The organism is Streptomyces sp. NPDC107517 (assembly GCF_055582645.1).
In genome coordinates, this window is the sequence record NZ_JBVJPM010000021.1 from 1 (window position 1) to 56566 (window position 56566).

The 56566-nt window shown below is 69.9% G+C and carries 51 protein-coding genes, 3 pseudogenes and 1 riboswitch (1 of these 55 cut by a window edge); of the genes and pseudogenes, 21 read left to right on the forward strand and 33 right to left on the reverse strand.

Annotated features, from left to right (window positions below):
• Nucleotides 1–413 (reverse strand): DNA-directed RNA polymerase subunit alpha (locus ACZ67T_RS34500; protein WP_469989379.1); only part of this gene is annotated, 413 nt, incomplete at its 3' end.
• Nucleotides 414–616: 203 nt separating this feature from the next.
• The gene (locus ACZ67T_RS34505) at nt 617–1444 is read right to left on the reverse strand and encodes a hypothetical protein (protein WP_469989380.1); all 828 of its coding nucleotides are present in this window, start codon (nt 1442–1444) and stop codon (nt 617–619) included.
• Between the two features lie 296 nt (nt 1445–1740).
• On the opposite strand from ACZ67T_RS34505, the gene ACZ67T_RS34510 reads away from it, so the two are divergent.
• On the forward strand, nt 1741–2493 hold the full coding sequence (locus ACZ67T_RS34510; protein ID WP_469989382.1) for a hypothetical protein: 753 nt from the start codon (nt 1741–1743) through the stop codon (nt 2491–2493).
• Between the two features lie 149 nt (nt 2494–2642).
• Entirely contained in the window at nt 2643–3485 is an 843-nt protein-coding gene (locus tag ACZ67T_RS34515) for a DUF1259 domain-containing protein (protein WP_469989384.1), read from the forward strand.
• 448 nt (nt 3486–3933) lie between these two features.
• Here the strand turns inward: ACZ67T_RS34515 and ACZ67T_RS34520 are convergent, their stop codons facing one another.
• The gene (locus tag ACZ67T_RS34520; RefSeq protein WP_469989385.1) at nt 3934–4317 is read right to left on the reverse strand and encodes a WD40 repeat domain-containing protein; all 384 of its coding nucleotides are present in this window, start codon (nt 4315–4317) and stop codon (nt 3934–3936) included.
• 56 nt (nt 4318–4373) lie between these two features.
• Between ACZ67T_RS34520 and ACZ67T_RS34525 the strand changes: the two genes are divergently transcribed.
• Nucleotides 4374–5030 (forward strand): class I SAM-dependent methyltransferase, encoded by a 657-nt coding sequence (locus tag ACZ67T_RS34525; protein WP_469989566.1) that lies wholly within the window; start codon nt 4374–4376, stop codon nt 5028–5030.
• 388 nt (nt 5031–5418) lie between these two features.
• On the opposite strand, the gene ACZ67T_RS34530 is transcribed toward ACZ67T_RS34525, so the two are convergent.
• Nucleotides 5419–7107 (reverse strand): serine/threonine-protein kinase, encoded by a 1689-nt coding sequence (locus ACZ67T_RS34530; RefSeq protein WP_469989387.1) that lies wholly within the window; start codon nt 7105–7107, stop codon nt 5419–5421.
• A 715-nt stretch (nt 7108–7822) separates the two neighbouring features.
• Here ACZ67T_RS34530 and ACZ67T_RS34535 point away from each other — a divergent pair.
• The 5 genes from ACZ67T_RS34535 to ACZ67T_RS34555 are packed head-to-tail and all read left to right on the forward strand — an operon-like array spanning nt 7823 to nt 11307.
• Nucleotides 7823–8290 (forward strand): NUDIX domain-containing protein, encoded by a 468-nt coding sequence (locus ACZ67T_RS34535; RefSeq protein WP_469989389.1) that lies wholly within the window; start codon nt 7823–7825, stop codon nt 8288–8290.
• Nucleotides 8291–8310: 20 nt separating this feature from the next.
• A complete protein-coding gene (locus ACZ67T_RS34540) occupies nt 8311–8439 on the forward strand; it encodes a hypothetical protein (protein ID WP_469989391.1) in 129 nt (42 codons plus the stop codon).
• Nucleotides 8440–8461: 22 nt separating this feature from the next.
• The gene (locus tag ACZ67T_RS34545; RefSeq protein ID WP_469989393.1) at nt 8462–8593 is read left to right on the forward strand and encodes a hypothetical protein; all 132 of its coding nucleotides are present in this window, start codon (nt 8462–8464) and stop codon (nt 8591–8593) included.
• A 39-nt stretch (nt 8594–8632) separates the two neighbouring features.
• The gene (locus ACZ67T_RS34550) at nt 8633–10072 is read left to right on the forward strand and encodes an NUDIX domain-containing protein (RefSeq protein ID WP_469989395.1); all 1440 of its coding nucleotides are present in this window, start codon (nt 8633–8635) and stop codon (nt 10070–10072) included.
• Nucleotides 10073–10101: 29 nt separating this feature from the next.
• A complete protein-coding gene (locus ACZ67T_RS34555; protein ID WP_469989396.1) occupies nt 10102–11307 on the forward strand; it encodes a bifunctional class I SAM-dependent methyltransferase/NUDIX hydrolase in 1206 nt (401 codons plus the stop codon).
• Between the two features lie 186 nt (nt 11308–11493).
• Here the strand turns inward: ACZ67T_RS34555 and ACZ67T_RS34560 are convergent, their stop codons facing one another.
• The 4 genes from ACZ67T_RS34560 to ACZ67T_RS34575 form a co-directional block, all read right to left on the reverse strand.
• Nucleotides 11494–12984, reverse strand: coding sequence for a purine-cytosine permease family protein (locus tag ACZ67T_RS34560; protein ID WP_469989398.1), 1491 nt, complete (start codon nt 12982–12984; stop codon nt 11494–11496).
• 1 nt (nt 12985) lies between these two features.
• Nucleotides 12986–13843, reverse strand: coding sequence for an N-acyl homoserine lactonase family protein (locus ACZ67T_RS34565; protein WP_469989400.1), 858 nt, complete (start codon nt 13841–13843; stop codon nt 12986–12988).
• 48 nt (nt 13844–13891) lie between these two features.
• Nucleotides 13892–13999, reverse strand: a riboswitch (guanidine-I (ykkC/yxkD leader).
• Complete coding sequence (locus tag ACZ67T_RS34570; RefSeq protein WP_469989402.1) at nt 13996–14265, reverse strand: hypothetical protein; 270 nt, start codon at nt 14263–14265, stop codon at nt 13996–13998. It overlaps the preceding riboswitch by 4 nt.
• 44 nt (nt 14266–14309) lie before the next feature.
• On the reverse strand, nt 14310–14516 hold the full coding sequence (locus ACZ67T_RS34575) for a hypothetical protein (protein ID WP_469989404.1): 207 nt from the start codon (nt 14514–14516) through the stop codon (nt 14310–14312).
• 249 nt (nt 14517–14765) lie between these two features.
• Here ACZ67T_RS34575 and ACZ67T_RS34580 point away from each other — a divergent pair, with 249 nt between their 5' ends.
• The 6 genes from ACZ67T_RS34580 to ACZ67T_RS34605 all read left to right on the forward strand — a co-directional run bounded on the left by ACZ67T_RS34580 (nt 14766) and on the right by ACZ67T_RS34605 (nt 20469).
• Complete coding sequence (locus ACZ67T_RS34580; protein WP_469989406.1) at nt 14766–15419, forward strand: GntR family transcriptional regulator; 654 nt, start codon at nt 14766–14768, stop codon at nt 15417–15419.
• 42 nt (nt 15420–15461) lie between these two features.
• On the forward strand, nt 15462–16214 hold the full coding sequence (locus tag ACZ67T_RS34585; protein ID WP_469989408.1) for a PIG-L deacetylase family protein: 753 nt from the start codon (nt 15462–15464) through the stop codon (nt 16212–16214).
• Complete coding sequence (locus ACZ67T_RS34590) at nt 16214–16936, forward strand: 4-carboxy-4-hydroxy-2-oxoadipate aldolase/oxaloacetate decarboxylase (protein WP_469989409.1); 723 nt, start codon at nt 16214–16216, stop codon at nt 16934–16936. Before ACZ67T_RS34585 ends, ACZ67T_RS34590 begins: the two co-directional genes overlap by 1 nt.
• Entirely contained in the window at nt 16933–18042 is a 1110-nt protein-coding gene (locus tag ACZ67T_RS34595) for a 4-oxalomesaconate tautomerase (protein WP_469989411.1), read from the forward strand. The genes ACZ67T_RS34590 and ACZ67T_RS34595 overlap by 4 nt, the downstream gene beginning before the upstream one ends.
• Entirely contained in the window at nt 18039–18992 is a 954-nt protein-coding gene (locus ACZ67T_RS34600; protein WP_469989412.1) for a catechol 2,3-dioxygenase, read from the forward strand. Before ACZ67T_RS34595 ends, ACZ67T_RS34600 begins: the two co-directional genes overlap by 4 nt.
• A gap of 133 nt (nt 18993–19125) precedes the next feature.
• A complete protein-coding gene (locus ACZ67T_RS34605; protein ID WP_469989413.1) occupies nt 19126–20469 on the forward strand; it encodes an MFS transporter in 1344 nt (447 codons plus the stop codon).
• A gap of 69 nt (nt 20470–20538) precedes the next feature.
• Here ACZ67T_RS34605 and ACZ67T_RS34610 read toward each other — a convergent pair whose 3' ends face one another.
• The gene (locus tag ACZ67T_RS34610) at nt 20539–21693 is read right to left on the reverse strand and encodes a Gfo/Idh/MocA family protein (RefSeq protein ID WP_469989415.1); all 1155 of its coding nucleotides are present in this window, start codon (nt 21691–21693) and stop codon (nt 20539–20541) included.
• Between the two features lie 260 nt (nt 21694–21953).
• Nucleotides 21954–22409, reverse strand: coding sequence for a hypothetical protein (locus tag ACZ67T_RS34615; RefSeq protein ID WP_469989416.1), 456 nt, complete (start codon nt 22407–22409; stop codon nt 21954–21956).
• Nucleotides 22410–22865: 456 nt separating this feature from the next.
• Between ACZ67T_RS34615 and ACZ67T_RS34620 the strand changes: the two genes are divergently transcribed.
• The gene (locus ACZ67T_RS34620) at nt 22866–23366 is read left to right on the forward strand and encodes a GNAT family N-acetyltransferase (RefSeq protein ID WP_469989418.1); all 501 of its coding nucleotides are present in this window, start codon (nt 22866–22868) and stop codon (nt 23364–23366) included.
• Between the two features lie 90 nt (nt 23367–23456).
• Here the strand turns inward: ACZ67T_RS34620 and ACZ67T_RS34625 are convergent, their stop codons facing one another.
• Genes ACZ67T_RS34625 through ACZ67T_RS34635 form a run of 3 tightly spaced genes read right to left on the reverse strand, consistent with a single transcriptional unit; the run spans nt 23457 to nt 29280 of the window.
• On the reverse strand, nt 23457–26393 hold the full coding sequence (locus ACZ67T_RS34625) for a hypothetical protein (RefSeq protein WP_469989420.1): 2937 nt from the start codon (nt 26391–26393) through the stop codon (nt 23457–23459).
• 2 nt (nt 26394–26395) lie between these two features.
• Complete coding sequence (locus ACZ67T_RS34630; RefSeq protein WP_469989422.1) at nt 26396–28243, reverse strand: HSP90 family protein; 1848 nt, start codon at nt 28241–28243, stop codon at nt 26396–26398.
• A 50-nt stretch (nt 28244–28293) separates the two neighbouring features.
• On the reverse strand, nt 28294–29280 hold the full coding sequence (locus ACZ67T_RS34635) for a hypothetical protein (protein ID WP_469989424.1): 987 nt from the start codon (nt 29278–29280) through the stop codon (nt 28294–28296).
• A 513-nt stretch (nt 29281–29793) separates the two neighbouring features.
• Here ACZ67T_RS34635 and ACZ67T_RS34640 point away from each other — a divergent pair.
• Nucleotides 29794–30660 carry an MBL fold metallo-hydrolase gene (locus ACZ67T_RS34640; RefSeq protein ID WP_469989425.1) on the forward strand — a complete coding sequence of 289 codons (867 nt, stop codon included), beginning with the start codon at nt 29794–29796 and terminating at the stop codon, nt 30658–30660.
• A gap of 526 nt (nt 30661–31186) precedes the next feature.
• Nucleotides 31187–34252: a family 20 glycosylhydrolase gene (locus tag ACZ67T_RS34645; RefSeq protein ID WP_469989427.1), complete on the forward strand. Its 3066-nt coding sequence runs from the start codon at nt 31187–31189 to the stop codon at nt 34250–34252.
• 147 nt (nt 34253–34399) lie between these two features.
• On the opposite strand, the gene ACZ67T_RS34650 is transcribed toward ACZ67T_RS34645, so the two are convergent.
• From ACZ67T_RS34650 to ACZ67T_RS34690, 9 genes and pseudogenes are all read right to left on the reverse strand, one after another.
• A complete protein-coding gene (locus ACZ67T_RS34650) occupies nt 34400–35701 on the reverse strand; it encodes an FAD-dependent oxidoreductase (protein WP_469989429.1) in 1302 nt (433 codons plus the stop codon).
• A gap of 27 nt (nt 35702–35728) precedes the next feature.
• Nucleotides 35729–36301 carry a maleylpyruvate isomerase family mycothiol-dependent enzyme gene (locus ACZ67T_RS34655; RefSeq protein WP_469989568.1) on the reverse strand — a complete coding sequence of 191 codons (573 nt, stop codon included), beginning with the start codon at nt 36299–36301 and terminating at the stop codon, nt 35729–35731.
• A gap of 52 nt (nt 36302–36353) precedes the next feature.
• Nucleotides 36354–37069, reverse strand: a pseudogene (locus tag ACZ67T_RS34660) (fumarylacetoacetate hydrolase family protein); the annotation flags it as partial.
• Nucleotides 37070–37072: 3 nt separating this feature from the next.
• A pseudogene (locus tag ACZ67T_RS34665) lies at nt 37073–37402 on the reverse strand (cupin domain-containing protein); the annotation flags it as partial.
• 58 nt (nt 37403–37460) lie between these two features.
• The gene (locus tag ACZ67T_RS34670) at nt 37461–38684 is read right to left on the reverse strand and encodes an RNA-guided endonuclease InsQ/TnpB family protein (RefSeq protein ID WP_469989431.1); all 1224 of its coding nucleotides are present in this window, start codon (nt 38682–38684) and stop codon (nt 37461–37463) included.
• 181 nt (nt 38685–38865) lie between these two features.
• Nucleotides 38866–40519, reverse strand: a pseudogene (locus ACZ67T_RS34675) (IS1182 family transposase).
• A gap of 77 nt (nt 40520–40596) precedes the next feature.
• Nucleotides 40597–40728 (reverse strand): hypothetical protein, encoded by a 132-nt coding sequence (locus ACZ67T_RS34680; RefSeq protein WP_469989433.1) that lies wholly within the window; start codon nt 40726–40728, stop codon nt 40597–40599.
• A 35-nt stretch (nt 40729–40763) separates the two neighbouring features.
• A complete protein-coding gene (locus tag ACZ67T_RS34685) occupies nt 40764–41792 on the reverse strand; it encodes an LLM class flavin-dependent oxidoreductase (protein ID WP_469989434.1) in 1029 nt (342 codons plus the stop codon).
• Nucleotides 41793–41839: 47 nt separating this feature from the next.
• A complete protein-coding gene (locus tag ACZ67T_RS34690; protein WP_469989436.1) occupies nt 41840–42211 on the reverse strand; it encodes a DoxX family protein in 372 nt (123 codons plus the stop codon).
• A gap of 128 nt (nt 42212–42339) precedes the next feature.
• Here ACZ67T_RS34690 and ACZ67T_RS34695 point away from each other — a divergent pair, with 128 nt between their 5' ends.
• Nucleotides 42340–42957 carry a TetR/AcrR family transcriptional regulator gene (locus ACZ67T_RS34695; protein WP_469989438.1) on the forward strand — a complete coding sequence of 206 codons (618 nt, stop codon included), beginning with the start codon at nt 42340–42342 and terminating at the stop codon, nt 42955–42957.
• A 28-nt stretch (nt 42958–42985) separates the two neighbouring features.
• Here ACZ67T_RS34695 and ACZ67T_RS34700 read toward each other — a convergent pair whose 3' ends face one another.
• Complete coding sequence (locus tag ACZ67T_RS34700; protein WP_469989440.1) at nt 42986–44329, reverse strand: MFS transporter; 1344 nt, start codon at nt 44327–44329, stop codon at nt 42986–42988.
• Between the two features lie 178 nt (nt 44330–44507).
• Nucleotides 44508–45623, reverse strand: a complete 1116-nt coding sequence (locus ACZ67T_RS34705) for a PP2C family protein-serine/threonine phosphatase (RefSeq protein WP_469989442.1) — start codon at nt 45621–45623, stop codon at nt 44508–44510.
• Nucleotides 45624–45902: 279 nt separating this feature from the next.
• Between ACZ67T_RS34705 and ACZ67T_RS34710 the strand changes: the two genes are divergently transcribed.
• The 3 genes from ACZ67T_RS34710 to ACZ67T_RS34720 all read left to right on the forward strand — a co-directional run bounded on the left by ACZ67T_RS34710 (nt 45903) and on the right by ACZ67T_RS34720 (nt 48513).
• Nucleotides 45903–46541, forward strand: coding sequence for a LysE family translocator (locus ACZ67T_RS34710; protein WP_469989444.1), 639 nt, complete (start codon nt 45903–45905; stop codon nt 46539–46541).
• 394 nt (nt 46542–46935) lie between these two features.
• Nucleotides 46936–47421 (forward strand): hypothetical protein, encoded by a 486-nt coding sequence (locus ACZ67T_RS34715; RefSeq protein ID WP_469989446.1) that lies wholly within the window; start codon nt 46936–46938, stop codon nt 47419–47421.
• A gap of 375 nt (nt 47422–47796) precedes the next feature.
• Complete coding sequence (locus tag ACZ67T_RS34720; RefSeq protein WP_469989448.1) at nt 47797–48513, forward strand: GntR family transcriptional regulator; 717 nt, start codon at nt 47797–47799, stop codon at nt 48511–48513.
• Between the two features lie 30 nt (nt 48514–48543).
• On the opposite strand, the gene ACZ67T_RS34725 is transcribed toward ACZ67T_RS34720, so the two are convergent.
• The 9 genes from ACZ67T_RS34725 to ACZ67T_RS34765 form a co-directional block, all read right to left on the reverse strand.
• The gene (locus ACZ67T_RS34725) at nt 48544–49401 is read right to left on the reverse strand and encodes an amidohydrolase family protein (protein WP_469989450.1); all 858 of its coding nucleotides are present in this window, start codon (nt 49399–49401) and stop codon (nt 48544–48546) included.
• Complete coding sequence (locus tag ACZ67T_RS34730; protein ID WP_469989452.1) at nt 49398–50423, reverse strand: aldo/keto reductase; 1026 nt, start codon at nt 50421–50423, stop codon at nt 49398–49400. Before ACZ67T_RS34730 ends, ACZ67T_RS34725 begins: the two co-directional genes overlap by 4 nt.
• On the reverse strand, nt 50423–51193 hold the full coding sequence (locus ACZ67T_RS34735; RefSeq protein WP_469989453.1) for an SDR family NAD(P)-dependent oxidoreductase: 771 nt from the start codon (nt 51191–51193) through the stop codon (nt 50423–50425). Before ACZ67T_RS34735 ends, ACZ67T_RS34730 begins: the two co-directional genes overlap by 1 nt.
• 242 nt (nt 51194–51435) lie before the next feature.
• On the reverse strand, nt 51436–51759 hold the full coding sequence (locus tag ACZ67T_RS34740; protein ID WP_469989455.1) for an L-rhamnose mutarotase: 324 nt from the start codon (nt 51757–51759) through the stop codon (nt 51436–51438).
• A complete protein-coding gene (locus ACZ67T_RS34745) occupies nt 51756–53300 on the reverse strand; it encodes a sugar ABC transporter ATP-binding protein (protein WP_469989457.1) in 1545 nt (514 codons plus the stop codon). Before ACZ67T_RS34745 ends, ACZ67T_RS34740 begins: the two co-directional genes overlap by 4 nt.
• Nucleotides 53297–54367, reverse strand: a complete 1071-nt coding sequence (locus tag ACZ67T_RS34750; RefSeq protein ID WP_469989459.1) for an ABC transporter permease — start codon at nt 54365–54367, stop codon at nt 53297–53299. The genes ACZ67T_RS34745 and ACZ67T_RS34750 overlap by 4 nt, the downstream gene beginning before the upstream one ends.
• Nucleotides 54364–55440, reverse strand: coding sequence for an ABC transporter permease (locus tag ACZ67T_RS34755; protein WP_469989461.1), 1077 nt, complete (start codon nt 55438–55440; stop codon nt 54364–54366). Before ACZ67T_RS34755 ends, ACZ67T_RS34750 begins: the two co-directional genes overlap by 4 nt.
• On the reverse strand, nt 55437–56525 hold the full coding sequence (locus ACZ67T_RS34760; RefSeq protein WP_469989462.1) for a mandelate racemase/muconate lactonizing enzyme family protein: 1089 nt from the start codon (nt 56523–56525) through the stop codon (nt 55437–55439). The genes ACZ67T_RS34755 and ACZ67T_RS34760 overlap by 4 nt, the downstream gene beginning before the upstream one ends.
• 37 nt (nt 56526–56562) lie before the next feature.
• Nucleotides 56563–56566, reverse strand: the final stretch of a protein-coding gene (locus ACZ67T_RS34765) for a sugar ABC transporter substrate-binding protein (protein WP_469989463.1). The gene runs 1085 nt beyond the window's last position; only the last 4 of its 1089 coding nucleotides appear in the window; its start codon lies off the right edge, out of view; it ends in the stop codon at nt 56563–56565.

A 56566-nucleotide genomic window follows, 5' to 3' on the forward strand; every position in this document is an offset into this window, starting at 1 on the left:
AGCTCCATCTCCAGCTTGCCCTTGCCGTTGAGCGTGGCGATGACGAGGTCGGGGTTGTGCACCTCGACACCGGCCGGGGGCGCGATGTCGGCGGCAGTGACCAGACCCGGGCCCTCCTTGCGCAGGTACATCACGACCGGCTCGTCCTGCTCCGAGGAGACGACCAGCTGCTTGATGTTCAGGATGAGGTCGGTGGCGTCCTCCTTGACGCCCGGCACGGTGGTGAACTCGTGCAGGACACCTTCGATACGGATGGACGTGACCGCCGCACCCGGGATCGAGGAGAGAAGGGTCCTGCGCAGGGAGTTGCCGAGGGTGTAACCGAAGCCCGGCTCCAACGGCTCGATCAAGAACCGGGAGCGGAACTCGTCGACGACCTCTTCGGTCAGGGACGGCCGCTGAGCAATCAGCACGAGGTATTGCCTCCAGTGGTCTGGCGCCCGCTATGTGACACCGTGGTCACCATGAAGGGTACGGGCGATACGGGCGATACGGCCGCTGAAGCGACCGAGCCGCCCGACTCCGCCCGTCTGCCGGGCAGTCGGGCGGAGTCGGCGGGCCCAGCCTTCGCAGGAGTGGAGGCCGACGGTCAGCTGCTCCTGCGCCTGGGCGCCAGTCACACGGAGGAGGGCCGGGACTGGTACAGCCGGGTGTGATAGCGGCCTTCCGCCTCCAGTCCGGTGGGGTCGTCGCCGGCACGGAGCACCTGCTCGACGGCGCAACGCTGTTCCGCCGCGCTCGTGAACATCCGCTGGGGATAGGTACGTGCGGAGTCCATCGTGGTGCTCAGGCCGTGGGCTTCCAATTGTGCGATCACGGGCCCGTAGGGCACGGTGCGCAGGACGAACGCGCTGACCCAGATCGGCTCCCGTCGGCACTCCAGCAGCGCCCGGAAGGTGCGGTCGGTGATGTAGCCGACGCCTCCGGTGACCGTGATCAGGCCGGTGTCCGCGACGGCGCGCCGCAACCGGGGGCTGGGCGGGCTGTGTTCCAGGTTCTCCCCATAGGCCTCGTCGAGCAGGCCGACGGCCAGGGCGTACTGGACGGCGTTGTCGGCGGCGTCGAGCCCGATGACCGGGGTCGCGTCCGCCCGGCGCCGTGAGGCGTAGAACTTCTTGTCGAGTTCGATGAGTTCGGCGGACGTGAGGCCGTCGACCTCGGGGCTGGAGTAGTGCGCGTACAGCTCGGCAAGTGTGACCTGGTAATTGAGGAGAGCGGCGTTGAAGCCGTAAGAGCAGCAGAGGTCGAGGACGGTGACGGGATCAACGGTGCCACCGGCCGCGGACCGTTCGGTGCGGGTGCGCCGGAAAACATCCTGGCCATGGTGCGGTATCTCGTATTCCAAAGGGGCGAGTCGGCGGACGTAGGCGCGAGGATCGGGCTCGTTGTAGATGTCATCGAATCGGGTCTTGCCCGATATGGCACTGACAGGGCCTGCGACCATGGGGCGTACCTCCCCGGAATCAGGACGGGTGACTGCACAAAAACCTGTGTCGGACCGGTTGCACCGCTTGATAGACCTCGCGGCGAGAACCGGCCATGGGTGACATCGCCGACACTGATCGAAAACCGGCCGACGCCCGACCGAGGGCATGACGTCGCCCACTCACAACCCGTGCAGCGCCTTGTGTCCCGTCAGGACTGACCAACATGACCTGGCGAACCACCAGGAATGGGCTGACGGCCCGCAGACAGCTCTCTCGTGACGTTCGAATGTCCGTTCGACGTTAAAAACGCGCCGTGGATTTCTTCGACTTCCTGTCCGGGAACTGGTCGAATGTTCGGGATGCCACGGTGGATCATGCCGTGCACGTCCCCGAAGGGCTCGGCATCGCGGTAGGGGTAGGCCTGCCCCTGGCGGTGCTCGTCTACCGCACCAGACTGCCGCGCGCCGCCGTTCTGGGAGCCAGGCCCAGATTTCTCACGATACCCGCGCACGCCTCGTTCGGCCTGCCGACCACCTCGCTCGGGCTGGGCAGGGGGCCGCAGCGCGTGGCTCTGACGATGTACGTGCTGCTGCCTGTCATCCGCAAGACGGTCGTCGGCCTGCGTGGGGTCACGCCCGCCGTGGTCGAGTCGACCCGGGGCATGGGCCTGAGCCGGTCCTCACACCGGCCGGAACCGCGCCGGATGCGTGTGGCGACCGCTTCGGATGTGCCGGCTCAACGGAGCCGTACAACGCGCGCCCTCACCCGGGCACGGATGCGCCCCGTGGACTCCGGCCCCGTGGACCTCGACCCCGCGCATGCTCCCGCAGCCGCGGTCGGAACCAGCTTCGCGTGTGACCGGCAGTACCGTCCGCCGGTTGACCGGAGCGCGGCCCAATTCCCTTACGTCACAGGGGTACTGACGATTCGCAATGCACTACTCAAGGAGTGTTCGATGACAGTTCAAAGATACTTCCAAAAGACACTTCTGGACTATATAGGGACAGTTGACTCTAATCGCCTACATTTCATATGGTTTCATCTCGCCATGGAGGAGATCAGATGATGACTGGAGACCAACAGTCGGCCACGTCTCGGCGACGCGTGCTGGCCGCTGCCGCACTCGCACCGGTGCTGGCCGGGGCGGGGCCTGCCAGCGCTCGCGCGATGCCCGACGAGGCGGCCGGGGCCCGGCCTCACAGGCGGGCCAAGCCGGTGACCACCACCGCGTCGGACTGGACGGCCGTAGCGAAAGCACTGGGCCGCAGCGGCAACCTCCTGCGAGGGACGACGTACCACACCCCCTTCCCCCGCGACGATCTCCGCGTCGTCGTCGAGGGCGGCATCGTCATCAAACCGGAGCTCGCACTGGGTGCGCACGTGGCCTTCGTCCGCTACGACGACGGCAGCACCATGTGCATGGGCGATGTAGCGGTCACCGAGACGGAACTGCAGCAGGTGATCGACGCCTGGCAGGCGAACGGAATCGCGCAGACCGCGCTCCACAAGCATCTGCCCGCCCACAGCCCCGACATCTGGTGGGTCCATGTCCATGGACACGGCCACGACGAACTGGCCCTGGCACACGGCCTGCGCGCGGGATTCGAACGCACGGGCATCCCGCCGGCAACACCGTCCGGCCCGCCGAGCTCCGTCGACCTGGACAGCGCCGGAATCGACGCGGCGCTGGGCGCCAAGGGTTCCAGCGACGGCGTGGTCTACAAGGCCGTGTTCGCCCGCCGCGAGACGATCTGCGACGGCCATCTGGTACTGCCCTCCGGTCTGGGCGCGACCAGCGCGTTCATTTTCCAGCCGCTGGCAGACGGCAGAACAGCGCTCAGCGGTGACTGCGTCATGCTCGCCGAGGAGGTCCCGCACGTGCTGGGAGCCTTGCGGCAGGGCAAGATCGAACTCGTCGAGCTGCACAACCACCACTTGGCGGAGAGCCCCCGCCTGTTCTTCACCCATTTCTGGGCCGTGGGCGACGCCGTCGAGCTCGCCACAGCGCTGCGCCCCGCAGTGGATGCCACCAACGTCGTGCCGACCAGCGGAGTATGACGAGCGAACAGCGGATCACTGCCCCCACGACAACCCCGCAGGCCGACTCTCACGATCCACGACCTTCAGCCACCGCTCCATCTTCAGCAATTCGGTGCAACCTTGCCCCCGAGGGCATACCTGCCGGCACTACCGCTCCCACTGCCCGGTGAGCTGCCCGGTGGACCGTCCAACCACCGACGCCTTCGACGCCGTCCTCGAGGCCGACGACGTGCAGATGCTGCGCAGCCCACCCTTGCCACCCAGGGCGGCAAGGGTGGCAAGGGTGGCAAGGACGAAACGCTCTTTCAGGACTTTGGGCAGAGTGTTCGAGAAGAGGGGCCCGGCGGTACGTCTTCACGCCACCGGTCAGCGGTGAACGAGCCCCTCGCCCAACTGCACAGTGAACGCACCGGGTCCACCGTCGCTTCTACGTTCCATACCCGTGCCGTGTCGTCTTCGCCCCTGCTCACCAACGTTCTGCCGCCGGGCCGAAGACCACACCGGTGACGTTGGCGGTGTGGCCTTCCAGCGGATCGCCGATCTGGCGATGGGTGGCGACGTCCCAGAGCCTGACCGTGTGGTCCATGCTGCCGGTGGCCAGAGTTCTCCCTTTGGGACTGAAAGCCACGGATGTGGCGCCTCTGAGATGGCCGGTCAGCGGATCTCCGATCTGCTCACGTGTGGCCGCCTTCCAGAGCCGGACGGTATTGTCGCGGCTCGCAGTCGCCAGCAGCGTGCCATCGGGGCTGAACGCCACCGCCGTGATCCACGCGGTGTGACGGGCCGCGGTTTCGCCGATACGGCGGTGCGTGGCAACGTCCCAGAGCGCCACCGTGTCGTCCTCGAGCACCCTGCCGTTTGACCATTGAGGTGACGCGAGCACCTAGATCTTGGTGGAGTGACGGTATGACGACACTGCGGCAGCGCGTCCTCCGGGGTCTTGAACAGTTCAATGCCGCCCACCCCTGGGACCACAACGCCCACTACCACCCCTGGATCCTGCGGCAGCTCCCCCGCCGGTTCGACAGTGCCCTGGACGTCGGCTCCGGCAGTGGCGACCTGGCCAGGCACTTGGCCAAGCGCGCACGGACAGTGCACGGCATCGACTCCGACCCGAGGATCATCGCTCAGGCACGCGCGCTGACCCCGCCGGCAGCTCCTGTCGCCTTCACGACCGCTGACGCACTGACCGGGATCCCGGCGGACTCATACGACGTCATCACGTGCCTCGCGGCAATCCACCATCTGCCGTTCACCGAAGGGCTCACCGTCTTCCGCAAGCATCTGGCGCCCGGAGGAACGCTCGTGATCGTTGGGCTGTCGCGTTCGACGACCCCGGGCGACTACCTGCTCAATGCCGTAGCCAGCCCACTCAACGCCGCCACGGGATGGCTCAAGAACAGAGGCCGTACGGCACCTCGTCCCACCTCGATGACGGCCTTGACCCGACCAGCGGATATGAGCTTCCCCGACATTGTCCGCGAGGCCCGTTCGATCCTGCCCGGCGCACGGCTGCGCCGTCGACTGTTCTGGCGATACACGCTCGTTTGGCATCACCGTTGATCGCCCCTCATCCTCGGACCACGAGCGTGATTTCTGTGAAAGCCAGGTGGCGTGAGAACGCCAACCGCTGATGTTCTCAAAACCTCCTGGCCCCTCCGCAGGCCAGCGAGCCGCCCGCTGCCAGCTGCCCTGCGGCAGGACACCGTTGCCCTTCAGGCCCCTCCAGGACGTACAACAGCAGCTGCTGGAGCCAGAGTTCGAGCCCGACACCGCGCCGCTGCGCTGGCTCCGACGGCTACGGCTGGACCACATCAATGGGGGAAGAACGGGCGGACCGTGTCCGACCTGCAGCGGCATACCCTGCTGGAAACGGTGTACTACCCAGCTCAGAAGGCGATTTCGCGTAGCCCGCCAGCACTCGGACCAGCCCCAACCGAATCGGGCAAGGTCAACCCGCCCGCCGCCACACCGTCATGTCCGCTGTCAGAAAGGCGATGTTCGGCACTGCGGTCGACTTCGTCTGGATCACGAGCAGTGCGATGTCCCCGTTGCGGTGCCGGACGCAGATCTCGCTGCCGGACGCCGCCGCGGCGAGCGGGAGGCGATGAGCCGTCTGACCCTTGGTCAGGAGGCGGCACTCGTCGAGGTCCGCGCCCGGTTTACCGAAGACCAAGGTGAACACGCTGGTGTCGCTCTCCAGCGTGCAGCTGACCTCCTTCGCGCAGGTGAAACGGATGTCCCCTGTGCGGTCCTTGAGCTGGAACGGGCTCTTGAAGCTCAGTGAGTCCTTCGCGTCCAGCCACTGCCCGGAGTGGGGTTCGCCCTGCGTGGACTCCGGTGCCGTCGCGGAGGGGTGTGCTGCTCCCGACGCCGCGCCTGGCTCCTCGCCCGCCGCATCGCTGCCGGCCCCCGACTTCGCCCCAGGGGCGGACGGGGAAGGGGAGGCCGACGCCCCCGCGGTCGTCCGCGGACCGGCCCCCGCCGCCGAGCCCGTACCACCCGAGCCTCCATGGTCCTGGCCACGGAACACGCCCGTTGCGTCCATGATTGTCCACGCCAGGACCGTGAGTACCAGCACGGCCGCCGTGACGGCCGCTCGTACAGCCAACGTGGTCCCGCGTCTTCGTGACGGCGCCCTGCCCGGGTCCGTCGGCGCCGCCCATGGATCCCGCGCCTGCTCCGGCCCGGTGGCGGCCAGTGGCAGCGTGCGTGCCGGCGTGGGGTCGGGCACCGGCGGCGGCACCGTCACCTCCGGCCCCATGACCTCTCGCCAGACGGTCGGCCCCGCGCCCGCGTCGGCCTCCCCGCCCAGCTCCTGCCGGCACCACTCCACGACTTCCGCCAAGGTGGCTCGCTCCGCCGGATCGGCGGCCAGGCAGCGGGCGATCAACGGGCGGAGCCGGGCGGGCAGGAGCGACAGATCGGGCTCGGCGTGCACGATCCGGTACAGCACGCTGACCGCGGGGCCATCCCCGTAAAGCGGCTCGCCGAGGGCCGCGAACGCCGCGGTCTGACCGAGGGCGAACACGTCCGTCGCCGCCGTGACCGCGCCCCCGGACGCCTGCTCGGGAGCCATGAACTGGGGCGTGCCGATGGTGGACCCCGTGGCGGTGTGCGAACTCACGCCCGCGGCCAGCGAGATACCGAAGTCGATCACGCGCGGTCCGTCGGACGCGAGCAGGACGTTCGACGGTTTCAGGTCGCGGTGCACGATCCCCGCGCCGTGGATCGCCTGGAGAGCCTCCGCGACTCCGGCCATCAGCCACAGCACCGCGGGCACCGGCAGCGCCCCGCCCCGTCCCACAGCGTCCGCCAGCGAGGGTCCGGGTACGTAGAGGGTGGCGAGCCAGGGCGGGGCGCCGTCCGCGTCGCCGTCGATCAGCTCCGCGGTGTACGCGCCCCTGACTCGCCGGGCGGCCTCCATCTCGCGGCGGAATCGCCGCCGGAAGGCGGGGTCGTCGGCCAGTTCGGGCCGGACAACCTTGATCGCCACGGGCCGGCCACCCTGCGTGTGCGAGAGGTAGACCCGTCCCATGCCACCTGCGCCGAGCCGCGCCGCCAGACGGTAACCGGCCACAACGGACGGATCGTCCGCCTGTAGCGGCTGGAACACCCCAGGCGCGTCGCAGATCGCCATTCGTACCCCCTGATCCCCTGGTCAACAGGTGAGTTGCTGCTGACCGACGGTCCGTAGCCTAGCCTCCGCGTTTCCGTTGGGTCGGTTGAGATGTACTGACCGTGCCGAGCAGCGCGTACGTGCGCGTCCTGGCCCTGCAGTGGCGGCCCAACGCTGTCCGGATGGGCCTCGACAACATCATGTGGGTCACCTGACCTCATTCCAGCACGGCGCCGTAGAGCAGCACGCCCAGCCTCCCGCTGTGGCCGGCCCGACTTGTCCCTGATGAGCCGTCACTCTTGTTGGGTGCAACCCCCGACACGACGGGAGGGCCGCGTGTCCCCCCACACGCGTGACATGGGGGCCATCCAGCTGCAGGTCGGCTCACTGCCGCCTGGCCAAACCGCCAGAACAGCACATGCGTTCTAAGAAATACCCCCTTCTTGCCCCGAACGGCTGGCCCGGCGGAGCGTTATTCCGAGCACCTGTCCGAGGAGCACGCACACCGAGGAGGCCGTATGCCCCGCCACCACAACACACCTGGCGCGCACACCACGCTCGACTGGCCCGTGTCTGCACTTCTCGGCCCTCCCCTCCATGGCAGCTCTCCGCATGTCTCAGCGCAGTCACGTGCTACCGCTGTGAACACCGTGTTCTCAGGGGAGACGTCGCGGCCGGCCCACCCGGACATCGCGGTACGCGGCACGACCACAAGGGTGCGCGAGGGGGTGATCGCGTGAGTGAGCGCTACACGAGCGTCGTCGACGTGCTCATGCTCCCGTACCGCGAGGACGGACGCATGCCACTGCTGCGCCGCGCGCAGGGCCAGTATGCGGCAGGGCAACTCACCGTTGTGGGAGGCCATTTGGAGGAGGGCGAGTCACCCCTGGAGGGGGCGATCCGGGAAGCCGAGGAGGAGCTGGGCCTTCAGATCAGCCCGCGCGACGCGGAGTTCTGCGGCCTCTTCCAGTTCGTCGCCGACGACGGGCCTCGGCGGCTCGGAACGGTCTGGGTCACCCGGTCCTGGAAGGGAACTCCGATCAACAACGAGCCGCAGAAGCACGCGGAGTTGTTGTGGGCGGAACCGGGTGATCCGCCCGAGGACTGCCACCCCTACACCCGGGGCGTGCTACGCCACTTCGTCGCAGGCTCGATGTACGGGGTCATCGGGGCCGAACCGGCCGTGACCGGTGAGGTCGCATGAGGGCGCCGCGCCGTCCTCGGATGGCGGAGCCCACGGTGTCGGGGTTCGGCCGCATCCGCGATCTGGCTGCCCCCAACCGCCGGCCGACCGCCGCCGACAGGGACATCGCGCCCAGGCCCAACCAGCCGACCACCGCCGACTCGAACTGAACGCCCCACCCCGAGGAGCCCCATGACCTCCGTACCCATCACCGGCATGCCCGCCGAGACCAGCGCCGACCAACTGCGTACCGCCCTCATCGACCAACTCCTCACCGACCGCCGGATCCGCACGCCCGCCGTCGAGTCAATGGGCTGGCGCTGACCCGGTCCACCACCGTGCTCTCAGAAGGGTGTGTCCCCCTTGTTCACCACGCAGGACGACTGGAATCGCGGCTACGCCGACGGTCGCCGCTACCGGAGCCTGGATGATGCCGAGCGCTCCTGGCTCGCCCAGGAGGTCCCCGCTCCGCCGACGGGCAGGGCCCTCGACGTGGGGTGCGGAGTCGGCGAACTCGCCGCGTTTCTGGTGTCGTTGGGCTACTCCGTCGACGCCTCAGACTGGGCCGAACACGCCCTCGCCGAGGGCGTGGCACACCACCCCGAGGTGGACCGCTGGCTGAAACTCGATATCGAGCGCGACGACTGGGGACAGCTGCACGCGTCCGGGTACGACCTGGTCACCCTCCGGCTCGTAGCTCCATTCCTGGAAGGCCGTACGCGGATTCTGCGCGACCTCGGGCACCGTCTGCGTCCCGGCGGCGCCCTTGTCGTCATCACTCCGCTCGCTGCCGAAACTCCGGCAGAGCACCGCGGCATCGCTCTCGACGAGGACGAACTGTCCGAACTGGGGGCCGGCTGGGCGCGCGTCGAACGCACGGACGTGGCGGGCTTGGCACTCCTCGTCCTGCGGCGTGCGCCCCTCATGGTGGCGCCCCCGGAGACGATGCCCGGTGGCGCCAGGCGGGAACACCGCCTCGGCCTCAAGGAGAGGTACTACGCGCAGGTGGCCTCCGGCCGCAAGACCGTGGAGGTCCGCGTGAATACGACGCGGAAGGCCGATATCCGCGTGGACGATGCCCTCGTCTTCCACGGCGAGGAGTCCGGCCGTGAACTCGATGTCATCGCCCAACGCATCACCCAGTACGCGTCGTTCGAGGAGTTGTTGAACGGCGAAGACCCCTTGCGGATCGATCCTGACGCCACGCGTGAGGAACAGCTTCTCAACCTGCGCCGGATCTATCCGCCCGAGAAGGAGGCGCTGGGGCCGCTCGCGATCGAGTTCGACCACCGGCCGGCGCGTGCGGGGCACGCGATGCCGATGTCCGCCGAGGAGTATGTGCGGACACTCCCCCACCACACCGTGTACGGCTGCCTGTATCTGCGCGACGAACAGGACCGTCCCGTGCAGTTGCGCTCGGTGTACGGCAACAGGCTCTGGCAGCTCCCCGGCGGCAACACGGACGCCGGCGAGGACCCTCTGGAGACCGCACGCCGCGAGGCGGTGGAGGAGACCGGGCTCTGCCTCGGCCAGGGACGGCCCCGTCTGCTGTTGTCGCACTACGTCCACCCTGGCCCCCGCTGGCCCATGGGCAAGCTCGGTTTCATCTTCGACGGAGGAACCCTCACCCGCGAGCAGCTTCGGCAGATTCGCCTCGATCCGACCGAGCACGATCTGTGGGCGGTCCACGATCTCGGCCACTGGCGGCACCTGATGGGCGAAGGACCGTACGCCCGCCTGGAGGCCGTCGAGCTGGCGCGGACCGGCCGCGGGCCGCAGTACCTCGTGACCAGCCACACCTGAAGCCCGATCACATACCCCAGGGAGTCGTCATGTCCGTTGAAGCCCGCAACGAGCAAGCCTGGACCGTCTACGGCCAACGCCAGCTCGACCACGGCCACATGCCACCCGTACCCGACACGATCATGTGGTCCCCGTGGGAAGGCGTCGGACCGGGCAGCGAGATTCTCGGCGACCTCACAGGCAAGCGGGTGCTGGACATCGGATCCGGCGCCGGCCACCACGCCGTCCACCTGGCCCGCGCCCACGGCGCCCGCGTCACCGCGATCGAACTGTCCGCCACCCAGCACGCCCGCGCCACCCGCCACTACGGCGGCGAAACAGGTGTCGACTGGCTGCACGGGGACGTCATCGAACACCTGCGCGCGGCCGAACCGTACGAGGCCGCGTACGCGGTCGGCACTCTCGCGTACCTCGATCCGCACGTATCGCTGCCTGCCCTGCGCGACGCACTGGCCCCGGGCGCCCCGCTGGTCTTCTCGGTCCTCCACACAGACCTCCACGGCCACGGGCCGTCCACCACCGTCGCACCGCGCGAGCAGCAGATCCGCCTGCGCAAGGAGCCGCCGATCCCCGTCGAGATGTTCGTCCTCGTCCCGCACCTGTGGGAGGACCTGCTGACCTCGTACGGCTTCCAGGTCGAAGCCATGAACGTGCTGACCGCACCCGACGCGGACAACCCGGTCGCCCTTCAGCTCATCCGTGCGCGGCGGCTGCCGAACCGACGTGCGCGGACCTCCAGCCGGCCGCGCAGCGTACGGCCTCCCGCCCCGCACGCGGCGGTCGGCGTGGGCGCCATCGTCCTCGGCGCCCAGGGCCTGCTCCTGGGCCGCCACCGCCTCGGCACCACCGAGCTGCCCGGCGGCACCCTGGAAGCCGGCGAAGCCCCGCAGGAGACGGTCGTGCGCGAACTCGCCGAGGAGACCGGACTGACCGCACGCCCCGAGGACGTGATCCTCCTGGGCACACTCGTCGATCACGTCGGCGATGTCGTACGCGTCACCATCGGCGCGGTCGTCACCGCCTGGGAGGGCGAGCCCGCCACTCAGCCGGACGAAAGCGTCGGCGACTGGCACTGGTGGCCGCTCGACGATCTGCCCTCCGAATTGTTCGAATGCAGCGCCCAGATCCTCACGGCATGGCGCCCCGACCTTCCCATCCACCACCCGCCGGCACACTTCACTCCCTACGCCCGCCGCACGACGCCGTCGTCCGACCTGGGAGCCGCGGGTGCATGAGCCAGTCCGTGTGCTCCAGCTCGGTCGCCATCCCCCTGGTCGCGGTCGTCACCGGTCCTGAGGCCAGGGGGTCGTGAGGTGCACTGCGTGATCCGCAAACGGGGCGTGAGCCGGTGCGGGCACGACTGTGGGAGCAGGGCGGTGGCGCCTGAGCATCGTCATCGCCCTGCTCCTCTCGTCGCGGCATCACGGCCTGCCAGCCACTTCAGTCCGGAGCGACGGGTACGTGGACGGCGCGAGTGCCGGGATGCGGCGCAGAGTGAGGTGGCACAGCACTGTGACGGCGATGCCGACGGCGAAGGTGATGTCGCCGATGGCCGGGTGGGCCTTGGCGATCGGGCCGGTGTAGTAACTCTGGTTGCTGAACAGGGCGACCGAGACCGTCACGCCGACGAGGAACGAGATCAGTCCGGAGCGGTTCGTGTGGCGCGGATCGGTGAGGAACGGCGCGAGCGACGTGTGGTGCCGGTGGCGGGTCAGGAAGCGTTCGGTGAGGACGACCGCGATCCACGGGCCGACCCAGTAGCCGATGACCAGGAGGAAGTTCTCGTAGCGGGTTCCGGCGTCGTGCAGGCCGGTGAGGGCGACGACGGTGCCCAGGATGCCGAAGACGGCGGCCGCCCAGGCGCGGGCCGAGGCGACGGGGAGCCGGATGCCGAGCGCGGTGAAGGAGACGGCGGCGGAGTACAGGTTGAGGGCGTTGGCGCAGATCCCGCCGAGGACGATGCACAGGAGGGTCAAGTCGGCCAGTGCGCTGGGCAGGTGGCCGGTGAAGGCCGCGGTCGGGGAGGCATCGGGGTCGGTGACGAGGGTGGCGGAGGCGGCGCCGGCCGCGAGGAGGACGGCGTTGGAGCAGAAGGTGCCGACGGCGGGCCAGAGCGCGGTCTGCCACTTCGGTGAGGCGGCGGGCAGGTAGCGTGTGTAGTCGGAGGCGAAGGGCGTCCAGCCGCCCACGTATCCGAACACGGCGCCGACGGTGAGCAGGAAGCCGCCGAGGCCTCCTCCGTGGCCGGGGGCGCCGAGGTCGGCCTTGCCCAGAGTGATCACGGTGGCGATCAGGAACACCACGACCAGGGCCGGCACCGCGATCCGCTCGAGCCGGTGGACGAGGTTGTGGCCGAGGAACCCGGCACCGATCTGTACCGCGGCCACGATCAGCAGGCTGGGTACGGTCGGCAGGCCGAACAGGCTGTTGAGGGCGAGGGCCGCGCTGACGCTGTTCACGGCGAACCAGCCGAGCCCTGCGGCAAGGGTGTTCACCGCAGCCGGAACACGGTTGCCGAAGTGACCGAAGGCGAGCCTGCCGAGCACCATCTGCGGCATCCCGTACAGCGGACCGTCCTTGCTCAGCAGCCCGAGACACAGCGAGGCGAGCGCCGTGCCCAGCAGCAAGGCGGCAAGGGCCTGCCAGAAGCTGAGGCCGAACGCGGCCACGGCCAGGACACCGATGAAGACGGTGGCGAACTCCATGTTCGGCGAGATCCACGTCCACAGAAGGTGGAACGGGCGGCCGTGGCGCCCGGCGGCGGGAATCGCCTCGGATCCGGCGGGCTCGATGGCGAGGACTTTCGTTCCGTACTCGGTAACGGCGGCTGGTGGGGCGGTGGTTCGGGTCGCGGTGTCCGCTCCGTCGGCGGGAGCGCCTTTCGCAACAGCACTCTCGATGTCGCTCGTCATCTCACTCGCCTCCGGTGGCCGTGCCTCGTGTGGTCGCCGCCGGCTGAGGTGCGGCGAAGCGGTGGTGCAGTTCATGGGTCAGGGCCGGCCAGACCACCGGGTCGTGGCCCGGCACCAGGCGGTAGCCGCGCTCGGCGGCGATGCTCTTGAGGCGGCGGATGGGCTCGACGGTCTGCTCGGGGGTCGCGTCGACCCGGCAGCCGATCGGGAGTTCGTGCTCGATGTTCTCCGTCAGGTCCGCCGCGTCGAAGGCGAAGACGAACCCGCCGCCGCCGACCGAGTCGTCGAGATCCACCACGAAGCTCTGGTGTCCGGGGGTGTGACCGGGCGTGAGGATCGCCGTGACACCCGGCGCGATCTCGACATCGCCCTCGGCCACCTCCCACTGCATGTCGGGGTGGTCGAAGTCGATCCGGTTGACCGCGTTCTGCTCGGGGATCGGGTGGGGCGAGAATCCGAAGTCGAGCTCGGCGCGCTGCACATGGACGGGGACGCGTCCGGCGAAGTGCTTGAGGCCGCCCGCGTGGTCGTGGTGCAGATGGCTCATCCCCACCGCGTGGATCTGGTCCATGTCGATCCCGGCGCGCGCGAGCGCCTCCTCCAGCGGCTCGCCGGGGCCGGGGAGCACGGGCCGGTAGGCGGGGTCGCCGTAGAACCGTCTGCGCAGGGCTGGATCGTTGATCAGCGCGGTGTTGAATCCGGTGTCGAGCAGCAACCAGCCGCCGTCGCACTCCAGCAGCACTCCGGGAGTCGGCTCCCGCAGTCGCTCCTGCGGCGAAGCACGGTGAACGGAAACCGACTTGGGGAGGTCCTCCCACCCCAGGGTGAGCAGCACGATGCGCCGTACGCCGTTCTTCACGCGAGCTCCTCGGTCGGAACCCGGCCGCAGGGCAGCCGGGTTCGGCTGGCCTCCCGGGCTTTTGTCCCGCCGTGGAACGGCTGGCATCACGGACGCCCGCCGCCTCGCCTCTCGGTCCAGACCCGCGACTGCGACGGAACCCTAGGCGCGCCTCACTGTGTGAGTCGCTCACAGACAAACCCACGCGTGTCACAGCCGACGAACCGTTGTATGTCCAACGTGTAAGGCGGTACGCGGGTGAGAGCGCAGTGAGTGCGTCCCGCGGCGACACCGGAAACCTCATCGAGGATGCCGACCGCGAGATCGACCCGTCCGAGCCGGAAAAAAGTGCCTTCCTTGCCGGAGTCTTCGGTCCAGCGAGCGATGAAGGCGCCGAGCGGTACGCCGAAGACAATCAACAGAACACCGATCAACAGGCCCATTCGCCAGCTCCCCGTGCTGGGCGCCGACCCGCTGGCCGGCGATGTCAGAGGCTGCTGATGATCAACCAGGCTGCCACGCCCAGCACCACCACGTATCCGCCGACGGAGATCACGTGTCCGGCGGCAGCGTGGCCGGCGTCCTCGATCCAGTGGCCCATGAGACCGACGAGCGGTGCGCCGAAAACGATCAACAGGATTCCGATCAAGTACCCCATCTGTACCCCCAATGCAGATGACCGGCCGGTGGCCAAGGGGGGCAATGGTAGGGGTGCCCCGTCAAGCGCGGAAGGGCTGGCGCCGCCGGTGCGTCAGCCGGGCCACCGACGCGTTCTGCCCGGTTCGGGTGCGCGCGTCCGGCCACAGGGGGGCGCCCCTCGATCCCTCAACTCGCCCCCGCCCGGGGTACACGGGCTCACCCGAGCCCGCCCAATGCCAACAAAATTGTTGACAATTTTGTGGCCTAGATTTAGCTTCGACAGGCACTCACTCAGGGAGGGCGCATGCCGAAGGAAGCCCGTCCAGGCTCCGGAGAGCAGGCCAGGCAGTACGCGCTGCAGCAGTTGCGGCAGGCGATTCTGCGCGGCGAGATGGCACCGGCGCAGCGGCTGGTGGAGAACGAACTCGCCGAGCAGTACGACGTCACCCGCGCGAGCATCCGCGCGGCGCTGCTCGATCTCGCCTCCGAAGGGCTGGTCGAGCGGATCCGCAATCGCGGATCGCGCGTGCGCGTGGTCACTGTCGAGGAGGCCGTGGAGATCACGGAGTGCCGGATGGTGCTGGAAGGACTGTGTGCGGCCAAGGCCGCGGCGCAGGCTTCCGACGCGCAGCTCGACGAGCTGACCGCCCTGGGCAAGGCCATGTCCAAGGCGGTCGCCGACGGCGATCCGCTCTCGTACTCCGAGCTCAACCACGAGCTGCACGCCCGGATCCGGGACATCTCCGGCCAGCACACGGCCGTCGGTCTCCTGGAGCGGCTCAACGCCCAACTGGTGCGCCACCGCTTTCAGTTGGCGCTGCGCCCGGGCCGCCCGCAGCAGTCCCTGGGTGAGCATCTGGCCGTGATCGAGGCGATCTCGGCCAGGGATCCGCAGGCGGCCGAGGCGGCCGCCCGCGCCCACCTCAGCAGCGTGATCGACGCCTTGCGCGCCGGCTGACGCCGCCCGGGCGGGCGCACCCCTGTCACAAGGAGAGGCAGCATGACCCACGACAACGCGCCCGCCACCCCACCACGTTCGACGCTCGTGATCACGGCACACGCCGGTGACTTCGTGTGGCGGGCCGGCGGCGCCATCGCCCTGGCCGTCTCCCGCGGCGAGAAGGTCACGATCGCGTGCCTCACGTTCGGTGAGCGCGGCGAGTCCGCGAGGGCCTGGCGCGAGGGCAGGAAGCTCGACGAGATCAAGGCGATGCGCCGCGACGAGGCCGAACGCGCGGCCGGCGAACTCGGCGCCGAGGTCCGCTTCTTCGACGCGGGCGACTACCCGCTGGTGGCCACGGCCGACCTCACCGACGCGCTCGTCGCTGTCTACCGCCAGACCCAGCCCGACGTCGTCCTGACGCATCCGGTCGACGACCCGTACAACGGGGACCACCCGGCGGCCAACCGCATGGCCCTGGAGGCCCGTGTCCTCGCCCAGGCCGTCGGCTACCCGGGCGAGGGCGAGATCATCGGTGCCCCGCCCGTCTTCTACTTCGAGCCGCACCAGCCCGAGATGAGCGGCTTCAAGCCCGGGGTCCTCCTCGACATCACCGAGGTCTGGGACACCAAGCGCAGGGCGATGGAGTGCCTGGGAGCGCAGGAGCACCTGTGGGACTACTACACCGATCTCGCCGTACGCCGAGGGGTGCAGCTCAGGCGTAACGCGGGGCCGAATCTGGGTCTGGCGCACAAGACCATGGCCGAGGCCTACATGCGCCCCTACCCGCAGATCGCGAAGGAGCTCGCCTGATGCCCGGCGTGATTGTCACAGGACCACCGAAGGCGGACGCCGAGGACGTCGAGGCCCTCGCCGGACACGGCGTCGCCACGGTTCACGAGGCGATGGGCCGCACCGGCCTCCTCGGCCACCATCTGCGCCCCAACCAGCAGGACACCCGCGTCGCGGGCACCGCCGTCACCGTGCTGTCCTGGCCCGGAGACAACCTCATGATCCACGCGGCGGTCGAGCAGTGCGGCGAGGGCGACCTTCTCGTCGTCACCACCACATCACCGTCCCCGGACGGCATGTTCGGCGAACTCTTCGCGACCGCGCTCGAGCGCCGCGGCGTGCGTGGCGTCGTCACGAACGCCGGCATTCGCGACACCGCCGAACTGCGCGCGATGGGCTTCCCGGCCTGGTCGGCCGCCGTGTCCGCCCAGGGCACGGTCAAGGCCACCGGAGGCAGTGTGAACGTCCCCGTCGTCATCGGCGGCGAGGTGATCCGCCCCGGCGACGTGATCCTCGCCGACGACGACGGCGTGGTGGTCGTCCCGCGCGAGCGCGCGCGCGAGGCCGCCGAGAAGTCCCGGGCCCGCGAGGACAAGGAAGCGGCCACTCGCGCAGCCTTCCTGGACGGCCAACTGGGCCTGGACCGGTACGGGTTGAGGGAGACGCTGACCAGGCTCGGCGTCACCTATCAGGCGCATGAGATGTATCAGACGCGCGAGCGGCAAGCCGGGCACGCGTCATGACCGCGCCCCCGGGTGTCCGCTGCATGGTGATGCGCGGCGGCACCTCCAAGGGTGCCTACTTCCTCGCCGAGGACCTGCCCGCCGAACCGGCTGTCCGCGACGACCTGTTGGTGCGGATCATGGGCAGCCCTGACCCGCTCCAGATCGACGGCCTCGGCGGCGCCCACCCCCTCACCAGCAAGGTCGCGGTGATCGCGCCCGGCGCGCACCAAAGCGCCGACGTCGACTATCTCTTTCTTCAAGTCGGCGTCGAAAGGGCAGAAGTGTCGGACCGCCAGAACTGCGGCAACCTGCTCGCGGGGGTCGGCCCGTTCGCGGTCGAGCGCGGTCTCGTAGCGCCGGGCCTGGGTGAGACCTCCGTCCGTATCCGCATGCTCAACAGCGGCGAGCTCGCCGCGGCCACTTTCCCGACCCCGGACGGGTGCGTCACTTACGCGGGTGACACGGAGATCTCCGGCGTACCGGGTGGTGCCGCGGCCGTCGTCATCCAATTCCCCGCGCGTACGGGGACGTTGCTACCCACAGGCAACGCGCGTGACCAGGTCGCGGGTCTTGAGGTGACCTGCGTCGACAATGGCATGCCGACTGTCCTGATCCCGGCCACGTCCTTGCAGATCACCGGCTACGAGGACCCCGGGAACCTGGAAGCGAGCGCGGAGCTGGCCGCCCGGCTCCGCGAAATCCGCCTCATAACTGGGAAGTTGATGGGACTCGGCGACGTCTCGACCGCCACCGTGCCCAAACTGACGCTCCTCGCTCCGCCCCGCCACGGCGGCACGGTCACCACCCGTACCTTCATCCCCGAACGCTGCCACACCTCCATCGGCGTCCTCGGCGCGGCGAGCGTGGCCGCGGGACTGCGGATCGACGGCAGTGTGGCGAAGGGGATCACGGCCCTCCCCGCCCACGGTGACCGGCTCCGCATCGAGCACCCCACAGGCTTCACCGACATCGAGAGCAGCCTCACGACCTGCGCCGACGGCCTGCCCCGCGCCTGCCGCACCGCTGTGGTCCGCACCGCCCGCAAGATCTTCGACGGCACCGTGTTCCCCCGGCCCGCCGCCGTGACTCCCCCGCCCGCACGACCCACAGGAGGTCAGCGATGACTCCGCCGCTCGGCGACATCGCCCACATCGGCCACGCCCAGCTGTTCACCCCGGACCTGGACGCGTCCGTCACCTTCTTCACCGATTTCCTGGGCCTCACCGTCAACGGGCAGGACGGCGACACCGTCTACCTGCGCACCTTCGACGACTACGAGCACCACAGCCTGGTCCTCACCGCCCGCGAGCAGCCGGGACTCGGCCGGCTCGCCCTGCGCACCTCCAGCGAGGAGGCACTCCGGCGCCGGGTCGAGGCGCTCGAGGACGCCGGCCGCACCGGCCACTGGGCCGAGGACGAACCCGGCATCGGCAAGCTCTACCTCACCACCGACCCGGACGGCCACGAGCACGCCCTGTACTGGGAGAGCGAGCACCACCGCGCCCCCGAGGAGCTCAGGCCCGCGCTCAAGAACCAGCCACAGTCCAAGCCCAACAAGGGAGTTGGGGTGCGGCGCCTGGACCACATCAACTTCCTCGCCGCCGACGTCCTCGCCAACGCCGAGTTCCAGGAACAGATCCTCGGCGCCCGCCCCACCGAACAGATCCGGCTCGGCACCGGCCGGATCGCGGCGCGCTGGCTGACGTACACGAACAAGTCGTACGACGTCGTCTACACGGAGGACTGGACCGGCAGCGAGGGCCGCCTGCACCACATCGCCTTCGCGACCGACACCCGCGAGGACATCCTGCGCGCCGCCGATCTCGCCATCGACTCCGGAGTGTTCATCGAGACGGGTCCGCACAAGCACGCCATCCAGCAGACGTTCTTCCTCTACGTCTACGAACCCGGCGGCAATCGCATCGAGTTGTGCAACCCGCTCACGCGTCTCGTGCTCGCCCCCGACTGGCCGCTGATCACCTGGACCGAGGCCGAGCGCGCCAAGGGCCAGGCCTGGGGCCTGAAGACCATCGCGTCGTTCCACACGCACGGCACGCCTCCCGTCGAGGCCTGACCGAGCCCGCAGTCGCGCCCCGGGGACCCTCGCTCGTCGCCGGGGCCGCTTTGTACAAGCCAATTGTCAACAAAAACGTTGACGTGTCAGTTCGCGCATCCCTGGGAACCGTCCCCGACGAGAGGAAACAATGATGTCCCCCTCGCTCACGCCCCCTGGAACACGCTCCACCGGAGCCGCCCGCCGCGGCACGAACCTGGCCCGCCTGGTCTTCGTCCTGTGCTGGCTGGCCGTCCTCTTCGACGGCCTCGACATGTTCATCTACGGCTCCGTCCTCCCGCACATGCTGGAGTCCAAGGCCCTCGGACTCACCTCGGGCCGCGCCGGCGACCTCGGCAGCTACGCCACCTTCGGGATGCTGATCGGCGCCCTGACCGCGGGCACCGTCTCCGACCGCATCGGCCGCAAGAAGATGATGGTCGTCTGCGTCACCCTCTTCTCACTCGCCTCCGGCCTGTGCGCGCTCGCCCCGAACATCGCCACGTTCGGTCTCGGCCGCACCCTCGCCGGCGTCGGCCTCGGCGGGCTGCTCCCCACCACGATCACGATGGTCTCCGACTACGCGCCGCGCGGCCGCGGCGCGTTGATCGTCGGCGGCCTGATGACGGCGCACCACGCGGGCGGCATCCTCTCCGCGTACGTGGCGACCTGGGTCGTCGAACCGCTCGGCTGGCGCGCCGCGTTCTGGTTCTGCGTGCTCCCGCTGCTGTTCGTCCCGGTGATCGCGAAGGCGCTGCCGGAGTCCTTGAGCTTCCTCGTCGCCAAGGGCCGCACCAAGGAGGCCCACTCGCTCGCGACCACGTACGACGTGGAACTTCCCGCGCTCAAGCCGGCCCGGGCTGGCCGCTGGGACGCGCTCGCCGATCTCTTCCGTGCCGGCCAGTGGGTGCAGACGCTCCTCTACTGGGTCGCCTCCTTCGGCGGACTGCTCCTCGTCTACGGCGTCGCGACGTGGCTGCCCACCCTCATGCGCTCCGAGGGCTACGACCTGGGCTCCGCGCTGCAGTTCGTGGTCGTCTTCAACCTCGGCGGCATCGTCGGCATGCTCGTCGCGGGCCGCGCCGCCGACCGCTTCGGCGCCCCGCGCATATCGGCGATCTGGTTCCTTGCCACGGCGGTCAGCGTCTATCTGCTCAGCATCCACACGGCGCTCGGCCTCACCTTCGCGATCGTCTTCCTCGCGGGTGTCTTCCTCAACAGCGCCCAGACCATGATCTACGCGACCGTCTCGATCCGCTCCGAGCCCGAGAGCCGCGCGACGGCGGTGGGCTGGACCTCCGGCATGGGCCGCTTCGGCGCCGTCTTCGGCCCCTGGCTCGGCGGCCGGCTGCTCGCCTCCGGCAACGGCGACTGGGGGTTCACCGCCTTCGCCCTCACCGGCCTGTTCTCCATGGTCTTCATCGGTATCGCCTCGTTCCGCCGGGTGCCCCAGGCCGCGGTACAGAGCCCGGACGGTGCAGTACAGGCCGCGCACTGAACCCTGAACCGTGCAGGGCGGTGGCCCGGAGTATCGATCGGAGTTCCGGTCCACCGCCCTTTGGGCGCGTCAAGCCGGCGAGCCTTCCCTGTCCTCCGCCCTCGATGTGCGAGGCAGCGGAACGCCGTAGTCCGGGACAGTCACCTCTTCGCCCTGGCGCAGCGCCGACTGGTGTGCGCAGATCCCGGGGGCGGTCCAGGCCGCGGCCACCCGGGCGTTGACCGCCGGTTCCCGGGACTCGACGATGCTGCAGACGAACTCGTGCACCAGGTGCGGGTGGGAGCCGCCGTGTGCGCCGCCGTGGAACCGGCGCAGGGGCGAGGGCAGAAGGTCGGGCGCTCCCTTCGGATGGACGTCCGCTGCTGTGGTGGCGCGGCCGCGTTGCCCGGGTTCCAGAGGCGGCATCGCGAACTCCTTCATCGATCCGCCCTCGAGCTGCGGCCATTCCAGCGCGCCGCTGTCGCCATAGACAGAGAAGCCCTCCAGGTAGCTCCGGCCCAACTGGAAGAACGACATGGTGATGTTGGCGACCAGGTCGCGCTCGGTTCCCGGATCGGCCGAGCGCAGCCGGAACAGCGCGGCCTCGGTGCCGTAGCCCTCGCCGGCGACGCCGACGCGCTCGGGGACCAGCCGGCTGGAACCGAGGCAGCGCACCGACTCGACCCGCGCGTTCGCCAGCGCCAGCGCAGGGGACAGCGCGTGCGTCACGTAGTGCATCGGCGGGTAGCCCAGCCAGTACTCAGGAAAGCCGTCCAGGTTCTGCAGGTGCTCTCCGCGGAAGTAGCTCAGCTTGCCCAGCCGGCCGGACTCGAGCAGCGTGCGGGCGTGGAAGAACTCGCGGGAGTAGACCGCGGTCTCCATCATCATGTAGTTCCGTCCGGACTGCTCCTGGGCCCGGATCAGCGTGTCCAGGTCGTCCAGGGTGGTGGCCATCGGCACCGCGGAGGCGCAGTGCCGTCCCGACTTCAGAACCTGCTGCACCTGGCCGGCGTGCAGCGCGACCGGGGTCAGCAGATGGACCGCGTCCCATCCCGGTGCCGCCAGCGCATCCTCCAGACTGCTGAAACGGTCGGTGACACCGAAGCGTTCACCGACCTCAGCCATGCGGGCCCGGTCACGATCCACAATGGCGACCCGCCCGACCGACGGGTGCGCCTGGTAGATCGGCACGAAGTCGGCGCCGAACCCGAGGCCGACGACGATGACGTCGATAGTGGTGGTCAACTGCGGCCTCCCGCTGGGACATGGACGAACGATCTTGACCGTCCTACATCGCCTTGAGAGGCCGCGTAAAGATCCCTGCAGCGCACGACGAGGTCGAGTGGGAAGCGACCACGGAAGCCGCCCCGGCATGCGGCCGCACCAGAGCCGCAGTTCCGGCGCGGTGCGCAGGACCCTACCGGTGCAGTGGATCACCGCAATGCGGCGCTGCCCGGTGCCGGTCGGTCGGTCGCCGAGTCAGCGTGCATCGCCTGTTCAGTCGCTCAGGTCTGACACTGCGCCGTGCCCGCGGTGGACCAGCCGCTCCAGGCGCCGCCGTCGGCACGGGCGTGTACGCGAATCTCGACCTTCACGCCGGGCGCGCACACCCGGGTCGAGCTTCCCACCTCCGTGGGCTCGATGGTCCCACCCGCCGGGAGATAGGTGCGACCGCTGCCCAACTTCACCCAGTAGCCACCGTCGACGACACGGAAGAACGCCTCGTAGGAGATGTTCACCGCCCTCGGCCCCGTGTTGCGCGCCTTGATGTGCGCCGTGATCTCCCGGGTGTAGACCCTGCCCTCCTTTCCGCGTTGGGCGCTGATGCAGCCGTTGACGGCCACCCGGCCGGTCGACACACCACCGCCGCAGGCGACTGCCGCGGCGTGGGCGTTCGCCGGAACGGTCAGCAGGGTGAGCGCGGCAGCGCCCAGGATTGTTCCGATTCGTCTCGCACGCACGACTCTGCTCCCATCGATCATGATTGCCTCAGGGGAACCATGACGTGTCGAGGCATGGAGGGCAGCGGCTCATCGCGATCTTCACTCCAACGGAAGCGGACGCTCCTCCCCCGTACGCGAGGCGGAACTGCGGACGCGAGGAGGAACCGCGGGCCACGGATGAGCAGTGGGCGGTGCTGGAACCGTTGTTGCCGACGGGGACGAACGTGGGACGGCTACCTGTCCGGCCACGGCGGCACCTGATCAACGGCCTACGCAACCGTCAACGAGTGGCTGTGATCGCACCGTTCGACATGCGTGCCGGGCGCTACGATGCGGGCCATGGAGTGTTTTGACGCGTGGCGTACACGTCGCTGAGGGGCCCGGCTCACCGCCGATCCTGTGGCAGGGAGCGGGCCGACCGATGCCCTTGTTCAGTCCGGGTATCAAGCCCTCAGCCTGAGAGGCAACGCTTCCATGCTCATCCGCGCGTTCACCCAGCACGACCTGGCACCGCTCACTGAACTGACCATCGACACGTTCCGGCCGTTCTACGAGGGCTCTTTCCGCCCGTTGATGGGCGAGGTCGTCTTCGCCGTTCAGCACGGCAACTGGCGCGACGACTACCGCAAACAGGTCGCCGAGCTCCACGCACCCGAACGGCACACGTACGTCGCCATCGCCGAAGTCGATGCCGATGCCGATGCCGAAGACACCATCGCGGGCTACGTGGCGTGGAACGTCGACCCGGCCCGCAAGAAGGGTGAGGTCACGATCCTCGCCGTCTCGACCCGGCATCGACGACGCCATGTCGGCACCGTACTGTGCGAGCACGCCTTCGATCAGATGCGGGCCCTCGGTGCCGAGGTCGTGGAGATCGGCACCGGAGGAGACCGGTTCCACGCACCGGCCCGGGCCCTGTACGAGGCGCTCGGATGCACTCCCCTTCCGCTCGCGGTCTACTTCCGTCAGCTCTGACGCTTCCCGAGCGGGCGCTCTCGGGCGCTCTCGGGCGCCCGCCCGGGTCGGCCGGAGACCGGGGCGAACTGTCGCCCCGGCACCAACGCGTCACTCCTCGTCGCGCAACTTGGCCACCAGGGCGATCAGCGGTTCGGTCTCCTCGGTGTGGCCCAGGGCGGTCAGGCGGGAGACCGCCGCGTCGAGGCGGGTGAGGGCAGGAGCGGGACGTTCCAGGTAGAGGCCCTCTACGGCGCCCGCGAGCCGGACACACTCGGCCCACTCGCCGGCGCGGTCGTTGTCCCCTGCCGGGTCGCCGATCAGAGTGAGGGCCTTCTCCAGGGCGGCCAGGGCGTCCTCGTACTCGCCGGCGTAGGCGTTGACCCGCCCGTGTTCGTAGGCCAGGGCGGTGTCCAGGGAGCGGCCCTGGGCCTCGAATTCGGCTGCTCGTGCCTCGTCGGCGACCCGGCCGGCGTCGGCGAGGAAGGCGCGGGCGTCGGCCAGGCCGTCGGGGCCCTGCCGCTGGGTCTGGAGGCGGGCGAGTTCGCGCAGGCAGTTGCTGAGCTGCTCGTAGCGCGGGGCCGTGGCGTGGGCGGCGAGTGCCTGGTCGGCGGCTTCGCGGGCCCGGTCGAACTCGCCGGACTCGCCGAGGAGTACGGCGGTCTCCGCGGCGATCATGGCGTGGCTGCCGGGGTCGTCGTCCCAGCCGGCCGACTCGGCCGCGAGGGTGACGAACTCTGCCGTGGCGGCCTTGAGGTCGTCCCCCGTGTGCAGTGCCCGCGCCCGGGTCAGGCGCAGCTGTGCGACGAGCCGGTCGTCGAGCTCTCCGGCGGTGACGTCCGGTTCGGTCAGCAGGGAGTCGAGGAGCGCGATGCAGTCCTCGATGCGGCCCAGGTCGAGGCTGAGCTGGGCCGCGTTGCTGTAGGTGCAGAACGCGTCCGTCCGGCTGCCGCGGCGGAGCTCCAGCTCCGCGGAGCGCGTCAGGTGCCGCAGGGCCTCGTCGGGGCGGCCCAGGTGCATGCATGCTTCGGCCAGATCACCGTGGAGGCGGGGGGTGTCGATCGTGTCGGCCGGCCACTCTGCGGCCAGGCGCAGGGCCTCGGTCAGGTTCGCGTGCGCGGTCGGCGCGTCCCGGAGGCCGAGCTGGAGCCGGCCGCGCAGTCCCAGCGTGCGGGGCAGGTGCCAGGCGGGGCCATGTGCTTTCAGCCGGTCGAGGAGGGCGTCGATCTCGGTGACCGCGGCGGGCAGGTCGCCGGAGATGGCGTAGGTGCTGGCCCGCAGCAGCAGGGCGCCGGAGATCTGCCCGGCGAGGTCGTGCCGGGTGGCGAACGCGTGCAGCGCGTCCACCTCGGCGAGGACCGGCGCGGCGTGCTCGTCGCTCCGTGAGGTCTGCAGGCGCAGACCGAGCACGGTCGCCCTCAGCCGTATCAGGCGGGCCTCCTGGAACGGGGCGAGGCCTGGCGTCTCCTCGTGCAGGCGGACCATGGATGCGTAGGCACTGGTCAGTGCGGCGGCCTTCTCCTCGGCTCCGTCAGTGTCCTGCACGGGAATCTCGGCGGTGGCGAGCAGCGCGCAGGCTCGGGAGAGCGCCGCGTGGCCCGGTTCTGCGGCGTCGTCGTACAGGGCCGCGGCCTCTTCGTGGAGGGCGGCGGCGTCGGCGAACTCGTCCTTCTCGCCCGCCCGGCTCGCTTCTTCCGCCAGCAGGTCGGCGCGCAGCTGTACGAGGGGGCCCACGGCCGGGTCTTCGGGGTGGGCGTAGTCCCGGGCGGTCACGAGAGTGCGCAGCCGCGCCCAGCGGGCAGGTGCGTCCGGGTGTCCCAGCTGGTCCAAAGCCCTTGCCTCGAGGATGAGTTCGGGCAAGGAGTCGGGGAGAGCAGTCGTGCGGGTGGTGGCCTCGGCAACCGGGGCAGCCGGGCCCGCCTCGTCGAGTCCGCGGGTACGCAGGGTCAGTTCCAGCGTCTCCAGGAGAGGTGCACGGTCGAGACGGGCGCTGCGGCGGTCGGTGTGGGCCGTGGTTCCGTTGCGGGCGTCGAAGCGGGCGGCCAGGTCGTCGGCGCGGCCTCGCACCTCGGCGCGCAGGCCGGCCACGGTCCAGGTGCGGCCGGCGTATCCGGCGGCGGGAAGGCCGTCGTGCCCGAGGATCTCGACGCGCCGCAGGAGGACCTCCACTCCGGTGAGGAAGTCGAGCAGGTCGAGCGGCGATTCCACCTCCGCGAACAGGTTCCGGTTCTCGGCGAGCAGTTCGAGGCCGCGCGCCTCGTTGCCGGTCAGGGCGCAGAATTCCAGGTGCCGGCCGACCTCCCCGGCCATCGAGGGGTTACGGCGGCAGGCGCGGTAGCCGGCGAGGTGCAGTTCGCGGGCCCGGTCGGTGCTGCCGGTGCGCAGCAGGGGAAGCAGCGCGTACGACACGGAGCGCGCGGGCTCCTCCTGGCAGGAGTCCTTTCCGGTCAGGACCGGCTCCCACGTGCGCAGCGCCCGCTCGTCGTCGCCCGTCCCCAGGTGGTACAGGGCGCGTTCGCAGATGTCGCAGGCCTCGCAGTCGCTGAGCCGCGTGCGGGTGCGGCCCGCCCACAACTCGTAGGCGAGCGAGGTGTCCTCGCCCAGGTGCGCGGCGAGCTGGTACGCCTGCCCGTAGTACGGCTGCAGGTCGAGGTCGGCCTTGGCGTACCGGTCGCGCATCTCGGTCAGCCACTGGCGCAGGCCGGTCAGCGGCACCTCCGGCAGTGCGCGCAGGGCGTTGGCAACCCACTTGAACCGCCAGAACAGCATGTGGCGCATGCGCTCGTCGAAGACGTCGGGCTGCTCGTCGAAGAGGTTCAGCAGGCGTGCGAAGACGACGGGCGACTTACGGGGTTCGGATCCGTAGGTGTAGGCCTCCTGGAGTTCGAAGAGGGCGTACGCGAGCGGGACCGGTTCCGCGAACTGCTCGGCGGCGTCGACGAGTTCCTCGGCGGTGACGGTGCGGGTGCGGCCGTAGGGCAGCTGGTCGTTCTCATGGAGCGCCTGGAAGAGCTCGTCGGTGTTCTGGGGAGAGGGTGCGGTCGGCATCGTCAGCTGTCCTTGCGGAGGGCGTGGGCGAGGAGGTCGAGGAAGGAGCGGTTGATGAGGCTCGACTCGGCGGGCCTGAGCGGGCGGCGGGACAGCAGCGCGGCCTGTCCGTAGAGCGCCTCGGCACTGGTGCGGGCCAGCTCGGGCTCGTCGATGGCCACGGCGGTTCGCACCAGTGGGTTGAGCTGGTTCAGGATGAGTTGGGCGCGTGGAGCCTCCTGGCGCAGGGCGCCGAGGATGTCGCCCCACAGGCCGCCTTCCTGCTCGCGGGCGAGCTGGGAGCGGGTGCGCTCGTGCCGGGCCTCGCGGCTGTCCACCAGGAGGGCGAGTGCGGAGGCGGGCTGGAAGGTGCGCAGCGCGACGTCGCAGTCGAAGACGGCGAGGGCGTCGCGGGCCAGGGCGAGGTAGGCCGCGGCGGCGAGTTCCGTCTCGCGGTCGACGGGGTCGAGGTGGGCGGTGAGGGTCGCCGGGTCGAGGTCGGCGACGCTGACCTCGGGCCTGATCTCGGGCAGCCGGTGGACCAGATCACGGTCGTAGGTGTATCCGCCGTTGACGACGCCCAGCCCGGCGGCCGAGGCGATCGCCGCGACCTGCCGGAACTCCTCCACGCTGGACGTCACGAGCACGGTGCGATGGGTGCGGGCGAACTCGTCGAGGGTGCAGTGCCCGTCCGTGGTCTCGAACGGCAGCCAGGGCAGCAGCATCCGCAGGATCTCGTCGTCGTGCACCGCGAGCGACTTCACGGCCAGGTGGTGGGCCTGGAGGAAGCGGGCGAGCAGGTCCGGGTCGCTGGCGGCGGCGCGGGCGATCCAGGCGCGCAGCCGCTCGGCGAGGGCGTCACGGACGGCGGCAAGGGTGTCGTCCTCGTAGAGGGACTCGCGGGACGCCGTCGGGCGCAGGCTCTCGGCGTCGACGACGCAGCGGACGAAGAAGGCCCACTCGGGCAGGATCTCCTCGGCCTGCTCGGACAGCAGCATGCCCTTGACGTGCACACGGTGGCCGTGGCGGCGCCCGGCCGGCACCGCTTCGGGCAGGACACAGGCGATGCCCTTCAGGCCCACGGCGGGCAGGTCCAGCTCGATGGTGTCCAGCGGCGTGAATCCGAAGACCTCCTCGCCGTACGCGGCCAGCGCGCGGGAGTGTGCTCCCGGCGTGGGGTGCGTACGTGCCCACGGTGCGGGCTCGGGGTTGACGGGCGCACCCGGGCCGCCCGTGCCGTCGTCGAAGGTGACGGGGTGGCGCAGCAACGAGCCGAAGTGGCGGGCCAGCGTGTGTACCTGTGCCGGGCGGGTCCACTCGCCCGCGTCGGTGCGCGGCGTGAGGGTGACGGTGGTGCCGGGACGGGAGCGGGCGGAAGCGGGGAGGGTACGGACGGTGTAGCTGCCGTCGCCGCGTCCCCGCCATTCCACGGCGGGGGCGTCGGGAGTGCGGGCGGAGCGGCTCAGGACGTGGATCTCGTCCGCGACGAGGAAGCAGGAGAGCAGGCCGATGCCGAACTGGCCGATGAAGTCGGCGCGTTGTTCGGCGATTCTGTCGGCGCGCTTGCTGCTGCGGCCGATCGTGGCGAGGAAGGTGTGCACGTCGGCCTCGGTGAGACCGACGCCGTCATCCTCGACGCGTACCAGCGAACCGTCGGCGTAGAGGCGGATGCCGAAGGCGTCAGCTGGGGCGGCTGGTTCGAGGCGGTGCCGTGCGGTCAGCGCGTCCACCGCGTTCTGGAGGAGTTCGCGCAGGTAGACGCGGGGGCTTGAGTAGAGGTGGTGGGAGAGGAGGTCGACGAGGCCGCGCAGATCCACTTGGAAGGTGCGGTCGGTGCCGGCCGGGCTCAACGGGGTTTCGTGCAGAGTCATCAGGCAGTCCGGGGTGGGGTGTTCGAGGAGGGGCAGGCGAAGTGGCGGGTTCAGGCGTTGCGCCGGGCGCGGGCGTACATCTTTTCCGGCCGCGTCATGTACTTCCACGGCCAGGGGGTGTAGGCGCCTTGGAGCTCCTGGAAGACCCGTGGCAGCGCGATGCTCTCGGACGCCAGCGACAACGCCATGGCGAAGATGTTGAAGTCCTCCTGCCAGCCCGGGCTGCGCACGTAGGCGGGGTGGAGGATGCTGCGCTCGGCCGTGTCCAGCAACTCGTCCTGGATCTCGGGGGTGACGAGGCAGTTCTCGCTGTCCGACTCCACCCAGTCCTCGATGTGAGCCATGGCGATCACCGAGCCGAGGCGGTGGCCCTCGGGCGCGCCCGCGAACGCCTTGCGGGCGAACGCGAGGGCCTGGCCGGGCTCGCCGCCCCAGCGGGGCTGCAGTTGTGACACCCACTCGATGTGGGTCTCCAGGTCCAGCGGCTCGCGGCGCAGGGCGGCGTCGAGCCGGGTCTCGTTGACGGCGGCGCCCAGCGACATGCCCCGGCCGGAGGTGAGCAGGCGGCGCCAGGGCGTGACCCATTCAGGCCGCAGCTCGGCGGCCTCCAGCAGGTGTTGCTCGGCGATGCGAAGCCGCTCGTGGAAGACGCGCCACTGCTCCTGCGAGACGTTCACGGCGCGGTCGGAGGTGCGGGCCTCCCAGCCCCAGCTGATGTGGCGCGTCCCGGATATCAGGAGCGCGGTCGCCCGGTGCTCCTTGTCGTCCTCGACAGCCCGGCCGATCCAGTCCTGCACCCCGTCCAGTTCGGCCAGTTCCGCCAGGACCTGGTGGTCGCGGCCGGGATCGAAGGGGGTCAGCGCAGCCTTGACCGCCTCCCAGTCACCGGCGTCGGCCGCCTCCACCAGCGCGAGCACCCGCGTGTCCCCGAGCGCGCGCAGCCTGTACATCCCGTTCTTCTGCCTGCGCGTGACGGGAAGGGCATACGGATCCTCCACCGGTCTCTCCGCACCCCTACCGAACAGCTTGTCGAACATGCCGCGCCCTCCCCTGGTCCCGCGTGATCGTCTGGGGCAGCATAAGCGGCACCACTGACACCACTTCCACAGGGTTTTCACTGGCACTTCACGTGCCACGGGGGTGTCCGGCGGATCAAGGTCCGGCCGGGACTCAGGGCTGCCCGGGGCCTGGAGCACTGACCTCACAGGGTGGCCGACCGCACGCAGGGTGCAGCGCGCTCGGGCATTCAGAGGTCGGTTTTCGTCGCGTGTCCGCATCACGTCGAGTTCACGGACCAGGACGACGAGCCTCTCGTGGTGTCCCGCGCACCACAGTTCGACGCAGCTCGGTGTCGGCGGAGATACGTGAGCATGGGGTCAATGACGGCGGCGGCCTCAGGCGCGTGGGTAAAACGGCCTGACGGACGTGATCGCGGTTCGCGCCCGCGCTCGTGTTCGACAGCCCGGTCATGCACACACTGTGGGCACTCGACCGATTGGCAGAGCGACATGCACGATAGGAACGACATGAACCCCACGGGATACACAACCATGGAATACGGAGACGTCCGCATCCTCTCCGGCGCCGAACGAGGGGCCTACCCGTACGCCAACTCGGTCCTCGTCCGTGGGACCCATTCATCCCTGGTCATCGACCCTTCGCTGTCGCTCGTAGAGGCGGCGCCTCCGGCGGATGTGGTCCTCGTCAGCCACGCTCACGAGGACCACATCGCAGGTCTCGGCAGCTACGACGTACCGGTGCACGTCCACAGCGAGGACCTGGCCGCGGTGCGGTCCCGCGCGGCTCTGGTCGCCGGGTTCGGCTTTCCGCCGGAGGCGGTCGACGAGGCCGACCGGGCCTTCCGGGACGACTTCCACGTCCAGGGACGGCCCGACGCGACCGGGTTCAAGGACGGCGCGGTGTTCGACCTGGGCGGGCGCACCGTGACCGTCGTCCACCTCCCCGGTCACACCGCGGGCCACTGCGGTTTCCTGATCGAGCCGGACGGCTTCCTCTTCGTGGCGGACATCGACCTGACGTCGTTCGGGCCGTTGTACGCCGACATCGGCAGCGATCTCGACGACTTCGAGGCGTCCATGCGCCGTTGCCGGGAGATCGACGCGCGCTGGTACGGAACGTCACACCAGAAAGGCGTGATCGAGGGCGCAGCGGAATTCAGGCGCCGACTCGACGCGTACGCCGACGTGGTGGCGAAGCGGGACGCGACACTCCTCGCGATGCTCAGCGAGCCGCGGACCCTGGACGAGATCGTGGCACGTCGGCTGGTCTACCGACCGCACGTCGAAGGACCACACGTGGCTCCGTTCGAGCGGCGGACCGGGGCGCGACACCTCAACCGGCTGCTCAGCGCAGGCCGGGTCACCGACGTGGAGCCGGGGTACTTCCGCGCAACCTGAGGGCTCCTGCCGTCGTTGCCGCGCGTGCGCGGGTGAAGGTGGTCCGCGCGACGCGGCGCCGGAGTTCGGCACGAACTTCTTGGGCTGGGCACTCGCCGGCCGTGGCGGGCCGACCGGGCCGACCGGGCCGCTCGCAGAAAGCCGGCGCGCACGCAGGTGTCGAGCCCGGCCGCCGGGCGCCATGGCCGCCTGCTCAACGGTTCGCGCCCACGAGCCCGGCCACCCGCACTGCCGACGGTCTGCGCTCCGCATGCGCGGCTGATCACCCGGTCGGCGCGGACCGCAGGTCGCGAGGAGATCCCAACAGCCCTGCGCCGCCCGCTAGTTGGCACACCACCTGCTTCGACGACCTCGCACCGCTGCTCGAATCTGCCATGAAAGTCCACACTTCAAGCTCTTGCAAGCACGGAAGGGCACTCATACGCTCGGCGGCCAGCGCGCCGTACCCGCGGGATCGCACCGGATCGCATGGGATCGCACGCCTCAAGGGATCGAACGCCAACGCCCCACCTGTCACGGGAGCCTCATGTTCAGATCGTCCCCCCGAAGAGTGCGGTGTACGGCCGCCCTTCTCACCGCCCTGGCCGTGGTCTTCACCATGGCGCCGGCCGCCGCGGCGGCCGATGCCTCACCCAATCCGGCCCCGGATGTCGTCCCCTCCCTCCGCGAATGGTCCGGCGGCACGGGGGCGCTCGAACTCGGCCGGGACGCGCGCATCGTCGTCGACGCCGGGCAGCAACAGGCCCTGACCGGTGTGGCGAAGACACTGAGCGGTGACGTCGCCGACGTCACCGGTCTGACCTTGCCGGTCGTCTCGGGGGCGCGGCCTCACGACGGTGACGTGTTCCTCTCGCTGTCGGGCGCCGACAAGTCGCTCGGCTCCCAGGGCTACGCGCTCCAGGTCGGCGACGCGGCGGTGATCAGGGCGGACGACGCCACGGGCGCGTACTACGGCACCCAGACCCTGCTGCAGATCCTCAGGATCACGCCCGGGCACCGTTCCGTGCCGCGGGGCCAGGCCCGTGACTGGCCGAAGGAGAAGGAGCGGGGGATCCTGCTGGACGCGGGGCGGAAGTTCTACTCGCCCGACTTCATCGTGCGGACCATCCGCGAGATGTCGTATCTGCGGCTGAACACGCTGCAGTTGCACTTCAGCGACCACAATGCGTTCCGCCTGGTCAGCGAGCGCCATCCGTGGCTGGCCGCCCCCGAGGCGTACACCAGGGCGGACATCCGCAGGTTCGAGGCCGCGGCGCGCCAGTACCACGTGAATCTCATCCCCGAGATCGAGATGCCCTCGCACGCGTCCGCGATCCTCAAGGGCCGCCCCGACCTCGGGTTCGACTGCCCCGAACTCGGCGGCACCGTCGACGTGACGAACCCCGAGGCGCGGAAGTTCACCGCGAGCCTCATCGAGGAGTTCGCCCCGCTGTTCGCGGGCCCGGAATTCCACATCGCCACGGACGAGTACGCGCGCCAGTCCGAACAGGAAAAGTGCCCCGAACTCGTCGACTACGCCAAGCAGCACGGCTTCGCCACGACCTCGGACGTGTTCGTCGACTACATCAACGCGATGAACAAGGTGGTGCGGGCCCAGGGCAAGCGCACGGTGATCTGGAACTGGTGGGACGTCGACCAGAACCCGACGACCCAGCCGGACAAGAACATCAAGGTCGAGGCGTGGACCACGGCGGCCGAGTCGGGAGCGGACCACAGCGCGCAGAAGTACCTCGACATGGGGTACGACGTCGTCGCCTCGCCCAGCGACCAGCTCTACGTCACCCCCGGGTTCCCGCTGCTGCCCGACTCCAAGTCGCTGTACGAGAAGTGGGATCCGATGGAGCACCCGCGGCTCGACGGCTACCAGATCTCCGTGTGGTCCGACAACGCGACGACCCGCCCCGACAGCTACTTCGACGCCTACATGCGCCGCCCGCGCGAGGTCCTCGCGGACCGCACCTGGGGCGGCCCGCGCCACGGCACCGTGGACGACTTCTTCGCCCGCGCCGACGCCGTCGGCGTGCCACCCGGCGTCGCCGCGTACGCCCTGCCCGGCCGGCTCACGGGCACCCCGTACGGTACGAGCCCCGCCTGGGACAATTCGACCAGCACCTACGACAAGGCCTTCGACGGCGACCCGGACACCAACTTCCTCTACGCGCAGCCGAACGGCGGCTATACCGGCATCGATCTCGGCGCCGGCCACGCCTCTCCGGTGTCGACGGTCAGGTTCTTCCCCGGAGCGAACGACACGGAGCTCGACCGGATGAAGGGCGGCCGGTTCGAGGGGTGCACCGACGGCCCCACCAGCGGCTGCCACACCCTCGCCACGATCAAGGACCGGCCGGAGTTCGGCTGGAACCAGATCACCGTCGACAACCCGTCGCGCTACCGGTGGCTGCGCTACGTGAGTCCCGACGACGGCTACACCAGCGTCGCCGAGATCGAGTTCCTGGCGCCGCGCGACAGTGACCAGCAGGGCAGCGTCACCGTCAACGGCCCGGACCGGCTGCGCCAGCTGGGCGACAACGACGTGGTGACCACGTTCCGCAACACCACCACCCACCCGCTCCACGACGTCCGCCTCTCCCTCTCGCCCCAGTCGGCCCAGGACCTGTCCACGCGTCAGGTGCACACCACCAAGGCCACCACGTTCGCCACGGTCGATCCGGGCGAATCGGTGTCCACACGCTGGCAGGTGGACGTTCCACTGACCGCGGCCGACGGCGCCTACCAGCTGCTCGGCAGAGCCACGTACCAGCGGGCGACGGGTGGTGCGGCCGCAGGCCGGGACGAGAGCTCGGGACGGAGCACCATCACCCTGGACACGCCCCTGACCGCACGCCTCGACCCCGCGCTCGTGGCCCTCGACCCGGGCGACTCCGCGCACACCCAACTGCAGGTCACCAACCACGCGGCCCGCGAGATCGAGGTCGCCTGGGACGAGGTGCGGGCCCCGACGGCCGACCCTGGCTACACGCTCGCTCCCGCCTCGGGCACGGTCCGGATCCCGGCGGGCGGGACCCGGTCCGCCACGCTCACCGCGTCGGCGTCCGACCAGGCCGGACAGACCCCGGCCCCGCTGCGCCTGGACCTCACGGCCGCCGCACCCGGCCACTCCGCGACACGGGCCGGCTCGCAGGACCTGCGCATCCGCAGCCGACTCCACCCCTACCTCTCGGACCTCGACTGGACCGAGGCCACCAGCGAGTGGGACGTCGTGACACGGGACACCTACGTGGGCTCCGGCGAGCAGATGACGCTCAACGGAACGCGCTACACCAAGGGTCTCGGGGCCGCGGGCAATTCGAAGATCTCCTTCGACCTCCCGCAGAAGTGCTCACGGCTGACGGCGACCATCGGCATCGACGACGCCGCCGACAGCACCACGGACGGCGGCACGGCCCACTTCTTCGTCTACGCGGACGGCAAGAAGCTCTACGAGAGCGGCCTCGCCACCCGCGCGACGGCGGAAAAGATCGACCTCGACATCACCGGCGCCACCACCCTCGACCTGGTGACGGACAACGCCGGCGACGGGCTCGACCACGACGCCGTGGACTGGGCGGATGCGCGGGTGCGGTGTGAGTGAGGACCCGCCCTAGAAGATGAGCAGGCTCCGGCACGCCCGCCAGAGCCTGCGGGAGGTGCAGGGAGAACTCGGCATCACCGTGGCTGCGGTACAACTCCGCGTACCGCAGCCACGCGCGGGCCACCGCTGGTCGGCCGGCCGCCGGGATCAAGATCCGGTCGCGAACTGCACCCTCGATACGGCCTCGGTGCCGGCCACCGCCTCGACGGCCGCCGAGGCGAGCGGGACCGGGGTGAACATGGGCGGTTCCTCGTGCGGTGTGAGCGCCGTCGGGCCGTACAGCCAGTCCACGAACGCGTAGTCGTACGGATCGCGGGCCCGCAGCAGGACGTTGCGCTGCTGCCGGGCGATCCCGTCGAGGTGCCACAGCTCGCCCCATGCGCGGGAGGTGGTGACGACCCGGCGGCAGTGCTCCGGGCGGACGGCCTCGTAGGCGGCGAGAGCGGCGTCCCAGTCGACCGCACCGTCCACGGCACGGTTGCGGGCGACGTGTTCGCCGAGCACCCAGCCGTCCTCTACGGCCATGATGGCGCCCTGGGCGATGTACTGCAGCGGCGGGTGCGCGGAGTCGCCGAGCAGAGCGATCCGGCCGTGGACCCAGGTCGTGACGGGGTCGCGGTCGAACATGCGCCACCACTTGTCGCGCCACATGAACGGCAGGCCGTCCCGGACGAAGTCACTCGTACCCGCGAAGGCGGCGTCCAGTTCGTCGGGCGTGCCCCAATCCTCCTGACCGGCGAGCGCCTTGGGCGACTCGAACACGGCGACCTGGTTGAGGAGTTCACCGCCGCGCAGTCCGTAGTGGACGAAGTGGCAGCCGGGACCGATGTGCACGACGACCTCGCTGAGGTCGACCGACTGCGCCCGGGGCAGGTCGGCGGGGACGGTGCCACGGTAGGCGACGTACGCGGAGGAGACGGGTTCGTCGTCGACGAGCAGTCTGCGGGCCGTGGAGTGCAGGCCGTCGGCGGCGATCACGACACCGGCCTCGTGGCTCTGGCCGGAGACGAGGGTGACGCGTGCGCCGCCGGCGGTGTTCTCGTACGAGGTCACGCGCGCGTCGGTGATCAGCTCGACACCGGCGCGCTCGCAGGCCCGCAGCAGCAGGCCGTGCAGGTCGCTGCGGTGGATGACCAAGTACGGGTAGCCGTAGCGGCGTTCGAGGTCGCGCAGGTCGAGGCGGGTCAGTTCGGTGCCGTCGACGGCGTCGCGCATGACCATCGCGTCGGGGACGACGCCGAGGCTTCTGGCCTCGTCGAGGAGGCCGTAGTCGTCGAGGATGCGGGTGCAGTTGGGGGCGAGCTGGATGCCGGCGCCCACCTCGCCGAAGGCGGGGGCGCGCTCCAGGAGGCGGACGCCCAGGCCCTGGCGGGTCAGCGAGAACGCGGCGCCGAGGCCGCCGATTCCGCCGCCGACGACGATGACATCGGTGGCATCGGTGTGGGACATGACGGGTTTCTCCTCAAAGACGGGCTCTCAGAGCCACGGGCCGAGTTCGGGGGCGTCGGCGAGCGCGTGCGGGCGTCCGGCCAGCCAGGCGGCGACCTCGGGCAGCGGGGCGTCGGGAAGTTCGGTGAGTTCGCGCTTCGCGGCGATCTCGGCGACGAGGGCGTCCAGGAACCCGGCCGGGAGGTCGGCGAAGGTGACGCCGGTGCCCAGGTCGACGGCGTGGACGCACACTTCGCGGGCGCGCATCCAGGGCAGTTCGGTGGCGGGGACGGTGCGGCCCTGCGCGGTGAGGACCTCGCTGTGCCACTGCTCGTCGGTGAGCCGGTCCAGACTGTCGGCCAGGGTCCGCGCGGAGCCGGTCGCCCAGGCGCGCAGTTCGTCGGCGGTGAGCGTTGCGCCCTTGGCGATGCCTTCGGCGCGTTCCTGGGGCGAGGCGTACATGGGGGTCCGCTCGCCGGTGGCCGCCCAGTGCACGAGATGGCCGAGGGCGTCGGCGTTGGCGGCGACGTGCGCGGTGAGGTGTTTACGGGTCCAGTCCGGCAGGACGCCGGGGGCGCTGAAGGCGGCCTGGTCGAGGCCCGCGACGGCGGTGAGCAGCAGTTCGGTGCCCGTGTCGGCCCAGGCCCGTGCGTCCGCGACGGTCCTTGTCGCGGGGCTCGCCGGTGGCGATGATGTCGCCGGGGCGCAACGTGATGACGGTGGAGATGTACCGCACCAGGAAGACCGGGTCGAACAGCAGCGTGCCGGTGTCGTCGTGCTGCATGACCTGCCCGTCGACGACGGTCTTCACCTCCAGGGCGGGACGGACGCCGCCCACTTCGTCAGGGGTGACGACATAGGGGCCGACCGGGGTGGAGGCCTCCCAGATCTTGCCCTGGGTCCACTCGATGGTGCGGAACTGCCAGTCTCGTACGGAGATGTCGTTCATGACGGTGAAGCCGGCGATGGCCTCGGCGGCCTGCCGCTCGTCGGCGCGGCGCACCTGCCTGCCGATGACGACGGCCAGTTCGACCTCCCAGTCGAGGGCGTCGGTCTCGCCGGGCTTGACGATGTCGTCGTGCGCGCCGAGCAGCGTGTCGGCGAACTTCGGGAAGAGCGTCGGGTGGCTGGGCAGGTCCCGGCCCATCTCGTTGATGTGGTTGGTGTAGTTGTGGCCGACGCAGACGACCTTGGAGGGGTTCGGGACGACCGGCGCGAAGTCGGCACCGGCGACGGGGTACGTGGTGCCGGTGGCGGCAGCGCCCTGTCCTGCCAGTCCGGTTCGGCGAACAGGGCGCCCAGGTCGCTGTGGCCGAGATCGACGAGAGTGTCGCCGTCGAGGCGGACCGCGCAGGTCCCGTCGGCGGTGCGGAGGGTGGCGAGCTTCATGGGTCAGGCGTCCTTCTGGGTGCGGTCGAGCTTGAGCGCCTCGAAGACGGGCGCGTCGGAGAAACGGAAGAGGTCGAGGGCGCCCGCGTCGGAGTCGCTCGTACCCGCCTCGGAGCGGGCGGAGAACGGCTGCCAGGACGGGACGACGAACAGATCGCCGCGGCTGACAGTCCAGGACGCGTCGCCGACGCTCACCACGCCGGAGCCGTCGAAGACCTGGTACACGGACGAGCCGGTCTCCCTCACCGGCGCGGTCTCGGCGCCGCGGGCGATGCGGTGGAACTCGGCACGGATCGTCGGCAGGACGTCCGAGCCGTCGTGCGGGTTGCTTTGACTTGCTCCTCGGGGTGAAGCCCGAGGATTCTGGCCTTCCCGACCGAACCCTGTGCCGCTACGCGGCACAGGGTTCGGTCGGGAATCCGTGGCTTCCTGCTTCTTCGCGCTGTGCCAGGATCGCTCCCGGTCTTACCGGCGCTCCGCAGGCCGATACCGCCAGCCCGGCGGCCGTCTTCACATTGATCGCGGCGTTGATGTCCCGGTCGTGGACCGTACCGCAGGCAGCACAGGTCCACTCCCGGACATCGAGGGGTTTGGGTCCATCCTTGACGCCGCAGGCGGAGCAGGTCTGGGAGGTCGGTTCGAACCGGCCGATCTTGACCAGCGTCCGACCGTACCGCTCCGCCTTGTACTCCAGCATGCTGATAAACGAGGACCATCCGGCATCGTGCACGGACTTGGCCAGCTTGGTGCGCCCCAGTCCTGCCACCGACAGGTCCTCCACGGCGATCCCTTGGTTCTCGCAGATCAGTCGCGTGGAGAGCTGGTGGTGGAACTCGCGGCGTGCGTCGGTGACCTTGGCGTGGGCGCGGGCGACCCGCAGGCGGGCCTTGGCGCGATTCTTGCTTCCTTTCTGCTTGCGGGACAGCTCGCGTTGGGCCTTCTTCAACTTCTTCTCCGCGCGGCGCAGGAACCGCGGGGAGTCGATTTTCGTGCCGTCGGACAGGACCGCGAAGTGGGTGAGGCCGAGGTCGATGCCGATGGTGCCCTCGGTTGCGGGCATCCGCGCCTGGTCGGCGGCGGGGTCGGTGTCGATGACGAAGGAGGCGAAGTACCGCCCGGCCGCGTCCTGGACGACGGTGACCGAGGTAGGGGTGGCGGGCAGCGTGCGGGACCACTTCACCTTCACCGCCCCGATCTTCGGCAGGTTCAGACGGCCGCTGCCGGTGACGCTCCAACGGGCATTCGCGGTGAACCGGATCGACTGCCGCGAATCCTTGCGTGACTTGAAGCGCGGAGGGCCGATCTTCGGTCCCTTGCGGGTGCCCTTGAGGGAGGCGAAGAAGTTGCGGTAGGCGGTCTCGACGTCCCGCAGTGACTGCTGGAGCACGACGGCGGAGACCTCACCCAGCCAGGACCGCGCAGCGGTCTGCTTCGCCTGAGTGATCAGGCGAGTGGACAGCTCACCGGCCGTCGGGAACGGCCGCCCGGCCTTACGGGCGTCTTCCCGGGCGCGGACCGCGTCGTTGAACACGACACGGGCACACCCGAACGCCCTGGCCAGCGCTGCCTGCTGAGCGGCATCGGGGTACAACCTGAAGGCGTACCGCAGCTGCATGACGATCACACTAGGCAAGTCGAACCCACGTCGTCACCGGGAACATACGAGCGATCCATCACCGTCACGAAGCAGAGTCCGGCTCCGCCGGAACGCCACCGCGACGCTCCGCGTCGCAACCAGAGGATTCGCTTCACCCCCGGCCTGAAGGACTCTGCTGAGGAATGCGTGATTCGGGCTGTCAGGCCGCGAGCATGAGGGTTTCGAGGCGCGAGGTGCGGGTGCCGCCGAGTGGGGTGCCGGTCAGCCATCGGTCGATGCGGATGATGTTGAGTGCGGTGGCGGCGAAGACGTGGCCCAGGCGGGTCGTGGGCAGGTTGCGGTAGCGGGTGCGGCGCAGGCCGGTAACGCGCACGGCCTGGGAGATCGTGCCTTCGACGCCGGCCCGGATCGCGTAACGGTCCTTCCATTCGTCGGTCTCCTGGGCCTGGCGGACGGCTTCGAGGGCCTCGTGCCGTTCTCGTGGCAGGAAGGTGATGCCTCTGCCCCGGCGGCCGGACGGGGGTTTGGTGCACGACGTCTGCTTCGGGCAGGGGCGGCAGTGCTGGGCGGAGAAGAACACCTTGAGGACCGGGGTGCCGTTGCGGTGGTGTTTCTGTTCCCACCACTCGAAACTGCGGTGCCCGCCCGGGCAGATGGCGCTCTCGGTCTCCCAGTCGATGGTGAAGTCGGCGCGGGAGAAACCCTGATCCTCTCGGGACTGGCGGCTGCTGTCGTGCGGGGCCGGGCCGAGCAGTTCCATGCCCTGTTCGGTCGCGGCCAGGAACAGGGCGGCGGTGGTGTAGCCGGCATCCACGACATGCACGTTGGGCAGCAACTCCCGTTCCGCGAGCGCCTGGTGGACCGGCTCGGTCATCTCGGTGTCGGCCACCACCGCGTCGGTGGTGGCCACCTGCGTGATCACATGGGGCGTGTCCGGCTCACAGGTCTCGGTCAGATGCGCCTTGTAGCCGGTCCAGCCTGAGCCACGCTTGATCCCCCAGCGGGCGTCGGTGTAATAGGGCGAGCACAACCGGTGATGAACTGGCGGGAGGTCCTTTCCCTCCCGCCAACGCACCCCCTTCTCGTCACGTGGTACTGCTGGATCCAGGAAACCCGCAGGACCTGTACTGCCTCGATCTCGCGCAGCCAGTCCGGAGCCGTGGGGGCGTAAACCGCCTCCAGCAGGACGAATCCGTCCCGTCCGACCTGCTGGGACCACTGTTCACGGACCTCTTCGCCCTTGGGGAAGCGGTAGTCGTCCACGCGCGGCCCGTAGCGCTCGGCCCACTCGGCTGTGACCAGGCCGGACAGCCAGGCCGGGGCCGCGGCCGCCAGCGCCTCCAATGCGGCCCGCAGTGTCTCGCCGACGAACTCCATCCGGTTCAGCGTCCGCACCGCCGCCAGGACGTGCGTGGAATCGGTCCGCTGCCGGCCACCGGCCTTCAGCAGGTCCAGCCCGCGCAGGCGTTCCAGCACCAGCTCCAGCGCCGTCTGTTCCAGTCCGTGTTCGATCAGGCGGGAGCGGAACAGGCTCAGCACCGAGGCATCGAACCCGGGGTCGTCCAGCTCCAGGCCGAGAGGAACTTCCAGTCCATCCGGGCCCGCACCTGGGCAGCGGCCTGCCGGTCGGTCAGCCCTTCCGCGTACTGCAACACCGACACCAGCGCCAACGCCCCCGGCGAGACGGCAGGACGACCTCGCGCAGCGAACGCCCCGGCGAATGCCGCGTCATCAAACAACGGGCCCAACGCCTCCCGGATCCGCACCGCGAGCGTCCCCTTCGAGAACGCGGCCCGCACCACCCGGGCCGTCAGCTCCGGCACTCCCTGACCAGCCCGTGGCTCCAGCGACATCCTTTTCGGCCCTCCCGCCCACGACCACAACAACCATGGGGGACCAACGACCGACCCCTGCCCGAATCACGCCTTTCTCAGCAGAGTCCTGAAGGCCGGAGCACTGCGAATGAATCCCGGTAGCCGGCGCGCAGCGCGAGGCGCGCGAGGACGGTGCCGACCTTGCCCGCGCCCAGGATGCCGAGGGTGCGTACGTTCTGCGTGTTCATCTCGTACCTCTCAGTCGGTCCTCTGGTCGGTCCTCTCACTCGGCGAGCAGGTCGCGGACCATCGGGATCACCTTCGTGCCGTACAGCTCGACGGTGCGCAGCCGGGCGCTGACGGGCAGCGCGCCGGAGCCGTAGATCATGTCGAAGCGGCCCACGCCGAGCGCGCCGACGGCACCGGCGATCTTGCGGGCGACCGTCTCGGGCGATCCGATGTACAGGGAGCCGCGCTCGATCTCGTTCTCGTACTCGGCCTTGGTGATCGGTGGCCAGCCGCGCAGCGCGCCGATGCGGTCCCGCATCACCTTGTAGTGCGGCCAGTGCAGTGCGCGTGCCTCGTCGTCGGTGTCGGCGACGAACCCCGGCGAGTGCATGCCCACGGGGTGCGTGGTCGTGCCGAACTGCTCGGTGGCCCGGTGGTAGAGGTCGATGTAGGGCGCGAACCGCTGGGGGTTGCCGCCGATGATGGCGATCATCAGCGGGAATCCGTACTTCGCCGTGCGCACGACCGACTGCGGGGAGCCGCCGACGCCGACCCATGTGGTCAGGCCTGACTCGGTCTTGGGGAAGACGTCCGCGTCGTTCAGCGGTGCCCGCACGGTGCCGCTCCAGGTGACGGGCTTCTCCTCGAGGAGTTTCGCGAAGAGTTCGATCTTCTCCTCGAACAGCACGTTGTAGTCGGCGAGGTCGTATCCGAACAGGGGGAAGGACTCGGTGAACGAGCCGCGTCCGAGGATCACTTCGGCCCGGCCGTTCGCCAGCGCGTCCAGGGTCGCGAACCGCTGGAAGACCCGGACCGGGTCGTCGGAGCTCAGCACGGTGACGCCGGATCCGAGGCGGATCCGCTCGGTGCGGGTGGCGATGCCCGCGAGCACGGTCTCCGGGGTCGAGATGGCGTACTCGGGGCGGTGGTGTTCGCCGAGTGCGAGGGCGTCGACGCCGATCTGGTCGGCGAGTACGGCCTCGTCGACGACGTGCCGGATGGCCCGCGCGTACGAGACCGGGCGGCCGGAGTCGTCCTGGGGGACGTCGCCGAATGTGTCGAGGCCGAAGAGGAGTTCGGACATGGGAGGTCTCCTGGGTGAGTGGGGACGGGAGGCGGATGCCGGGCCGATCACCAGGCGTAGGGGCCGAACCGGCCCCAGGCGACGACCACCGCGACGGCGAGGAGTACGGCGTTGAGGCCGATGTGGGCCCATTCCTTGCCCCGCGCGTGTGTCAGGGCGGCGCCGATCATCAGCAGCGCCGTGCCGGTCGCGGCGAGCGGGGTGAGGACCGGTGCGATGCCGGTGGCGCCCGGCAGCACGAGGCCGAGTGCGGCGAGGACCTCGACCCCGCCGATGGCCTTGACCTGGGCGGCACTGAAGCTTCGCGCCCACGGCATGGCCTCGGCGGTCTTGGCGTACGGCTGGGCGAGCTTGCCGGCGCCGCCGGCGAGCATCACGAGGGCCAGCAGGATCTGCAGGGTCCACAGAAAGACGGTCATGGGTTCGGTCCTGTCGGTTCGGGGCGGCCGGTGGGAGGGAGGGATCGGCAGCGGTACGGCCCATCGCCTCGGACGGAAGCATAAACGGACTTCACCCCGTTTTATATTCCGGCAGTAGGTTGGAGCCCATGAACAGCCCCTTGGTGCCGCTCGGCCGACCGCGCACCGAGCGCGCGGACGCGGCCCGCAACCGCGCGCAGCTCCTGGACACGGCGCGCGCGATGGTCGCCGAAATCGGCGTGGAGAAGGTCACGATGGACGGCCTCGCGGAGCGCGCGGGCCTGGGCAAGGGCACGGTCTACCGCCGTTTCGGCACCCGGGCCGGGATCTTCCACGCGCTGCTCGACGAGGACGAGCACGTCTTCCAGGAGCAGGTCCTCAGCGGTCCGCCGCCGCTCGGTCCCGGCGCCGAGCCGGTGCCGCGCCTGATCTCCTACGGGCGCGCCCGCACCGCGTACCTCGCCGACCACCTGGCGATCGTGCGGGCCTCCCTGGACCGCAACCGGCCCGTGCCCGCGGGTGCGGGCGCCACCCTCACGGGCATGCACCTGCGCATGCTGCTACGACTTGCCTGCCCCGGCGCCGCCGACATCGACAGCCTCGCCCTGCAGCTCACGGCGGCGCTCGAAGGGCCCTTCATGCTCTATCTGTCCGCGCCCCGGCCGGAGGAGTTCGCGGGCGCGGCAGTCGCGGACCGGCTCGGCGACAGCTGGCGCATCCTGGTGGAACGGGTCTGCCGCGTGTGAGCGGGAAGCGATCAGCCGGCGCTGTTGATCACGCTCCGGCCGGCCGCTCCCCCGCTTCCTGCCGTTCCGGCTTCCGGATTTGCGGATCGGCGTCCGTACGCCGCGGTATGAGCAGCAGCGCCACCAGGGAGAGCACGCAGCAGCCCACGATGTAGACGCTGATGCCGATGCTCGATCCGGTGTCCTCGAGGATCGCGGCGGCGATCAGCGGCGCCGGGCCGCCCGCGATGACCGAGGCGAGCTGGTAGCCGATGCCGGCGCCGCTGTAGCGGACGTTGGTGCCGAAGCCCTCCGCGATGAGCGCGGCCTGGGGGCCGTACTGCATGTCGTGGAAGACCAGCGACAGCACGATCGCCAGCAGGACCAGGCCCGTGGAGCCGGTGTTGAGCAGCGCGAAGTACGGGAACGCGAAGGCGGCGACGCAGGCGATCCCGATCCCGTACATGAGGCGGCGGCCGATGCGGTCGGAGAGATGGCCGAAGACGGGGATGGAGAGGAGTCCGACGGCGGCCGCGACGAGCGTGTCGTCGAGGAGGTCGCTGCGCGCGAGTTCGAGGTGCTGCGTCCCGTAGGTGAGCACGAAGGTGATGAAGAGGTAGAACGGGGCCTGCTCGGAGAGGCGGACGAACGCCGAGGTGAGGACCTCGCGCCACTGGTGGCGCAGCACGTCCCAGACCGGCATGCGGACCACGGCCTGCGCGCGCTTGACCGACTCGAAGTCGGGGCTCTCCACGACCCGTAGCCGCACGTAGAGCCCGACGGCGACGAGGAGGGCGCTCGCCAGGAAGGGGATACGCCAGCCCCAGCTCTCGAAGCCGTCGCCGGTCGCCGAGGTCATCCAGCGCACCATTCCGGTCGATGCGAGCAGCCCGAGCGGCACGCCCATCTGCGGCCAACTGGCCATCAGACCACGGCGTTTCTTCGTCCCCCACTCCATGGCGAGCAGTACCGAGCCGCCCCATTCGCCACCGACGCCGATGCCCTGGAAGACCCTCAGGACGACGAGCAGGATCGGCGCGGCGAGGCCGATCGACCCGTACGTGGGCAGGCAGCCGATGAGGACCGTGCTCACGCCCATCAGGACGAGCGTGATGACGAGGGTGGACTTGCGGCCGACCCGGTCGCCGAAGTGCCCGAAGATCGCGGCGCCGACAGGGCGGGCGGCGAAGCCGACGAACTGGGTCGCGAAGGAGGCGAGGACGCCGGTGTACTCGGACTGGCCGGGGAAGAACAGGTGCGGGAAGACGAGCGCCGCCGCCGTCCCGTAGAGGAAGAAGTCGTACCACTCGATGGCGGTGCCCACCGTACTGGCGACGACGGCACGGTTGCGGTGGCTGCGCATGGCGGCCGGTTGTCCGGTGCTCGTGCCCACGGGTATCCCCTGTCTTCGGCGGACGGGCCAGCTTGGGGGGAGGCTGCCGTGAGGGTGCTCCTTGGATCGGGACATGTCAAGAACGCGCACAGGGTGCCCGGCACGCGCAGGTCCCGCTCCTCGCAGAAACGCAGGACGCGGCCCAAGCGTGCGGCCGTGAGCCGACGGCACCGAGTGGTCAGGCGTGGGGCTCGACAGGGCGCGCTATGGCGATCATGGCGGCGTCGTCGTCCAGGCGTCCGCCGACGTAGTGCAGCAGGTCACGGCGGAGGCGGTCGAGGAAGGACTCGGGGCTCTTCTCGCCCCAGCCGGTGATGCGCTCGGCGAGCGGGTAGAAGGTGCCGATGGAGTCACGGGCCTCGGTGACGCCGTCCGTGTACAGCAGCAGAAGATCTCCCGGCTCGAACGGGAAGCCGTCGACGTGATAGCGCGGATGCGACAGTTCGCCGAGGCCCAAGGGAGGTGCGGGACGGCGGGCTTCCATGGTCGTCGGCCGGCCGTCACGAAGGACGATCGGCGGCGGGTGACCGCAGGAGATCATCTGGACCCGGCCACCGCGATCGGGAATGTCCAGGATGGTCGCGGTGATGAAGGTTTCTCCGTAGCGGCTCGTCTCGTCCGGCTCCATCAGGTCCCAGCACACGCTCCGGTCGAGGTAGGACACCAGCTCACCCAGGCTCGCCTGGCGGTGGGCCGCTCCGCGGAACGCTCCGAGCAGCAGGGCTGCGTCATTGACCGCGGTCAGCCCCTTCCCCCGCACGTCGCCGATCATCAGCCGCGTACCGGAAGTGGTACGTGCCGCCGCGAACAGATCCCCGCCGATCTGGGCCTCGGCCTCCGCGGCCAGATAGAGGGAGGCGGACCGCAGCGGTCCGAGGTGCCGGGGCAGTGAAGGCAGGACCACACGCTGCGCGGTCTCGGACACGTACCGCACCTGCATCAGCTCTTTCGCCCGGCGGTCCCGCACCACACAGAAGATCACGAGGCAGATTCCCACCACGATCAGGGCGACGATCTGCGCCTGGTGGTTGGACGAGAGCAACGCGTCGGAATCGCGCAGCAGCCCGATGACCGTCTGCGCGACCACCGCCAGCGCCGCCACCAGTCCCACCGTCCGGGGACCGCCGAACGACGGGGTGATCGCCGGGGCTGCGACGAGCAGGGGCCCCAGATGGATGTCGGGCGGCGCGAGTATGTCGATCACGGACACCGCAATGATCCACGCGACCGGGATGGCGACCAGCGCCCGGCTCGCATGCTCCGGCCGGCGAAAGCCTGCAGATCGCTGCGCCATGACTCCTCTTTACACCGCGCCCGCCCCGCTCGCATCAGCGGACACGGACGGCGCGATCACGTGCCGGTCGCTGTGCGGGGCCAGGCTGACATGCACACGCACCTGAGGTCCTCGCCATCGGCGATGACGTCAGCCACCACGCGCTCGAAGGACCCGGCCTGCACCGGATAAGGGTTCGGGTCACCCGGGGGCTGTCTCTTCAACCATGGGCCGGACCGCGTGCACGGGCCATGGGGTGTGTGCGCAGGGCAGTTGGGCGGTGTCGTAGGCTGGCCTTCCATGGCAATAAGTACCTCGCTGTGGTCCTTCGCCCTGGTTGTAGGGCTTCTCACTCTGACTCCCGGTCTCGACACCGCTCTGATCCTGCGCACCTCGGCGCTCGGCCGACGCAGGAGAGCCTGGGGCGTCGTCCTCGGAATCCAGTCCGGCACCCTTCTGTGGGGTGCGCTCACCTCTCTGGGAGTGACCGCGCTCCTCACGGCCTCGCACCTCGCCTACGTGACCTTGCGCTGGGTCGGCGCCGCGTATCTCGTCTGGATGGGCGTCCGCATGCTGCGGGACACCTTCCGGGGCCTGCCCACGGGCGACGTCAGCCACTCCGACCTGCTCACCGGGAAGGACTCGGTCGGAGGCGGCTGGCGGCAGGGGACGCTCACCAACCTCCTCAACCCGAAGATGGGCGCCTTTTACGTCGCCGTCCTGCCCCAGTTCATCCCGGCCGGCGCAAACCACTTCGCCATGGGTCTGTCGCTCACCACGGTGCACATCCTCCTCGGTCTGTTGTGGTCGGCCGTCCTCATCGGATGTGCCCGCGTGCTGCACGGCTGGTTGCGAAAGCCTCAGGCCCGTCGCTTGCTCGACCGGGTCACAGGGACCGTCATCGCCGCGTTCGGTATCCGGCTCGCCCTCAGCGACTGAACACCACGCCTGCTACGGCACAGAGCCGGTGCTCAGCGCCGGGCCCGGATCAGGATGGCGGAGAGATGGAGCTGCGCTCCCGGCCCGCCACCGGGTCGGGGCGAATGCCGCCAAGCCCCGTCGGCCGCCCGAGAGGTGGGCAGCCTGCCCGATCTCGCTCGCTGGCATCGCTGAGTGGGGGGCGGCTTGCGAGGCACGTTGCGCGCTGGTCGGCGTCGACGCGGCGGAGGACAGGGAAGTAGGTGCGCGGGTTTCCATCGCGCTCGCTCGCCACGTACATCACGACGACGCGCCTGGCGCGACTCGTTGCGCAGCACCCGCTCTCTGACCAGGTTGCCCGTTCTGGGCAGTAATTCGTTGCCCTGTCGGAGTGGTGCTTCCATAGGATCTCGGCATGACTACCGATGCTCCGCTCACCCGAGAGTCGTTCCGGCGCCTCCACTCGATCTGCACGCCCCGGCAGGTGTCTCAGTTGCCGGACCGTGTCTGGACTGACGAGGAATGGGAGCGGATTCAGCTCGGATATCGAGCTCGGGACATGGATGAGAAGTGGAACGTCTTCGTTGAAGGCGATGTTCTTTTCATGCACCGGAGTTGGACCGGTCGCGGTGTCTACGAGGTGTCCTTTGCCGCCGCGGCTGATCGCGGGAGGAGGATCGCCTCTGCTGTGGTGGAGGGCGATGGGGAGCGCTATCGAAGCAGGGGCGACGAGTACGAGTGCCTGATGATGGAGCTGCTTATCAGCGCGATCGTCCTTGGTGAGCCTGCCGCCGAACTCCGGGCAGGCCTTGTCGAGTTGACTGCCAGGGCTTCCGGGAAGACTGATCTTCCCTCAGGCGTGGTGGAGCACAGTGCTCTGGGGTTGCGCTCTGGATCGTAAGTTCTGCGGCCCGGAGGGTGCTGTCACAGCCCTGGGCATCAGCTCCCGCGTCGAGGACCGGGCGGCGATGAGCCTTCTCGACATCCTGGCCGACAACGGTCCACCGGCGTAGTGATCCTCTGCTCCACGGCAGCTGCCTGGAGTCCCTGCCGATGAACGGGGCCGGTCAGATCCAGCATCAGCGGTCCACCTCTCAGGGGAAGGCCCGGCCTTGGCCTGAGAGGTGTGCCCCTGGTCGGAACTCGTGATCAGGCCGGAGTGACCTCCATGTCTGGTAAATGCGCAGGTGAGCGACCAGGGAACATCGATCTCTTCAGGCAGACAACGAGCTAAAATGCTCGCGGCCGAGAGTCCGGCGCGGAGGAGAGGATCTGGATGGCGGCACATGAACCCTCCGTGCCCGAAGACGGAACCGCAGCGGATGCGCCGTCCGCGCCACCGGTCCGCCAGGCGCTGTCCGACAGTGTCTATGAGGGCATCAAGGCCATGATCATGGACCATGAGATCGCTCCTGGCTCACGCGTCGGCATCGAGGCGCTCTCGCGCATTCTTGATGTCTCCCCGACGCCCGTCCGCGAGGCGCTGGCGCGGCTGGAGTCCGACGGACTCGTCGTCAAACGCTCCCTGTCCGGATACCGGGCGACCGAGCTGCTGAGCCAGGAGGGAGTGGCGGAGCTGTTCGAGATGCGGCTGCTCCTGGAGCCACGGGCCGCCGCGCTCGCCGCCCTGCACGCCACCGAGGCCCAACTCGACGCCATGGAGGCGATCCTGGAGGACATGCGGGCCCATCCCGGCCCCTCGGGCCCATACGCGGACTACCGCGATTTCGCCGCTCTGGACCAGCACTTCCACGACGCCGTCGCGGAGGCGACCCACCGGACCCTGCTCGCGGACGCGGTGGAGCGGCTCCACGCCCATCTGCATCTCTTCCGGCTCAGCAAGCTCACGGACAGCGGCGACCCGACCCTGCTGGAGCACGAACGGGTGATGCGCGCGATTCTGCGGCGCAAGCCCGAGCGTGCCGCCGAGACGATGGCGGATCATCTCAACCGCAGCCTGGAGCGCCAGCTCCACCGGTTCGCCGAGGAGTGACCTGTCGAGCCGGCGCACCAGGACGGGGCATCAGGCAGGTGAGCCGGACACCCGGTACACCCTCTGGGCCGTGCCGCCGAACACCTCTTTCTGTTCGGCCGCAGTCAGCGCGGCAGTGAGCTCCCGGGTGGCGGCCACCACGTCGCCGTAGCTCGCGGCGAGGGTGCTCACGGGCCAGTCGGAGCCGAACATCAGCCGGTGCGGGCCGAAGGCCTCGATCACGGTGTCGGCATAGGGCCGCAGGTCGTCGGTCGTCCACGACTGCCAGTCGGCCTCGGTCACCATGCCGGAGAGTTTGCACACCGTGTTGGGCAGGGCGGCCAGCTCGCGTACCTGCCCGGACCACGGCTCGCGCTCCCCCGATGAGATCGGTGGCTTGCCCAGATGGTCGAGGACGAACGTGAGACCGGGGACGGCGGCCGCTGCCCGTACCGCCGCCGGCAGCTGATGCGGGAGCACGATCAGGTCGTAGACGAGGCCGGCCTCGGCGACGGCTCTCAGCCCGCGCAGCACCTCCGGGCGGGTCAGCCAGTCGGGGTCCGGTTCGCCCTGGACCTGGTGGCGGATGCCGCGCAGGTACGTGCCGCCGGGCAGTGCGCGCAGCCGGGCGAGTTCGGCGGCGGCGCCGGGCGAGGTCAGGTCGGTCCAGCCGACGACCGCGCCGATCAGGTCGCTGTCCGCGGCGAGGTTCAGGAACTCGGGTGTCTCCTCGGGCACGGTGACTGTCTGGACGAGCACCGTGGCGGCCACGCCGGCCTTGCGTGTCTCGGTCTCCAGGTCGTCGAGGAGGAAGTTGCGGCGCAGCGGGGCGAGTTCGGGGCCGGTGATCCAGTCCTGGTCGCGTAGGGCGAGGTCCCACAGGTGGTGGTGGGCGTCGATGACGGTCATGGCAGTCTCCTTCCGGGTACGGGTGCGCCTTCGGGCAACAGGTCCTGGGCGCGCAGAGCCTCCCACACGGTGTCGGGGACGGCTCGGTGGAACTGTGCGGCGGCGTCGCGGACTTGGGCTGCCGATCGCGGCCCGACGAGGACCGAGGCGACCGCCTCGTGCCCGAAGGGGAACTGAAGCGCGGCGGCACGCAGCGGCACGCCGTGGGAGTGGGTGGTGTCGCGCATCCGCACGGCCCGTTGCAGCACCGGCGCGGACGCCTCGGCGTAGTCGTATGTGGCTCCCGGCCTGGGGTCGGCCAGGAGCCCGGAGTTGAACACGCCTCCGATGACCACGCTGGTGCCGGCCGCGGCCGCGGCGGGGAGCAGGTCGTCCAGGGCGTTGCGTTCCAGCAGGGTGTAGCGCCCGGCGCACAGCACGGCGTCGACGTCCGTGTCCGTCACGAACCGTGTCAGCATCCGGGTCTGGTTCATGCCCGCGCCGATGGCGCGGACGACTCCCTGCGACCGCAGCTTCTCCAGCGCCGGATACGCCTCGCGGAACGCCTGCTCCTCGTGGCCGTCGGGGTCGTGCAGGAGGACGAGGTCCACGCGGTCGAGGCCGAGGCGGGTGAGGCTGTCCTCCAGTGACCGGCGGACGCCGTCGGCGCTGAAGTCCCACCGCCGCCGATGGGTGGCGGGTACGGCGAACCCGTTGTCCCGGTCGTCGCCGCCGGCGTCGGACGGCACGAGCAGCCGGCCCACCTTGGTGGACACCGTGAAGCTCTCCCTGGGCCTGTCCCGCAGGGCCGCGCCGAGTCGGCGTTCCGCAAGGCCGAGGCCGTAGTGCGGTGCGGTGTCGTAGTAGCGGATCCCTTCATCCCAGGCCGCTTCCACGGCTGCGGATGCCTCGTCCTCGTCGACGGCTTCGTACAGGCCGCCGATGGCGGCGGTGCCGAATGCGAGGGCGGTGACGGGGACGCTGCTGCGGCCGAGGGTGCGGCTCGGCAGCACCGGGTCGGTACCGGGTTCGTCCGTGTGCATCACTGTGCCTCCGGACGCAGCCTGAGGCCCTGCATCCCGCCGTCCACCGCGAGTGCGGTGCCTGTGACGGACGCGGCGGCGGGGCTTGCCAGGTACACGATGGCCGCGGCGGCCTCGTCTGCGGTCACCAGGCGGCCCATGGGCTGGCGGGCGCCCAGCGCCGCCCGCTCGGCGGCCGGGTCGGCCGCCTGGTCGAGGAGGCGGCCCACCCAAGGGGTGTCCGCGGTGCCGGGGTTCACACAGTTGACGCGTATGCCTTCTCGGATGTGGTCGGCGGCCATGGCCAGCGTCAGCGACAGGACCGCGCCTTTGCTGGCGCTGTACAGGGCGCGTTGCGGCAGGCCGGCCGTCGCCGCGATCGAGCAGGTGTTGACGACGACGGCGGTGCTCGGACGGGCGGTGGCGGCGGCGCGCAGGTGGGGCAGGGCAGCGCGGGTGGTGCGAACGATGCCGAGGACGTTCACGTCGAGGACCCGGTGCCACTGGGTGTCGTCGTTGTCCTCGACCGTGCCCACGGCGCCGATGCCGGCGTTGTTGACCAGGATGTCGATGCCGCCGAGGTCGGCGGCGGCGCCGTCGACGGCGGAGCGTACGGAGGCGTCGTCGGAGACATCCGCGGTGTAGGCGCGCAGGGGCTTGTCCACTGTCGATGTGTCGAGGTCGAGTACGGCGACGTCTGCGCCGCGTGCGGCCAGGAGGTCGGCGGTGGCCCTTCCGATGCCGGAGGCGCCACCGGTCACCAGGGCTCTGAGCCCGGACAGTTCACTCATCGGTTCGTCCTCTTCTCCTGTTCAGCGAGGTCGGCGGCCCAGAAGGTGCCGAGCGGGTACCAGAAGGTGCCGTGCGGGTAGCGGTGGGCGGCGGTCGACGCGGCGTGCACGTCCGGCGAGGAGTCGGCTGCGTGGGCCGTGCAGTGCCTGCTCGCGACGACTTGCGGTCGCGGCGCTCGGGCACCGCGGGGCGGTTGACTGGTGGGGAGTGGCCGCGCGGCGTCCGGGCGGTGTCCGCGCGGCTATTCCATGAGGAAGACCTGTTCCATGGAGGCCCACCACTCGCCGGACGCTGCTTCGTCGACGGGCTGCTGGCAGGGGTCGGTCAGCTTCCACCAGTCCTGAGTGGCCGGGTCGGCGGCCATGAGGGCGACGTCCGCCGCCAAGTCGTCGCCGAGGTACTCGAAGTAGCTGAACAGCCGGTCCCCGAGCAGGTGGATCGAGTAGTTGGAGATGTGGCACCGTCGCAGTTGTTCGAGGACGGGCTCGGGCACCTTGCGGTGCAGTTCGCGGTACTCGTCCAGCTTCTCGGGGCGGACGCGGATGACCTGAGCGATGCGTTTCATGCGGTGCCGCCCGTCGCCGGTACGGCCGGGGCCGCGCGATCGTGGATGATGCGGATGATCTTCCCGCTCATGCGGTCGTAGTCGTGGTCGTTGTCCACTTCGCCGCGGATGCGGTGATCGGCCATGACGACGACCCGGTCGGCGAGAGTGATGATTTCGGCCAGGTCGCTGCTGATCAGCAGGATGGGCAGCCCTTGGCGGGCCAGGTCCCAGATCAGTTCGTGGAAGGCGTGCTTGGTGCGCACGTCCACGCCGACGGTCGGCTCGTCGACGATCAGCAGCCGGGTGTCCGCGGCCAGCCACTTGGCGAGGCTCACCTTCTGCTGGTTGCCGCCGGACAGTTCACCGGCGTTCTGCGCGAGTCCGGAGACGCGGATTCCGAGGCGGGTGACGAGGTCCTCGGCGACCTCTTTCTCCTGGCGGGACGAGACGTGTCCGAGGGCTCGGGCGAGCTTCTTCCAGACCGTGACCGTGATGTTCCGGACGATGGGCTGCTCAAGGAAGACGCCTTCCTCCTTGCGGTTCTCGGTCAGGTAGCCGATGCCGTATTCGTGGAGGGCTTCGCGGGGGGAGCGGATCTTCGCGGCTTTGCCGTACACACGGATCTCACCGGCGGTGACGCGGTCGAGTCCGAGTACGGCCTTGACCAGTTCGCTGCGGCCCGCTCCGACCAGCCCGTACAGGCCGACGATCTCCCCTGGGCGGACCTCCAGGGAGACGTCCTCGTGGCCGGCGGCGGTGGCGACGGAGGTGAGGGCGAGCGCCGGGGCTGCGGAGGCGTCGACGGTGCGCGGGGTCATGTCCTTCGCGGTGTGCGCGCGGCCGACCATGAGGCTGACCACGTCGTCCTGGGTGTGGTCGGCGAGGGATGCCGATTCGAGCACGGAGTTCCCGTCGCGCAGCACGGTGACGGTGTCGCAGACGGCGAAGACTTCCTCCAGCTTGTGGCTGACGAAGACGACGCACGTGCCGCGCGCGGTGAGCCTGCGCACGACGTCGAAGAGGCGCTCGGCCTCTTGCGGGGAGAGGGAGGCGGTGGGTTCGTCGAGCAGGAGCACCCGGCTGTCGGTGTAGAGCGCTTTGGCGATCTCCACCAACTGCTGCTGTGCGACGGAGAGTTCCCGCACGAGGCGGTGCGGGTCGAGGTCCAGGCCGAGTTCGGCCAGGGCGCGCTCGGCCGGGGCGGTCATGGCCTCCCGGTCGACCAGGCCGCGGCGCGAGGGCGGGTCCTGCAGCGTGATGTTCTCCGCGACGGAGAACCCTGGGATCAGATTGCGTTCCTGGTGGACGACGCCGATTCCGGCCCGTGTGGCGTCCAGCGGTGAGCGCAGGTGGATCTCCTCGCCGCGCCAGGTGAGCCTGCCGCCGTCCGGCGGGTGCACACCGGTGATCACCTTGATGAGCGTGGACTTGCCCGCACCGTTCTCGCCGAGCAGGGCGTGCACCGAGCCGGCGGTCAGCTTCAGTCCCACCCCGTCGAGGGCGCGGACACCGGGGAAGACCTTGACGATGTCTTCGCATTGCAGCAGGACGTCGCTCATCGGGCGCCTCCCGTCGCGGACGCGGCGGTCGCCTGTGCGTCGCCCTGTGGCATCGGTGGCGTCCTTCCGGGCGCCTGGCCCTTCTTGTCGAGATGGGTCTGGTGGATGCGGCCGCCGACGACGGTGCCGAGTACGACCAGGCCGATGAGGAAGTTGACCCAGCTCGGGTCGAGCGAGAACTGGGCGCGCGCGGTGTCGATGAGCCGCATGAGGAAGGCGGCGAGCACCGTGCCGAGGACGGCGACGGAGCCGCCGGTCAGCGCGACGCCGCCGATGATGGGGGCCGCGAAGCTGGGCAGCAGCCAGTCGCCGCCGACGCTGCGGTTGACGCCCGGCAGCGAGGCGGTGGCGGTCAGCGCGGCGATGCCCACGAGCAGGCCCGACAGGGTGTGGGCGAGCACGATCTGGCGGTCCGTGGAGATGCCGGACAGGCGGGCCGCGAGCGGGTTGCCACCGGCGGCCAGCAGTCGGCGGCCGGCCACGGTCCGGTACATGAACGCGCCGAGGACGGCGGCCGCGGCGAGCGCGGTGAGGAACACGAGCGGGATGTTCAGCGGTGCGGCGCGTCCGAGGTCGCGCAGGGTCTTCGAGTACCCGTCGATGGTGCGCGTACCGGACAGCCGGTACTGGGCGCCGAGCAGGATCGTCATGGTGCCGAGCGTCACGATGAAGCCGTTGATGCGGGTGGCGACGATGAACACGCCCGTCATGAGGCCGATCGCGGTGGCGGTGAGGACGCCGATCGGCACGGCGAGGCCCGCGGGCACATCGCTGTCCGCCATCAGCACACCCATCAGGCAGGCGGTGAACCCGCCGAGGGCGCCGACGGCGAGGTTGAGCTGTCCGACGCACAGGGCCACCATCTGTGCCAGCCCGATGAGGATGGGTGTGGCGAGGTACTGGAGGAACGTGCGCAGCGAGGAGCCTTCGAAGAACGAGCCTGACGAGGAGATCCCGAGGGCCACGTAGCCCGCGAGGACGACGCACAGCAGGGTCGTCGTCGTGGAGCGGGACAGGCGCCGCAGTGCCGACGGGGCCGCGGCTCGCAGATCGCGGAGCGTGGTCATGTGGAGCGCACCACCTTGCGGTAGGACAGGACGGTGCGCACCCGGTCCGCCGACAGAGCCAGCAGCAGGACGCAGCCGAGGTAGATGTTGAGGCTCTCGAGGCCGACGCCGAGCAGGTCGAGGCCTTTGCGGATCACTCCGACCAGGGCGGTGCCGAGCAGGGCGCCGAGCACGGAGACGACACCGCCGGTGAGGAGGGTCCCGCCGAGGACCGAGCCGAGGAACGAGGGGAGCATGAAGTCCTCACCGATGGAAGCTCGGAACGTGCCCGTGCCCACGGCGGCCATGAATCCGGCGAGTGCGGCGAGCAGACCGGACAGTGCGTGCGCCAGCACGATCCGGCGCCCGGTGGGGATGCCGGACAGTTCGGCGGCGGCCGGGTTCGCGCCGGTGAGCAGCAGTTCGCGCCCCATCCGGGTGCGGGAATAGAGGAAGCCCAGCGCGACGAGGGCCAGCACGGTGAACTGGGCGATCTGCGGTACGGCCGGGGACCCGCAGACGGGGCCGACGCAGGCGTCGGCGAGCGAGGCCGAGCGCAGTTCGGCGAGCCCGTCGGGCCGGGTGGTGAACGCCGCGTTCTCGGTGAGGGCCGAGTACAGCAGTGAGATGAGGCCGAGCAGGGCGAAGTCCATCGCCAGCGTCACGACGAACGAACTCACCCCGGTACGGGCGATGATCCAGCCGGTGAGCGCCCCGATGGCCGCCCCGGCCGCCAGGCACAGCAGCAGTCCCAGCGGGAGTGTGAGACCGAGCCGGTCGTAGCCGAAGCCGGCGAAGAAGGCGCCGAAGGCGGCCATGCGCCCGACGGCGAGGTTCATGTGTCCGACGGAGAGCACGACCATCTGCGCCAGCGCCGCGACCGTCAGCATCGAGATGTCCCGCATCAGGGTGAAGAGCACCAGTCGCTCGTCGAAGAACGCCGGGCGCATGGTCCCGAAGAGGGCGACGAGCGCGACGATGAGCACGAGCAGCCCCAGCCGCTGGTTGACCCAGAAGGGCAGCCGGTGTGCGGGGCGTGCCCCGTCGGCGGTGTGCTCCGTGTCGCTGTCGGGTGCGGTGAGTGCGGTCTTCACGACACCCTCCGGTCCTCGATGGCGTCCAGGTCCCAGTCGATTCCGATGCCCGGCTCGTCCGGGGCCACGGCGAGTCCGTCGCGCACGGTCATCTCGGTGCGGGTCACGGCGCGCAGTTGCGGGATGTACTCGACGAACGCCCCGTTGCTGACGGCGGCGACGAGGCTGACGTGCAGTTCCATCAGGAAGTGCGGGCAGACCTTGACGTTGAAGGTCTCCGCCAGGTGGGCGACCTTCAGCCAGGGGGTGATGCCGCCGACGCGGGCGACGTCGACCTGCACCACGGAGGCGGCGCCCTGTTCCAGGTAGCTGCGGAACTGCATCGGTGCGTACATCGACTCGCCGACCGCGACGGGGATGGTGGTCGAGCGGGCGAGCCGCGCGTGGCCGCTGATGTCGTCGGCGGGCAGCGGCTCCTCCAGCCAGTACGGGTTGTACGGTTCGAGGGCGGCGGCCAGTTGCACGGCGGAGGACAGTGACTGCGACTGGTTGGCGTCCGTCATGATGTGCAGCGTCGGTCCGACCGCCTCGCGTACGGCACGCAGCCGCTCCGCGTCCTCGGCGGGGTGCGGCTTGCCCACCTTGATCTTGACGCCGGCCCACTGTGCCTCTTTGGCCACGAGCGCCGACTTGACCAGTTCCTCGGTGGTCAGGTGGAGCCAGCCGCCCTCGGTGTCGTACATCGGGACCTGTTGCCGGTGGCCTCCGGCGAGCCGCCACAGCGGCTCGCCCGCGCGCTTGCAACGCAGGTCCCACAGAGCCGTGTCGATCGCCGCGAGCGCGAGCGAGGTGATGGCGCCCGTGGTCGTGGCCCGGGTCAGGCCGAACAACTCCTGCCAGAGCCCTTCGACGTTGCGTGCGTCCTTGCCTTCGAGGCGCGGCAGCAGGTGGTCGCGGAGCAGCGCCAGGACGGAGGTTCCGCCGGTGCCGATCGTGTAGGCGTATCCGGTGCTCTCCAGGCCGTCCGCGGTGTGGAGGCGGACGAGGATCGTCTCCTGCTTGACGAACGACTGCACCGCGTCGATGCGGTCGGTCTCCACCGCGATGTCGGCCAGCAGGGCGGTGGCGTTGATGATGATGCTCATGGTGTGTGACGACCTTCCGTGGTCCGTGGCAGGGCGCTCAC

Bases quoted from the DNA above. Each gene is read 5' to 3' on its own strand.
- ACZ67T_RS34505 (WP_469989380.1), bottom strand. From the start codon at position 1,444: ATGGTCGCAGGCCCTGTCAGTGCCATATCGGGCAAGACCCGATTCGAT.
- ACZ67T_RS34525 (WP_469989566.1), top strand. From the start codon at position 4,374: ATGACGACACTGCGGCAGCGCGTCCTCCGGGGTCTTGAACAGTTCAAT.
- ACZ67T_RS34530 (WP_469989387.1), bottom strand. From the start codon at position 7,107: ATGGCGATCTGCGACGCGCCTGGGGTGTTCCAGCCGCTACAGGCGGAC.
- ACZ67T_RS34540 (WP_469989391.1), top strand. From the start codon at position 8,311: ATGGCGGAGCCCACGGTGTCGGGGTTCGGCCGCATCCGCGATCTGGCT.
- ACZ67T_RS34545 (WP_469989393.1), top strand. From the start codon at position 8,462: ATGACCTCCGTACCCATCACCGGCATGCCCGCCGAGACCAGCGCCGAC.
- ACZ67T_RS34555 (WP_469989396.1), top strand. From the start codon at position 10,102: ATGTCCGTTGAAGCCCGCAACGAGCAAGCCTGGACCGTCTACGGCCAA.
- ACZ67T_RS34560 (WP_469989398.1), bottom strand. From the start codon at position 12,984: ATGACGAGCGACATCGAGAGTGCTGTTGCGAAAGGCGCTCCCGCCGAC.
- ACZ67T_RS34570 (WP_469989402.1), bottom strand. From the start codon at position 14,265: ATGGGCCTGTTGATCGGTGTTCTGTTGATTGTCTTCGGCGTACCGCTC.
- ACZ67T_RS34580 (WP_469989406.1), top strand. From the start codon at position 14,766: ATGCCGAAGGAAGCCCGTCCAGGCTCCGGAGAGCAGGCCAGGCAGTAC.
- ACZ67T_RS34585 (WP_469989408.1), top strand. From the start codon at position 15,462: ATGACCCACGACAACGCGCCCGCCACCCCACCACGTTCGACGCTCGTG.
- ACZ67T_RS34590 (WP_469989409.1), top strand. From the start codon at position 16,214: ATGCCCGGCGTGATTGTCACAGGACCACCGAAGGCGGACGCCGAGGAC.
- ACZ67T_RS34595 (WP_469989411.1), top strand. From the start codon at position 16,933: ATGACCGCGCCCCCGGGTGTCCGCTGCATGGTGATGCGCGGCGGCACC.
- ACZ67T_RS34600 (WP_469989412.1), top strand. From the start codon at position 18,039: ATGACTCCGCCGCTCGGCGACATCGCCCACATCGGCCACGCCCAGCTG.
- ACZ67T_RS34605 (WP_469989413.1), top strand. From the start codon at position 19,126: ATGTCCCCCTCGCTCACGCCCCCTGGAACACGCTCCACCGGAGCCGCC.
- ACZ67T_RS34620 (WP_469989418.1), top strand. From the start codon at position 22,866: ATGCTCATCCGCGCGTTCACCCAGCACGACCTGGCACCGCTCACTGAA.
- ACZ67T_RS34625 (WP_469989420.1), bottom strand. From the start codon at position 26,393: ATGCCGACCGCACCCTCTCCCCAGAACACCGACGAGCTCTTCCAGGCG.
- ACZ67T_RS34630 (WP_469989422.1), bottom strand. From the start codon at position 28,243: ATGACTCTGCACGAAACCCCGTTGAGCCCGGCCGGCACCGACCGCACC.
- ACZ67T_RS34635 (WP_469989424.1), bottom strand. From the start codon at position 29,280: ATGTTCGACAAGCTGTTCGGTAGGGGTGCGGAGAGACCGGTGGAGGAT.
- ACZ67T_RS34640 (WP_469989425.1), top strand. From the start codon at position 29,794: ATGGAATACGGAGACGTCCGCATCCTCTCCGGCGCCGAACGAGGGGCC.
- ACZ67T_RS34645 (WP_469989427.1), top strand. From the start codon at position 31,187: ATGTTCAGATCGTCCCCCCGAAGAGTGCGGTGTACGGCCGCCCTTCTC.
- ACZ67T_RS34650 (WP_469989429.1), bottom strand. From the start codon at position 35,701: ATGTCCCACACCGATGCCACCGATGTCATCGTCGTCGGCGGCGGAATC.
- ACZ67T_RS34670 (WP_469989431.1), bottom strand. From the start codon at position 38,684: ATGCAGCTGCGGTACGCCTTCAGGTTGTACCCCGATGCCGCTCAGCAG.
- ACZ67T_RS34680 (WP_469989433.1), bottom strand. From the start codon at position 40,728: ATGAACACGCAGAACGTACGCACCCTCGGCATCCTGGGCGCGGGCAAG.
- ACZ67T_RS34685 (WP_469989434.1), bottom strand. From the start codon at position 41,792: ATGTCCGAACTCCTCTTCGGCCTCGACACATTCGGCGACGTCCCCCAG.
- ACZ67T_RS34690 (WP_469989436.1), bottom strand. From the start codon at position 42,211: ATGACCGTCTTTCTGTGGACCCTGCAGATCCTGCTGGCCCTCGTGATG.
- ACZ67T_RS34695 (WP_469989438.1), top strand. From the start codon at position 42,340: ATGAACAGCCCCTTGGTGCCGCTCGGCCGACCGCGCACCGAGCGCGCG.
- ACZ67T_RS34705 (WP_469989442.1), bottom strand. From the start codon at position 45,623: ATGGCGCAGCGATCTGCAGGCTTTCGCCGGCCGGAGCATGCGAGCCGG.
- ACZ67T_RS34710 (WP_469989444.1), top strand. From the start codon at position 45,903: ATGGCAATAAGTACCTCGCTGTGGTCCTTCGCCCTGGTTGTAGGGCTT.
- ACZ67T_RS34715 (WP_469989446.1), top strand. From the start codon at position 46,936: ATGACTACCGATGCTCCGCTCACCCGAGAGTCGTTCCGGCGCCTCCAC.
- ACZ67T_RS34720 (WP_469989448.1), top strand. From the start codon at position 47,797: ATGGCGGCACATGAACCCTCCGTGCCCGAAGACGGAACCGCAGCGGAT.
- ACZ67T_RS34725 (WP_469989450.1), bottom strand. From the start codon at position 49,401: ATGACCGTCATCGACGCCCACCACCACCTGTGGGACCTCGCCCTACGC.
- ACZ67T_RS34730 (WP_469989452.1), bottom strand. From the start codon at position 50,423: ATGCACACGGACGAACCCGGTACCGACCCGGTGCTGCCGAGCCGCACC.
- ACZ67T_RS34735 (WP_469989453.1), bottom strand. From the start codon at position 51,193: ATGAGTGAACTGTCCGGGCTCAGAGCCCTGGTGACCGGTGGCGCCTCC.
- ACZ67T_RS34740 (WP_469989455.1), bottom strand. From the start codon at position 51,759: ATGAAACGCATCGCTCAGGTCATCCGCGTCCGCCCCGAGAAGCTGGAC.
- ACZ67T_RS34745 (WP_469989457.1), bottom strand. From the start codon at position 53,300: ATGAGCGACGTCCTGCTGCAATGCGAAGACATCGTCAAGGTCTTCCCC.
- ACZ67T_RS34750 (WP_469989459.1), bottom strand. From the start codon at position 54,367: ATGACCACGCTCCGCGATCTGCGAGCCGCGGCCCCGTCGGCACTGCGG.
- ACZ67T_RS34760 (WP_469989462.1), bottom strand. From the start codon at position 56,525: ATGAGCATCATCATCAACGCCACCGCCCTGCTGGCCGACATCGCGGTG.